General features: G+C 59.4%; 57 protein-coding genes and 1 pseudogene (2 of these 58 cut by a window edge). 30 read left to right on the top strand and 28 right to left on the bottom strand.

Features of this window, described 5'->3' with window-relative positions:
* Both ACZM22_RS03490 and ACZM22_RS03485 read right to left on the bottom strand, forming a co-directional pair.
* On the bottom strand, positions 1-1453 hold the 5' portion of the coding sequence (locus ACZM22_RS03490) for an alpha/beta hydrolase fold domain-containing protein (protein WP_489543131.1). 710 nt of this gene lie to the left of the window's left edge; only the first 1453 of its 2163 coding nucleotides appear in the window; its start codon is at positions 1451-1453; the stop codon falls past the left edge of the window.
* A 147-nt stretch (positions 1454-1600) separates the two neighbouring features.
* Positions 1601-2854, bottom strand: a complete 1254-nt coding sequence (locus tag ACZM22_RS03485) for a chloride channel protein (protein ID WP_489543130.1) — start codon at positions 2852-2854, stop codon at positions 1601-1603.
* Between the two features lie 264 nt (positions 2855-3118).
* Between ACZM22_RS03485 and serC the strand changes: the two genes are divergently transcribed.
* Positions 3119-4210 carry a 3-phosphoserine/phosphohydroxythreonine transaminase gene (gene serC, locus ACZM22_RS03480; protein ID WP_489543129.1) on the top strand — a complete coding sequence of 364 codons (1092 nt, stop codon included), beginning with the start codon at positions 3119-3121 and terminating at the stop codon, positions 4208-4210.
* Positions 4211-4409: 199 nt separating this feature from the next.
* A complete protein-coding gene (locus tag ACZM22_RS03475; protein WP_489543128.1) occupies positions 4410-5315 on the top strand; it encodes a D-2-hydroxyacid dehydrogenase in 906 nt (301 codons plus the stop codon).
* A 275-nt stretch (positions 5316-5590) separates the two neighbouring features.
* Here the strand turns inward: ACZM22_RS03475 and ACZM22_RS03470 are convergent, their stop codons facing one another.
* Entirely contained in the window at positions 5591-6154 is a 564-nt protein-coding gene (locus ACZM22_RS03470) for a DUF4358 domain-containing protein (RefSeq protein ID WP_489543127.1), read from the bottom strand.
* A gap of 393 nt (positions 6155-6547) precedes the next feature.
* Between ACZM22_RS03470 and ACZM22_RS03465 the strand changes: the two genes are divergently transcribed.
* Positions 6548-7732, top strand: a complete 1185-nt coding sequence (locus ACZM22_RS03465; RefSeq protein WP_489543126.1) for an aminotransferase class I/II-fold pyridoxal phosphate-dependent enzyme — start codon at positions 6548-6550, stop codon at positions 7730-7732.
* Positions 7725-8522 carry an SDR family oxidoreductase gene (locus ACZM22_RS03460; RefSeq protein WP_489543125.1) on the top strand — a complete coding sequence of 266 codons (798 nt, stop codon included), beginning with the start codon at positions 7725-7727 and terminating at the stop codon, positions 8520-8522. The genes ACZM22_RS03465 and ACZM22_RS03460 overlap by 8 nt, the downstream gene beginning before the upstream one ends.
* A 43-nt stretch (positions 8523-8565) precedes the next feature.
* On the opposite strand, the gene ACZM22_RS03455 is transcribed toward ACZM22_RS03460, so the two are convergent.
* The 4 genes from ACZM22_RS03455 to ACZM22_RS03440 all read right to left on the bottom strand — a co-directional run bounded on the left by ACZM22_RS03455 (position 8566) and on the right by ACZM22_RS03440 (position 12350).
* The gene (locus tag ACZM22_RS03455) at positions 8566-9243 is read right to left on the bottom strand and encodes a DUF554 domain-containing protein (RefSeq protein WP_489543124.1); all 678 of its coding nucleotides are present in this window, start codon (positions 9241-9243) and stop codon (positions 8566-8568) included.
* Positions 9240-9977, bottom strand: coding sequence for a tRNA threonylcarbamoyladenosine dehydratase (locus tag ACZM22_RS03450; protein WP_489543123.1), 738 nt, complete (start codon positions 9975-9977; stop codon positions 9240-9242). Before ACZM22_RS03450 ends, ACZM22_RS03455 begins: the two co-directional genes overlap by 4 nt.
* Positions 9970-11544 carry a peptidylprolyl isomerase gene (locus ACZM22_RS03445; RefSeq protein WP_489543122.1) on the bottom strand — a complete coding sequence of 525 codons (1575 nt, stop codon included), beginning with the start codon at positions 11542-11544 and terminating at the stop codon, positions 9970-9972. Before ACZM22_RS03445 ends, ACZM22_RS03450 begins: the two co-directional genes overlap by 8 nt.
* 509 nt (positions 11545-12053) lie before the next feature.
* Positions 12054-12350, bottom strand: coding sequence for a DUF1292 domain-containing protein (locus ACZM22_RS03440; RefSeq protein ID WP_483268014.1), 297 nt, complete (start codon positions 12348-12350; stop codon positions 12054-12056).
* A gap of 291 nt (positions 12351-12641) precedes the next feature.
* Between ACZM22_RS03440 and ACZM22_RS03435 the strand changes: the two genes are divergently transcribed.
* From ACZM22_RS03435 to ACZM22_RS03420, 4 genes are all read left to right on the top strand, one after another.
* Positions 12642-15203: a transglycosylase domain-containing protein gene (locus ACZM22_RS03435; RefSeq protein ID WP_489543121.1), complete on the top strand. Its 2562-nt coding sequence runs from the start codon at positions 12642-12644 to the stop codon at positions 15201-15203.
* Positions 15204-15357: 154 nt separating this feature from the next.
* The gene (gene dinB / locus ACZM22_RS03430) at positions 15358-16572 is read left to right on the top strand and encodes a DNA polymerase IV (RefSeq protein WP_489543120.1); all 1215 of its coding nucleotides are present in this window, start codon (positions 15358-15360) and stop codon (positions 16570-16572) included.
* Positions 16573-16624: 52 nt separating this feature from the next.
* Complete coding sequence (locus ACZM22_RS03425; RefSeq protein ID WP_489543119.1) at positions 16625-17134, top strand: SLOG family protein; 510 nt, start codon at positions 16625-16627, stop codon at positions 17132-17134.
* Positions 17135-17150: 16 nt separating this feature from the next.
* The gene (locus ACZM22_RS03420; protein ID WP_489543118.1) at positions 17151-17420 is read left to right on the top strand and encodes a TIGR03905 family TSCPD domain-containing protein; all 270 of its coding nucleotides are present in this window, start codon (positions 17151-17153) and stop codon (positions 17418-17420) included.
* Positions 17421-17479: 59 nt separating this feature from the next.
* Here the strand turns inward: ACZM22_RS03420 and ACZM22_RS03415 are convergent, their stop codons facing one another.
* Complete coding sequence (locus ACZM22_RS03415; RefSeq protein WP_489543117.1) at positions 17480-18142, bottom strand: RluA family pseudouridine synthase; 663 nt, start codon at positions 18140-18142, stop codon at positions 17480-17482.
* 3 nt (positions 18143-18145) lie between these two features.
* The gene (locus ACZM22_RS03410) at positions 18146-19507 is read right to left on the bottom strand and encodes a D-alanyl-D-alanine carboxypeptidase family protein (protein ID WP_489543116.1); all 1362 of its coding nucleotides are present in this window, start codon (positions 19505-19507) and stop codon (positions 18146-18148) included.
* Between the two features lie 108 nt (positions 19508-19615).
* Here ACZM22_RS03410 and ACZM22_RS03405 point away from each other — a divergent pair, with 108 nt between their 5' ends.
* The 7 genes from ACZM22_RS03405 to ACZM22_RS03375 all read left to right on the top strand — a co-directional run bounded on the left by ACZM22_RS03405 (position 19616) and on the right by ACZM22_RS03375 (position 25921).
* Entirely contained in the window at positions 19616-19981 is a 366-nt protein-coding gene (locus ACZM22_RS03405; protein WP_484437561.1) for a ComEA family DNA-binding protein, read from the top strand.
* Complete coding sequence (locus ACZM22_RS03400) at positions 19978-20682, top strand: response regulator transcription factor (RefSeq protein ID WP_489543115.1); 705 nt, start codon at positions 19978-19980, stop codon at positions 20680-20682. The genes ACZM22_RS03405 and ACZM22_RS03400 overlap by 4 nt, the downstream gene beginning before the upstream one ends.
* 4 nt (positions 20683-20686) lie before the next feature.
* Positions 20687-22138, top strand: a complete 1452-nt coding sequence (locus ACZM22_RS03395) for a sensor histidine kinase (RefSeq protein ID WP_489543114.1) — start codon at positions 20687-20689, stop codon at positions 22136-22138.
* Positions 22139-22143: 5 nt separating this feature from the next.
* Positions 22144-23067, top strand: coding sequence for a GerMN domain-containing protein (locus ACZM22_RS03390; RefSeq protein ID WP_489543113.1), 924 nt, complete (start codon positions 22144-22146; stop codon positions 23065-23067).
* Between the two features lie 333 nt (positions 23068-23400).
* On the top strand, positions 23401-24273 hold the full coding sequence (locus ACZM22_RS03385) for a LysR family transcriptional regulator (RefSeq protein WP_489543112.1): 873 nt from the start codon (positions 23401-23403) through the stop codon (positions 24271-24273).
* A gap of 16 nt (positions 24274-24289) precedes the next feature.
* Positions 24290-25690, top strand: coding sequence for a GNAT family N-acetyltransferase (locus ACZM22_RS03380; RefSeq protein WP_489543111.1), 1401 nt, complete (start codon positions 24290-24292; stop codon positions 25688-25690).
* Between the two features lie 51 nt (positions 25691-25741).
* Positions 25742-25921 carry a hypothetical protein gene (locus ACZM22_RS03375; protein ID WP_489543110.1) on the top strand — a complete coding sequence of 60 codons (180 nt, stop codon included), beginning with the start codon at positions 25742-25744 and terminating at the stop codon, positions 25919-25921.
* A gap of 66 nt (positions 25922-25987) precedes the next feature.
* Here the strand turns inward: ACZM22_RS03375 and ACZM22_RS03370 are convergent, their stop codons facing one another.
* Both ACZM22_RS03370 and ACZM22_RS03365 read right to left on the bottom strand, forming a co-directional pair.
* Complete coding sequence (locus ACZM22_RS03370) at positions 25988-26332, bottom strand: hypothetical protein (protein WP_489543109.1); 345 nt, start codon at positions 26330-26332, stop codon at positions 25988-25990.
* A gap of 13 nt (positions 26333-26345) precedes the next feature.
* Entirely contained in the window at positions 26346-26855 is a 510-nt protein-coding gene (locus ACZM22_RS03365; protein WP_489543108.1) for a DUF5067 domain-containing protein, read from the bottom strand.
* Between the two features lie 81 nt (positions 26856-26936).
* Between ACZM22_RS03365 and ACZM22_RS03360 the strand changes: the two genes are divergently transcribed.
* The gene (locus ACZM22_RS03360) at positions 26937-27140 is read left to right on the top strand and encodes a helix-turn-helix domain-containing protein (RefSeq protein WP_489543107.1); all 204 of its coding nucleotides are present in this window, start codon (positions 26937-26939) and stop codon (positions 27138-27140) included.
* 47 nt (positions 27141-27187) lie between these two features.
* On the opposite strand, the gene obgE is transcribed toward ACZM22_RS03360, so the two are convergent.
* The 7 genes from obgE to ACZM22_RS03325 form a co-directional block, all read right to left on the bottom strand.
* Entirely contained in the window at positions 27188-28468 is a 1281-nt protein-coding gene (obgE, locus tag ACZM22_RS03355; protein WP_483268000.1) for a GTPase ObgE, read from the bottom strand.
* Between the two features lie 113 nt (positions 28469-28581).
* Positions 28582-28863 carry a 50S ribosomal protein L27 gene (rpmA, locus tag ACZM22_RS03350; RefSeq protein ID WP_321044255.1) on the bottom strand — a complete coding sequence of 94 codons (282 nt, stop codon included), beginning with the start codon at positions 28861-28863 and terminating at the stop codon, positions 28582-28584.
* Positions 28864-28912: 49 nt separating this feature from the next.
* Complete coding sequence (locus ACZM22_RS03345; protein WP_417306519.1) at positions 28913-29242, bottom strand: ribosomal-processing cysteine protease Prp; 330 nt, start codon at positions 29240-29242, stop codon at positions 28913-28915.
* 6 nt (positions 29243-29248) lie between these two features.
* Entirely contained in the window at positions 29249-29560 is a 312-nt protein-coding gene (rplU, locus tag ACZM22_RS03340; RefSeq protein ID WP_489543106.1) for a 50S ribosomal protein L21, read from the bottom strand.
* Between the two features lie 153 nt (positions 29561-29713).
* Positions 29714-30184: an S-ribosylhomocysteine lyase gene (locus tag ACZM22_RS03335; protein ID WP_489543105.1), complete on the bottom strand. Its 471-nt coding sequence runs from the start codon at positions 30182-30184 to the stop codon at positions 29714-29716.
* Positions 30185-30187: 3 nt separating this feature from the next.
* On the bottom strand, positions 30188-30859 hold the full coding sequence (locus ACZM22_RS03330) for a 5'-methylthioadenosine/S-adenosylhomocysteine nucleosidase (RefSeq protein WP_489543104.1): 672 nt from the start codon (positions 30857-30859) through the stop codon (positions 30188-30190).
* 128 nt (positions 30860-30987) lie between these two features.
* Positions 30988-31401: an EamA family transporter gene (locus tag ACZM22_RS03325; RefSeq protein WP_112115342.1), complete on the bottom strand. Its 414-nt coding sequence runs from the start codon at positions 31399-31401 to the stop codon at positions 30988-30990.
* A gap of 581 nt (positions 31402-31982) precedes the next feature.
* On the opposite strand from ACZM22_RS03325, the gene ACZM22_RS03320 reads away from it, so the two are divergent.
* The gene (locus ACZM22_RS03320; RefSeq protein WP_489543103.1) at positions 31983-33170 is read left to right on the top strand and encodes a tRNA(Met) cytidine acetate ligase; all 1188 of its coding nucleotides are present in this window, start codon (positions 31983-31985) and stop codon (positions 33168-33170) included.
* 185 nt (positions 33171-33355) lie between these two features.
* On the opposite strand, the gene ilvA is transcribed toward ACZM22_RS03320, so the two are convergent.
* Both ilvA and pepT read right to left on the bottom strand, forming a co-directional pair.
* A complete protein-coding gene (ilvA, locus tag ACZM22_RS03315) occupies positions 33356-34558 on the bottom strand; it encodes a threonine ammonia-lyase (protein WP_483267994.1) in 1203 nt (400 codons plus the stop codon).
* A gap of 61 nt (positions 34559-34619) precedes the next feature.
* Positions 34620-35825: a peptidase T gene (gene pepT, locus ACZM22_RS03310; RefSeq protein ID WP_489543102.1), complete on the bottom strand. Its 1206-nt coding sequence runs from the start codon at positions 35823-35825 to the stop codon at positions 34620-34622.
* Positions 35826-36067: 242 nt separating this feature from the next.
* Here pepT and ACZM22_RS03305 point away from each other — a divergent pair, with 242 nt between their 5' ends.
* The 3 genes from ACZM22_RS03305 (at position 36068) to ACZM22_RS03295 (ending at position 38763) form a co-directional block, all read left to right on the top strand.
* Positions 36068-37984 carry a polysaccharide biosynthesis protein gene (locus ACZM22_RS03305; RefSeq protein ID WP_489543101.1) on the top strand — a complete coding sequence of 639 codons (1917 nt, stop codon included), beginning with the start codon at positions 36068-36070 and terminating at the stop codon, positions 37982-37984.
* Positions 37985-38083: 99 nt separating this feature from the next.
* Positions 38084-38290 carry a sporulation sigma factor SigK gene (locus ACZM22_RS03300; protein WP_489543100.1) on the top strand — a complete coding sequence of 69 codons (207 nt, stop codon included), beginning with the start codon at positions 38084-38086 and terminating at the stop codon, positions 38288-38290.
* Between the two features lie 164 nt (positions 38291-38454).
* Positions 38455-38763: a hypothetical protein gene (locus ACZM22_RS03295; RefSeq protein ID WP_489543099.1), complete on the top strand. Its 309-nt coding sequence runs from the start codon at positions 38455-38457 to the stop codon at positions 38761-38763.
* A 254-nt stretch (positions 38764-39017) separates the two neighbouring features.
* Here ACZM22_RS03295 and ACZM22_RS03290 read toward each other — a convergent pair whose 3' ends face one another.
* The 6 genes from ACZM22_RS03290 to ACZM22_RS03265 all read right to left on the bottom strand — a co-directional run bounded on the left by ACZM22_RS03290 (position 39018) and on the right by ACZM22_RS03265 (position 44371).
* Positions 39018-40106, bottom strand: coding sequence for a DHHW family protein (locus tag ACZM22_RS03290; protein WP_489543098.1), 1089 nt, complete (start codon positions 40104-40106; stop codon positions 39018-39020).
* A 10-nt stretch (positions 40107-40116) separates the two neighbouring features.
* Positions 40117-41508, bottom strand: a complete 1392-nt coding sequence (locus tag ACZM22_RS03285; protein WP_489543097.1) for an MBOAT family O-acyltransferase — start codon at positions 41506-41508, stop codon at positions 40117-40119.
* 2 nt (positions 41509-41510) lie between these two features.
* Entirely contained in the window at positions 41511-42161 is a 651-nt protein-coding gene (locus ACZM22_RS03280; RefSeq protein WP_489543096.1) for a hypothetical protein, read from the bottom strand.
* A 179-nt stretch (positions 42162-42340) separates the two neighbouring features.
* Complete coding sequence (locus ACZM22_RS03275) at positions 42341-43006, bottom strand: hypothetical protein (protein WP_489543095.1); 666 nt, start codon at positions 43004-43006, stop codon at positions 42341-42343.
* Positions 43003-43476, bottom strand: a complete 474-nt coding sequence (locus tag ACZM22_RS03270; protein ID WP_489543094.1) for an RNA polymerase sigma factor — start codon at positions 43474-43476, stop codon at positions 43003-43005. Before ACZM22_RS03270 ends, ACZM22_RS03275 begins: the two co-directional genes overlap by 4 nt.
* A 256-nt stretch (positions 43477-43732) precedes the next feature.
* On the bottom strand, positions 43733-44371 hold the full coding sequence (locus tag ACZM22_RS03265; protein WP_489543093.1) for a PAS domain-containing protein: 639 nt from the start codon (positions 44369-44371) through the stop codon (positions 43733-43735).
* Between the two features lie 346 nt (positions 44372-44717).
* On the opposite strand from ACZM22_RS03265, the gene ACZM22_RS03260 reads away from it, so the two are divergent.
* The 10 genes and pseudogenes from ACZM22_RS03260 to ACZM22_RS03215 all read left to right on the top strand — a co-directional run.
* Positions 44718-45428, top strand: a complete 711-nt coding sequence (locus ACZM22_RS03260; RefSeq protein WP_489543092.1) for an aspartate/glutamate racemase family protein — start codon at positions 44718-44720, stop codon at positions 45426-45428.
* A 12-nt stretch (positions 45429-45440) separates the two neighbouring features.
* Positions 45441-45902, top strand: coding sequence for a RidA family protein (locus ACZM22_RS03255; protein ID WP_489543091.1), 462 nt, complete (start codon positions 45441-45443; stop codon positions 45900-45902).
* A gap of 15 nt (positions 45903-45917) precedes the next feature.
* Positions 45918-47342 carry an MFS transporter gene (locus tag ACZM22_RS03250; protein ID WP_489543090.1) on the top strand — a complete coding sequence of 475 codons (1425 nt, stop codon included), beginning with the start codon at positions 45918-45920 and terminating at the stop codon, positions 47340-47342.
* Positions 47343-47416: 74 nt separating this feature from the next.
* Positions 47417-48829 carry a S10 family serine carboxypeptidase-like protein gene (locus ACZM22_RS03245; RefSeq protein WP_489543089.1) on the top strand — a complete coding sequence of 471 codons (1413 nt, stop codon included), beginning with the start codon at positions 47417-47419 and terminating at the stop codon, positions 48827-48829.
* A 43-nt stretch (positions 48830-48872) separates the two neighbouring features.
* Positions 48873-50252, top strand: a complete 1380-nt coding sequence (locus tag ACZM22_RS03240; protein WP_489543088.1) for an APC family permease — start codon at positions 48873-48875, stop codon at positions 50250-50252.
* Positions 50249-51661, top strand: a complete 1413-nt coding sequence (locus ACZM22_RS03235) for a S10 family serine carboxypeptidase-like protein (RefSeq protein WP_489543087.1) — start codon at positions 50249-50251, stop codon at positions 51659-51661. Before ACZM22_RS03240 ends, ACZM22_RS03235 begins: the two co-directional genes overlap by 4 nt.
* Positions 51640-52854: an amidohydrolase family protein gene (locus ACZM22_RS03230; protein WP_489543086.1), complete on the top strand. Its 1215-nt coding sequence runs from the start codon at positions 51640-51642 to the stop codon at positions 52852-52854. The genes ACZM22_RS03235 and ACZM22_RS03230 overlap by 22 nt, the downstream gene beginning before the upstream one ends.
* 596 nt (positions 52855-53450) lie before the next feature.
* Complete coding sequence (locus ACZM22_RS03225; RefSeq protein WP_489543085.1) at positions 53451-53681, top strand: hypothetical protein; 231 nt, start codon at positions 53451-53453, stop codon at positions 53679-53681.
* Positions 53626-55290: a recombinase family protein gene (locus ACZM22_RS03220; protein WP_489543084.1), complete on the top strand. Its 1665-nt coding sequence runs from the start codon at positions 53626-53628 to the stop codon at positions 55288-55290. Before ACZM22_RS03225 ends, ACZM22_RS03220 begins: the two co-directional genes overlap by 56 nt.
* Positions 55245-55397: pseudogene (locus tag ACZM22_RS03215) on the top strand (sigma factor); the annotation flags it as partial. The gene ACZM22_RS03220 and the pseudogene ACZM22_RS03215, both read left to right, overlap by 46 nt.
* A 72-nt stretch (positions 55398-55469) precedes the next feature.
* Here the strand turns inward: ACZM22_RS03215 and ACZM22_RS03210 are convergent.
* Entirely contained in the window at positions 55470-55646 is a 177-nt protein-coding gene (locus tag ACZM22_RS03210) for a hypothetical protein (protein WP_483267991.1), read from the bottom strand.
* Between the two features lie 386 nt (positions 55647-56032).
* Positions 56033-56178, bottom strand: partial view of a GTP pyrophosphokinase gene (locus ACZM22_RS03205; RefSeq protein ID WP_484437978.1) — the final stretch only. It continues 454 nt past the right edge of the window; only the last 146 of its 600 coding nucleotides appear in the window; the start codon falls outside the window, past its right edge; its stop codon occupies positions 56033-56035.

Genomic DNA, 56178 nt, shown 5'->3' with positions numbered 1-56178 from the left:
CCGCCGTGCCGCTGAGGTGGTAGGCGGTGGCCTCCTTGCGGCTGGCGGTGACGTCACCGGCATAGTGCAGGAAGCTGTCCTCCAGCTCCTCGGGGTCCGGCTCCTCCAACCGGCCCAGTACCCCGTTTTCCGCGGGGATGGCCACGCCGTACTTCTGGGTCAGGTACTCCGCCACCAGGGTTTTCAGGAAGATGAGCCCGCCGGTGCCATCGGTCAGGGCGTGGAAGAACTCCACGGCGATGCGGTCGCGGTACACCAGCACGCGGAAGGCGCAGCGCCGCACCTCCTGGAAGGGCACATGGGCCAGCGGGCAGCTTTTCTCCTCCTGAATAGGCGGCGTGTGGGGGATCTCTTCCAGATAGTACCAGAACACGCCCCGCCGCAGCCGCACAGCGATGGAGGGAAAGCGCCGCACCGTCACGTCCAGCGCGCTGCGCAGAACGGCAACGTCCACCGTCTCCGTCAGTGTGGCGGACAGGCGGAAGAAGTTGTTCCAGTTGCGGCGCTTGGCGGCGGGGTAGATCTTGGCGGCGTTGTCCAGCCGCATCCACCGGAGGCTCTGGGCGGGGGAAAGGTTCTTGGTGAGGAAGTGGTCGATGGCCTGAAAATCCTCGGCCATATTCTCCTCCAGACAGTACAGCACATAGGCGTGCCAGCGCTCCGGCGCGATGTGCAGCTTACTGCGGCAGCCGCATTGCAGCAGCTTTTCGTGGAGCAGCCGGGCATCGTCCAGCATCACCTCGTCGCCGCCGGCGAACAGCAGAGACGGCGGCAGCCCCGTCAGATCGCCGAACAGCGGCGAGCACAGCGGGTCGGTGGGATCGTCGGTGTAGCACTTGGCGTAAAACTCCAGCAGCGCCTTGGTCATGGAGGGGTCAATGTCCTTGTGCTCCTCATAGGACGCGCCGGAGCCGGTGAGATCGGTCCACGGCGAAATGCCGATGAGACCGCAGGGCAGCTCCATCCCCAGCTCCTTCAGCTTCAGGCACAGCGCGTAGATCAGCCCGCCGCCGGCGCTCTCGCCGCACAGCAGGATCTGCTTGGGCCCGTAGCCCTTTTTCAGCAGATAGCGATAGGCCTCCAGTGCATCGTCCAGCGCGGCGGGGAACCGGTTCTCCGGCGCCAGCCGGTAGGCGGCGCAGAACACCCGAACGCCGCACTCTGACGCCAGCGTGGAGGCAAAGCCCTTGGCATACTCCAGACTGCCGCAGGTATAGCCGCCGCCGTGGAGATACAGAATGACGCCGCTGCGCCGCTGGTCCTTTGGCATGACCCACGCGCCCTGAAAGCTGTCAAAGGCGTGGTCCTTTACCAGCACCTCCCGCTTGTGGAGGGCGGTCATCAGCTCGCCCAGCTTGTCCTGCCCCTTGCGGGTCACCTCCAGCGAGCAGTTGGCCACAAAGGGCTTGAAGAAATTCAGTTGTGAGCGGACTAACTTTGCCGACAGTTCCATAGGCCGCGTTCCTTTCGCATATTACTTCAAACCCATATTATACCAAACCCGTCAAGCCCTGTAAACATGCAGACCCTGCATCCGTCCCGGAAAGTGCCGCACGCAAAAAAAGAGGCACCCGAAGATGTCTCTTTCCGTCTGTTTTGCTCACTCCTTGGTGTGTACGTTGATGAACTCCGCCCGCAGCTTGGAGTAGAGGATGGTCTGGCTGCTGTATAGCCCGCAGTAGCCGGACAACACGTAGCTGATGGCGCAGGCGATGGCAAAATACAGCATGGCGTCGGCGCCGAACAGCTCCACGCTCAGCACCACCGACGCGATGGGGCAGTTCACCGCGCCGCAGAACACGGCCACCAGCCCGATGGCGGCGGCAAAGCCCGGCGGCAGGCCCAGCAAAGCCCCGGCGGCACAGCCGAAGGTGGCCCCCACGAAGAAGGAGGGCACCACCTCGCCGCCCTTGAAGCCGCACCCGATGGTGACGGCGGTGAACAGCAGCTTCAGAAGCCACGCCCACCCACTGGCCTCACCGGTCAGGGCGCGGCTGATGACGTCCATGCCCGCACCGTTGTAGTCCGTGGTGCCCAGCAGCAGCGTCAGCGCGATGATGACCGCACCGCCTGCCGCCGCACGGAGGTAGCTGTTCTTCACCAGCCGCGCCGCCAGGTGCTCCGTGACGTGGAGCCCGCGGCAGAACAGAATACTCACCAGGGCGCAGAGGATGGCCAGCACGACCACCAGCAGCAGCGTCCAGCCGTCCAGCGCCGGCATGACTACGGTGAAGCGGGTGGGCGGCACACCCATCCACAGCGACACCAGATACCCTACCATGGCCGCCGTGATGCAGGGGACAAGCCCTGCGTAGTACAGTACGCCCACACTGATGACCTCCAGCGCGAACACCGTGGCGGTAAGGGGCGTGCCGAACAGCGCGGAGAACACGCCGCTCATGCCGCACAGCGTGGCCAGGGGCAGGTCCTTCTCCCCCAGATGCAGCAGCCGCCCCGTGCGGTAGCCGATGCCGCCGCCGATTTGCAGAGCCGCGCCCTCGCGTCCGGCACTGCCGCCGCACAGGTGGGTGATGACGGTGGACACGAAGATCAGCGGCACCAGAAGCACCGGCACCTCCTTGCCGAAGTGTACCGACTCGATGACGGCGTTGGTGCCCCTGCCCTCCAGTTTACATAATTTATACAGCCCCGCGATGACGAGACCGCCCGCCGGCAGCAGATACAGCACCCAGGGGTGGGCCAGCCGCACCTCCGTGGCATAGCTGACGCCCAGGTGGAACAGCGCGCCCACCATGCCGCCCACGCCGCCTACCAACCCGCCGATGACCAGCCATTTCAGCATGGCGTCGGCGTACAGCCCAATGCGCTCCAGATATTTCCGCAGCCCTTCCATATTCCACTTACCGCCTTTTCTCTCTTGTTCCGGGGCCTGCGTCCGCAAGCCCGCAGCACGGTATTCTACCATGTTCCGGCGGGACTGTCAAACCGCCTATGGAGGACAAATATTCTTTGTACGAAACTGAAAATTTTTCAGGCACACTGACATATTTTCGTTTTCCCTGTTGATTCCGCCGAAGCTTTGCCGTATACTATACATTAGCAATAGCAAAACGAACAAAGAAGGACCAATCAACCATATAAACAGGAGGAAAACCAAATGAAATACGGTCGTACTTTCAATTTCTCCGCGGGCCCTGCCATGATGCCGGAGCCCGTCCTGGAGGAGATCCGCGATGAGATGATGAACTACCGCGGCAGCGGCATGTGCGTCATGGAGATGAGCCACCGTTCCAAGGTGTTCCAGCAGATCATCGACGAGGCCGAGGCCGATCTGCGTGACCTGATGGGCATCCCCGATAACTACAAGGTGCTGTTCATCCAGGGCGGCGCCACCCTGCAGTTTGCCGCCGTGGCATGGAATCTGATGAAGAACGGCAAGGCCGTCTACATCGAGACCGGCGCCTGGTCCAAGAAGGCCATCGCCGAGGCCAAGAAGTACGGTGAGGTCATCGTGGCCGCCTCCTCCAAGGATAAGAATTACAGCTACATCCCTGACTGCTCCGATCTGGACATCCCCGAGGATACCGATTATGTCTATATCTGCGAGAACGAGACCATCCACGGCGTGACGTGGAGCAAGCTGCCCAACACCAAGGGCCACGTGCTGGTGTCCGACCAGTCCTCCATGTTCCTGAGCAAGCCCTGCAACGTCTCCGACTACGGCATGATCTACGCCGGCGTCCAGAAGAACGTAGGCCCCGCCGGCATGGTGGTGGTCATCATCCGCGAGGATCTGATCCGCGAGGACATCGACCCCAAGATGCCCATCTACATGAGCTATAAGACCCACGCTGACAACGGCTCCATGTACAACACCCCCAACTGCTGGGCCATCTACTGCTGCGGCAAGGTGTTCAAGTACCTCAAGAGCATCGGCGGCCTGGAGGAGATGCACAAGCGCAACATCGCCAAGGCCAAGGTCATCTATGACTTCCTGGATCAGTCCAAGATGTTCAGGGGTACCGTGGAGCCGGAGTTCCGCAGCCTGATGAACATCCCCTTCGTCACCGAGAGCGCCGAGCTGGACGCCGAGGTGGTGGCCGCCACCAAGGCCGCAGGTTACGACAACCTGAAGGGCCACAAGTCCGTGGGTGGCCTCCGCGCCAGCGTCTACAACGCCATGCCCATTGAGGGCGCTCAGGCTCTGGTGGAGTTCCTGAAGAAGTTCGAGGCCGAGCATACGAAGTAACAACTTGCAAAGGGGATGTTAAGTCCCTCCCACCGGCTGATCTCTGTCGCCGGTGCCGCCCGGAGCGGCTGAGCCGTGGTATTTCTGCCGCATACACGCCGGGGCAAACACCCGCCGGCAGGGCGATGCAGGGGGGGCGTCCCCGGCGCCCCGCCCCGACAAATATCAACAAATTGTAATAGCAAAGGAGAATATTACCATGCGTATTCTGGTTACTGACGGTATGGACAAGACCGCGATGGCGCAGCTGCGCGAGATGGGTCACGAGGTGGTGGAGCAGTTCTACGAGCCGGATCAGCTGGGCAAGGCCCTGCGTGATTTCGACGTGGTGGTGGTCCGCTCCAAGACCAAGGTCCGCGCCAACCACATCGACGAGGCCAAGGGCAGCCAGCTGAAGCTGATCATCCGCGGCGGCGTAGGCGTGGATAACATCGACGTGAAGTACGCCGAGGCCAATGGCATCGCCGTGAAAAACACCCCCAAGGCGTCCTCCCAGTCCGTGGCGGAGCTGGCCATGGGCCACATGTTCGCCTGCGCCCGCTACATCTCCGATGCCGGCTACACCATGCGCAACGGCGAGTGGAAGAAGAAGGAGTACGGCAAGGGCATCGAGCTGCAGGGCAAGACCCTGGGCATCGTGGGCTTTGGCCGCATCGGCCAGCATCTGGGCGTCATGGCCAAGGCCATCGGCATGAACGTCATCGCCTTCGATATTTTCCACATCCCCGGCATCGAGGAGCAGCTGGGCATCCCCTATGTGGAGATGGACGAGCTGCTGGCCAAGTCTGACTTCGTATCCGTCCACGCGCCCGCTGTGGACGGCGGTGCGCTGATCTCTGCGGAGAACATCGCCAAGATGAAGGACGGCGTGGTGGTCATCAACACCTCCCGCGGCACCAATGTGGACGAGGCCGCTCTGCTGGCTGCGCTGGAGTCCGGCAAGGTCCGCGCTGCCGGTCTGGATGTGTACGCCGACGAGCCCGCCACCAACAAGGCGCTGTACAGCCATCCCATGGTGTCCTGCACGCCGCATATCGGCGCTGCGACGGTCGAGGCCCAGAAGCGCATCGGCGCTGAGATCGTGGACATCATCAAGGCCATGTAAGTATGTCCGTGCGCCGATATCCGGCGTCCTCGCGGCATAGCCGCTGTGGTCGGAGACTAAAAATGTGCCGCAGGCACATTTTTGAAACGCCCCGACATATCGGCGCTGCGACGGTCGAGGCCCAGAAGCGCATCGGCGCTGAGATCGTGGACATCATCAAGGCCATGTAACTGCGCTGCGACGCTGCCTATCCAGCGTCCGCGCATCCAAAAAACAGCCATAAAAAATCAGCTGCCTATGGGGGCAGCTGATTTTTTATGTACTTTTCCGCGCCGTTACTTCAGCACGATCTGGTTGTCCGCCGCGCCGAAAATGTCCTTCCACGCGGCGTCCACCTTGCTGCCCTCGCCGCGGAACCACTGGCTCTCAGCGTCCGCGGTCAGCTCCTCCTCCGGCGTCTGGCCCAGGATCAGCAGCGCCACATAGTCGCCGCTGACAAACAGACGGGCCTGACCCACTTGGGCCTGGTTCATGCTGTAAAGCTGGCTGTAATCCTCCACCTGCGCAAACCGTTCCTGCAGCAGGGCGGCGGCGTCCTTGGCGTAGCCGTCCTTGACCTTCAGTACCACAGCGGTGCTGGGATTCACGGCGCTGATGGAGCTGCTCTCCGAGACGCCGCTGTCAATTTTTGACAGATCCAGCCCAAAGTAGTCGGACAGCCAGCTCTGTTCATCGGTGACATCGCACTCGTAGCTGTCGCCAAGGGCGGTTTTCAGCTTGTCCAGCACCTCCTGCGCCGTCAGGTCCACAGTCTTGCCGTTATCGTTGTTCTCGCCGCCGCAGGCCGCCAGAGACAGCACCAGCAGCGAGGCCAGAAAAATCGTAAAAAATCTCTTCATGATGAAGAACCTCCGTTTTTTGCGGTGTTTTGCGCCGGACAGCGCGCTTTATCCGACATCCATTAGAGGGACAGATCGCGGCAAAGGTTCCGTATCATGAAAAAAACGCGCTCCGCGCCGAAGTGTCCCGATTTCGGGACACGTTATCCGCTATGCTGGAAGGCAGAAAAGGAGGTGCGCACTATGACCACGATCTCTATCATTTGCACCATGTGCGGTGCGGCGGCTCTGTCCAGGGGTATCCTGAGGGTCATCGAGTATATCGGCCGGTAGCTGACCGTTGACAACTGCCCATCCGTTCTATATAATATTTTGTGTAAAAATTTACAATATATACCGATATACGGAACGATATTACGTAATAAGCGTTATTAGAACAAGAAAGGACATGTCATGGATATTTTTGAAAAATGCTATGCCCCTTCGCTGGCCGGTGAGCTGAAGGAGAAGGGCGTCTACCCCTATTTCCACGCCCTCCAGTCCCGTCAGGACGTGGAGGTGATGATGGAGGGCAAGCGCCGCATCATGCTGGGCTCCAACAACTATCTGGGCCTGACCACCGACCCCGTGGTGGTGGAGGCCGGCATCAAGGCGCTGGAGCGGTACGGCACCGGCTGCTCCGGCTCCCGCTTCCTCAACGGCACGCTGGAGATGCATCTGGAGCTGGAGGACGCGCTGGCCAAGTTCCTGCGCAAGCCCGGCATCGTCACCTTCGGTACCGGCTTCCAGTCCAATGTGGGCATCATCTCCGCGCTGGTGGGCCGCCACGACTACGTCATCTGCGACCGTGAGAACCACGCCAGCATTTACGCCGGCTGCCAGCTGTCCTACGGCAAGATGCTGCGCTACCGGCACAGCGACATGGCGGAGCTGGAGAAGTGCCTGCAGAAGGTGCCGGAGACGGCGGGCGCGCTGATCGTCACCGACGGCGTGTTCTCCATGGGCGGCGATATTGCCAAGCTGCCGGAGATCTGCGCTCTGGCGGAGAAGTACGGCGCCCGGGTCATGGTGGACGACGCCCACGGTCTGGGTGTGCTGGGCGAGGGCGGCCGCGGCACCGCCAGCCACTTCGGGCTGGAGGACAAGGTGGACGTGTATATGGGCACGTTTTCCAAGTCGCTGGCGTCTCTGGGCGGCTACATGGCCGCATCGGCGGAGGTGGCGGAGTATGTGCGCCACGCCTCCCGCCCCTTTATCTTCTCGGCGTCCATCCCGCCGGCCAACTGCGCCACGGCGTTGGCGGCGCTGCGGCAGCTGGAGCAGCATCCCGAGCTGCCGGAACGGCTGCGCAGCCTGAGCCTGTACGCCCGCAAGGGCCTGACGGAGCGGGGCCTTACCATCCGGCCCTCGGCGCTGGAGGCTCCCACGCCCATCATCCCCATCTATACCTACGAGACGTACCGGACGCTGCGGGTGGCGGCGGACATCTACAACCGCGGCGTGTACGTGAACCCCACGCTGCCGCCGGCCACGCCGGAGGGCGAGGCCCTGCTGCGCACCAGCTACATGGCCACCCACACGGAGGCCCTGCTGGACGAGGCTATGGACATCATCGGGGAGGTAATGGCAAATGAGTAACAAGGTCGCAGTTGTCACCGGCGGCACCTCCGGCATCGGACGGGCCACGGCGCTGGCGCTGAAGGACGCAGGCTGCACCGTGTACGAGTTGTCCCGCCGTGCACAGGGCGTGGAGGGCCTGCACCACATCTCCGCCGATGTGACGAAGGAGGAATCGGTCCGTGCCGCCGTGGAGCAGATCATGGCCCGGGAGGGCCGCATCGACATTCTGGTGAACAACGCCGGCTTCGGTATCTCCGGCGCGGTGGAGTTCACCTCCACGGAGGACGCCAAGTCCCTGTTCGACGTGAACTTCTTCGGCATGGTGAACATGAACCGACAGGTGGTGCCCATCATGCGTGAGGCGGGGCATGGCCGCATCGTGAATCTCAGCTCCGTGGCGGCGCCGGTGCCCATCCCGTTCCAGACCTATTACTCCGCCACCAAGGCGGCGGTGAACGCCTACACCATGGCCTTGGCCAACGAGCTGCGGCCCTTCGGCGTGACGGTGTGTGCCGTCATGCCCGGCGACATCCACACCGGCTTCACGGCGGCCCGCCGGAAGATCGGGGAGGGAGACGACATCTATCAGGGCCGCATCAGCCGCTCCGTGGCCCGCATGGAGCACGATGAGGAGACCGGCATGGACCCCGCCAGAGCCGGCGGCTATGTGGCCAGAGTGGCCCTGCGGGAGGGGAGCCACCACCCGCTGTACGCCATCCGCATCGACTATAAGTTCTTCGTGTTCCTGACCAAGGTGCTGCCCGCCGGTGCGCTGAACCGGCTGGTGTACCTTATCTACGGCAAATAAAAAAATGCCCATCCGGCGTATGCCGGATGGGCATTTTTTCAGCTTACATGAATTGACACAGCAAAATAGGGAACAGGACGGCGGGCATCATGTTCAGGATGCGCAGCTTCGTCAGGCCCATCACGTTCAGGCCGATGCCGATCAGCAGCAGGGAGCCGGTGAACGTCAGCTCCGCCAGCACCGCCTCGGTGAACAGCGGGGCCACCAGAGAGGCCAGAATCGTTACCAGCCCCTCCACCAGCAGGACGCTGCCGCCGGCAAAGGCCACGCCGATGCCCATAGAGCTGGCGAAGGCCACCGCCGACACGCAGTCGATGATGGATTTGGCGAACAGGATGGTGTGGTCGTTCTTGAGACCACTGTCCAATCCGCCCATCACGGCCATGGCGCCCACGGCGAATACCAGCGTGCCGGTGACGAAGCCCTCGGTGATGCGGCCCATGCCGCTGAACTTTTTCTGGAGCCACTCGCCCATCCGTTCCACGGCATGTTCGATGTTCAGCAGCTCGCCCACGATGGTGCCCAGTATCAGGGACAGGATGGGGATGAGCTGGTTATTGCTGGATGACAGACCGGAGATGCCGATGCCTATAGCGAGCAGGGCGGCTGCGGTCAGCAGTGTTTGCTTCATGCGCTCGGGCATCAGCTTACCGCCGAAGGTGCCCGCAAGGCCCCCAGCGACGATGGCAACGCCGTTGACCAGTGCGCCTGTGAGTATCAAGGGATCATGCCTCCTCCATGCAAGAGGTCGCGGATCACCACACTGCCCATCAGCAGCCCCGCCGTGGCGGGGACCCAGGCCACACTGGCAGGGACAGAGCGTCGCCCGGGAGGGGGCGCTTCCAGCTGCTGCGTTTCGGCGGGCTCCTCCGGACTGTACACCACCTTCAGGCGGCGGATGTCACGGGCCCGCAGCTCCCTGCGCATCACACGGGCCAGCGGGCAGCCGCTGGTCTTGGAGATGTCGGTCACCTGCAGCAGCGTGGGGTCCAGCTTGTTGCCGGTGCCCAGCGCCGTCAGGATGGGGATGCGCCGCAGGCGGGCCTGCTCGATGAGGTCCAGCTTGCAGCTGACCAGGTCGATGGCGTCCACGATATAGTCGTAATGTGTCGAAAAGAAACGGTCGTGGTGGGCGGCATCATAGGTGGCGCAGATGGGGTGGACCCGCAGCTCCGGGTCGATATCCGCGCAGCGGCGTGCCGCTACCTCCGCCTTGGACTGGCCCACCGTGGAGCGCAGGGCGTACAGCTGGCGGTTGATGTTGGTGACGGATATGGTGTCCTGATCCACCAGCGTCAGCTCGCCCACGCCGCTGCGGGCCAGGCACTCCGCCGCGTAGCTGCCCACACCGCCCAGACCGAATACGATCACGTGGCAGCGCCGCAGCCGCGCCATAGCGTCAGCGCCCAGCAGCATCTGCGTCCGCAGAAAGGCCTCGTTCACGGTGTCAGCCAACGTACTTCATGCCGGACTGCTGCTCCGCGGCAGCGGCCTCCGCCAGGGAGGAGGTCCAGTCGCTGTAATCATTGCTGGACATGGCATTCTCCACGGAGACCTGCCAGGCGGGGACATCCTCGCCCACGAAGTACATGACGTGGTAGCCGGTGTAGCTGCCCTCGTTGTAGACGATGCCGGTGTCGCCGGACTTGCGGGCGGGATCGAAACACCAGTCGTTGAACTCGGAGACCATCTGACCCTTGGTGATCTTGGTGTACAGACCGCCGTTGGTGTTGGAGCCGGTGTCGTCGCTGAGCTCATTGGCCAGAGCGGCGAAGGCATCCTCGGTGCCGCCGTTGGCCTGCCACCGGGCCAGAGCATCCTCGGCCTTGGCCTTGGCCTCATCCTTGCGGGTGGCCAGATCGGTGTCATAGGTATCGGAGCTGGAGTCCAGATCGGAGGTGCTCACCTGGAACAGGATGTGGCGCACGTCCACGGTCTTGTACTCCTGACGTCCCACAGAGTGGAACACCACCACGTAGCTGTTGGGATCGTCTGTCACCACAGCGCTCTCGCCGGAGGTGCGGGCCTTGTCGAATACCCAGGTGCTCAGGGCAGAGCCGTTGTTGGAGCCGGCGTCCACGCTGCTGTAAGAGCCGGTGCTCTCATAGTCGGCGGCGATGACGGACAGGGACTCGCCGGCCTGATAGCGCTCCAGCGCAGCGGCGGCAGCCTCGGCAGCGGCGGTCTTGGCAGCCGCGGAGGCGGCCTCGGTGGGCTGGACGGTGTTGCCGTCGGCGTCGGTGGTGGAGTCGGCGGTGCCCTTGAAATAGATATACTCATAGGAGGCCACGTCGAAGTCGCTGCTGTTGGCCTGATAGTACTCCTCCAGCTGGGACTCGGTGTAGCTCAGCCCCTCCTGATAGTGCTGCATGTAGTGGGTGGCGACTTCCTCCAGCGTCATCATCTTCTTGAAGGTGCTGACGGTCATGGTGCTGCCGTAGGCCAGCTTCAGGTAGCTCTTCAGGGTGTAGCCCTGCTCCTTGGCGCCGGCGGTGATGTTGTCGATGACCTCGTTCACCTCGGCGCGGATGTCGTCATCCTCGCCCATGCCGTTGGCCTCGGCCTCCTTGGCGGCCATGACCTGAACGGACAGCTGACGGGTGGCGTAATCACGGAAGAACTGGTCCCAGGTGATGTCGCCCTCATCCGTGACCTGCAGCAGCATCTTGGCGGTGTCGCTCATGTTCTGCTTGTCCATGGCCACAGAGGTGTCGATGCCGTAGAAGGAGCTGTAACCGGAGTTGATGATGCTGTTCTTGATGCCATAGTAATAGTAGTTCATCTGGGCGGCGGTATAGTTCTCGCCGTCCACGGTGATGGCGGTGGCGCTGCGCTCCAGCACGCCGGAGTTCACCACCACCAGCAGGGCGGCCACCAGCACGAACACCACCGCGATGGTGCCGTACAGACGGTTGGCCTTGCGCTGCTGGGCCTTCTCCTCCGCCTCACGGATGGCCTTGGGGTCCTGAATACCCTGGCTGGCCAGATCCTGGCGGTTCTTCTTTTCTCTTGATGCGCTCATTTGCTTCATTCCTCTCAAAAACGGGCATAATACGCCCTTGGTGATAAAATGCCTGCTTATTATACAGGATTACGCGCCGTTCCGCAAGGGGCAAGCGCAGGGAATTTATGAACATTCCGGAAAGATATGGGCGCTTCTGCCGGAATATGGGCGGCGGAAGCAGCCCCGCAGAGTGGGCGGCGCGGCCCTTTTCGGACAAAACGAAGCGCCCCTCCGCGCAAGGCGGAGGGGCGCTCAGCGATGGGCAGCGGCCGCGTTATAACCTGCACAGCTCGCAGGTGGGTTGTCTCCAACTGACTTTACTGCTTCCAACTTCCGGCCGCATATAGCAGCGGGGAGGCCTGCAAACCATCCGTTGATCCGACATCCCCTATAACCAATGTCAGGATAAAAAAGACCGCTGCCCATCGCTGAGGGCGGGCGCGTGGCCGTGCCCGCCGGACTCTATGATATAGTGTACCAGCTCCGCCCGTCGAATACAGGCGGAAGCCAGACGCGGAACGGTTTTCTCAGTTGTCGCCGTCCTCGTCGTCCATCAGCTGCTCCATGAACAGGTCGTACACGCGGTTCAGCTCCTCGTCACTGTCCAGTGTGCTCAGCAGCTCCTCACCGTTTTCCGTAATGGATTTCAGGATCACCAGACCGAACTCCTCGGCGGCAGCTTCATCGGCCTCGTCATCCACCGTAGGGAAGAACGCCATGTACGTCTGGCCGTCCACCTCAATGGCGTCCACGTACTCCAGCTCGATCTCGTTGCCGTCCTCATCGGTCAGGGTAATAAAATTGGGGCCGAATTCCTCACTCATGGGAGATCCTCCTTCGATGTTGTCGTGCCCCTACTATAACGGTTTCCACGGGAAAATGCAAGTGCGATTCTGCCGCCTTTTCCGGCGTCTGGGGACTGAAAACCACCGGAAACGGGGAAAATAAAGGGATTCAGCCCTTCCAAACGGGCGATTTTTACGGAAATAGCAGGTTTTCGGGAGTTGACAGGCATGGTAAAATAATCCGTATAGTGGGTTTTTATAGGGCTTTCGTGGGAAAGTCCGGCATTCCGCCCACCAGTAAAACCAACAGAGAAAGGAAGGTGCCCTGTAATGGATGAACGCAGACGCAGACAGGCTGCCGGCCGCACGGACCGGACGCAGAGCGCCCGAGAGATAGACAATAACGGACAGGAGCGTGCTCCCCGCCGCCGCGGCTGGCACACCGCCGGCCGCGTCATCGGCACGATCCTGCTGGTGATGGTGCTGACCATGGCCATTTTTGCCGGTATTTTCAGCGCCTACATCAACAGCAGCATGCGCGGGAACGTCGAGGTCTATCTGGACGAGTTTGAGTCGAAGGTATCCACGGAGCTGTATTATCAGGAGCCATCCACTGAGGAATGGACCATGTACCAGACACTGTTTCTGGATTCCGAGAACCGCATCTGGGCCAACCTGGACCAGATCCCCAAGAACCTGCAGGAGGCTGTGGTGGCCATTGAGGACAAGCGCTTTTACAAGCACCACGGCGTGGACTGGTACGGCACCGCCCGCGCCATCCTCAGCACCCTGTTCGGCGGAAATGTCCAGGGTGGCTCCACCATCACCCAGCAGCTGGTGAAGAACGTCACCGGCGACAACCAGAACACCGTGAAGCGCAAGGTCACGGAGATCTACCGCGCTCTGGATCTGGAGAAGCGCTACGAAAAGGACGAAATTTTGGAGGCGTACCTCAACGAGGTGTACTTCGGCCGCAGCTGCTACGGCGTGGTGACGGCGTCTCTGACCTACTTCGATAAGGACGTGTCGGAGCTGACGCTGGCGGAGTGCGCCAGTCTGATCTCCATCACCAACAACCCCTCGCTGTACGATCCCCTGCGGGCGGACTGGAGCCGTGAGAACAACCGCGAGCGCCAGCTGCTGGTGCTGGGCGCCCTGTATGAGCAGGGTACCATCGACCAGACCACCTACGAGGCCGCCAAGGCCGAGGAGGTGGTGTTTGCCGACGGCTACACCATTCAGGGCAACTATGTGGGCAGCGATGAGAGCAAGAAGAACACCACCGGCGACACCACCGGCGACACCACCGGCGACACCGCCGGCGGCGATACCCAGGAGGATACCCAGGAGTCCACCGCCACCGCCAGCCAGTCCTACTTCACCGACGCGGTCATCGACGACGTGGCCTCCGCTCTGGTGGAGAAGTACGGCCTTACCGACATCACCGATGCCAACGGCAAGGTGACCACCGCCTTTGAGCAGGGCGTCAACATGGTCTACGGCAAGGGCTACAAGATCTACACCACCCAGAACCCCACCTACCAGAAGATCGCGGAGGAGGTCTGCTCCGATACGTCCAACCTGCCCTACACCACCACGTACACCGATTCCTACGGTGAGACGAAGACGGAGCAGCTGCAGGTGGGCATGACCATCGTAGACCCCTACACCGGCTACGTGGTGGCCATGGTGGGCGGCGCCGGCGTCAAGCAGGTGGACCGCGGCTGGAACTGGGCCACCAGCGCACGGCAGTGCGGTTCTGCCATCAAGCCCGTGTCCGTCTACGCCCCCGCCCTGGATGACGGCACCATCAACGGCGCCAGCGCCATCGACGACTATCCGGTGATGGTGCTCAACGGCTCCGCTTACCCCAAGAATTCCAACGGCCGCTACATGGGCCTGACCCCGCTGCACACCGCCATCGCACGATCCACCAACACCTGCGCCGTCCGCGTGGTGCAGGAGTACGGCACCGGCCGGTCCTATGACTTCATGACCAGCAAGCTGGGCTTCACCACCCTGACGTATCAGGATTCCCAGCAGGTGGGCAACATGGGTCTGGGCGGTCTGGACCGCGGCGTCACCACTGAGGAGATGGCCGCCGCCTTCGGCGCTTTCGCTAACCAGGGCGTCTACACCGCGCCCCGCACCTTCATCCGCGTGGAGGATCCCGACGGCAACGTGGTGCTGGAGAACGAGGCCGAGTCCTCCGTGGCCATGAAAGACACCACTGCCGCGCTGATGAACAGCCTCCTGCAGGAGGTAGTCAACGGCGGTACCGGCTATGAGGGCCGGATCAGCGGTATGCACGTGGCCGGTAAGACCGGTACCACCAACAACGATCAGGACCGCTATTTCGTGGGCTACACCCCGTATTACAGCTGCGCCGTGTGGGTGGGCTACGTCCACAACCAGCGCATCGTGGCCAGCGGCAACCCCGCGGCCTCCATGTGGCAGAAGGTGATGAGCCGCGTCCACGAGGGGCTGGAGGACAAGGACTTCTTCAGCTGCTCCGGCCTGACCTACGTGTCCGTCTGCGCCGACAGCGGCCTGCTGGCCACCGAGGACTGCGCCCTGGACTGCCGCGGCAGCCGCGTCTACTCGGCGCTGGTGGCGGCGGACAACGCGCCCTCCGCAAGCTGCAACCTGCACACCAGTCCCGATTATACCGTGGCCTTCGTGGATGAAAACGGCGAGACCACCATGGCCAGCGGCTCCATCCTGAACTACGAACGCCAGCGCCTGCCAGGCTACGAGGATCTGGAGGCCGAGGACGACTTCATGCTCCTCTACGGCGGCACCAGCGGCGGCGATGATGATTGGGACGGCTTCTTCGGCGGTTCCGATGACGACGAGGATGATGACGATGTTCACACCAGCTGGTGGGGATAAAACACAAGCAACATGAAAAAAGAGCGCGTTCCCGCGGGGACGCGCTCTTTTCCGTACATTTGCGGGGCAAAAAAATAAAATGCCGAAGCCCCTTTTCAAACGCCGCAGCCTGTGTTATAATAGAACAAACATTCCATTCGAAGGGGGCGAGGATATGGCGGATCGAGTCATTTTCCACTGCGATCTCAACTGCTTTTTCGCCTCGGTGGAGCTGCTGGACAAGCCGGCACTGCGGGAGGTGCCGGTGGCCGTCTGCGGCGATCCCGCCTCCCGCCACGGCATCATCCTGGCCAAGAACGAGCCCGCCAAGCGCAGGGGCGTCCAGACGGCGGAGACGGTGTGGCAGGCCAAGCAGAAGTGTCCGAACCTGATCCTGCTGCCGCCCCACCACGGACTGTACGCCCAGTACTCCCGCCGTATCAACACCATCTACGGGCAGTATACCGACCTGGTGGAGCCCTTCGGCATCGATGAGAGCTGGCTGGACGTCACTGGCAGCCTGCACCTGTTCGGCGGTGACGCCAGACAGCTGGCGGATGACATCCGCGCCCGCCTGCGGCAGGAGGTGGGGCTCACCATCTCCGTGGGCGTGTCCTTCAACAAGGTGTTCGCCAAGCTGGGCAGCGACTACAAAAAGCCCGACGCCACCACCGTTATTTCGCGGGAGAACTGGCGGGACATCGTGTGGCCCCTGCCGGTGGGGGACCTGCTGTTCGTGGGCCGCGCCGCCCAGCGCACATTGGGGCAGTACGGCGTGGAGACCATCGGCCAGCTGGCCGCCTGCAAGCCGGAGATGCTGGAGCAGCTCATGGGCAAGATGGGCGTCCAGCTCTACCGCTACGCCAACGGGCTGGACGATGCGCCGGTGCGCCCGCAGCATCAGCGGGAGCCGGTGAAGTCTGTGGGCAACAGCTCTACGTTTCCCGAGAATCTGACCCGCTGGGAGGAGATCCGCAGCGGGCTCCAGCTCCTCAGCGACAGCGTGGCGGGCCGATTGCGGAAGGAGGGGCTGTACTGCGGCGGCGTGGCCGTGGCGGTGAAGGACGCCCAGTTCCGCACCGTCAGCCGCCAGATGCGGCTCGGCGCCCCCACCCATCTGATGCGGGACATCTTCGAAGCGGCGCAGGAACTGACCCGCCGGATCTGGAAGACGCCCACGCCGGTGCGGCTGCTGTCCGTCACCGCACTGTATATTACGGACAGCGCCGATTCCTACCAGCAGCTGGACCTGCTGGCGGGCGACGCGCCCCTGCGGGACCAGCGGCAGGAGCAGCTGGAGAGCGCCATGGACACCATCCGCGGCAAGTACGGGCGGGACGCCATCGCCTTCGGCCGCGGCGGCAAGGTGGGCTGGAACAAGGACGAATGACCCTTTACAAAAGGGCCGGTTTTGGATACAATACGAAAGGTAGGTGACGGCCGTGGGCCCGAGACAGATGTCCGTGTGCTTTTCCGGCTATCGGCCGGAGAAGCTGCCCTGGGGCGGCGACGAGTCCGACCCGAGGTGCGCGGTGCTGAAGAAGCGGCTGTACGACGCGGCGGAGAGCGCCTGCGCGGAGGGCTACCGCCACTTCATCTGCGGCATGGCCCGGGGCGTGGACCTGTACGCCTGTGAGGCGGTGCTGCAGCTGCGGGAGAAGTACCGCGACATCACGGTGGAGGCCGCCATCCCGTGCCCCAGCCAGCCGGAGGGCTGGCCGGAGGACGAGCAGCGCCGCTGGCACGATCTGGTGGACCGCTGCGACTACGAGACGGTAGTGCAGGATCACTACGACGCGGGCTGCATGCAGCGGCGCAACCGCTACATGGTGGACCACGCGGCCATGCTCATCGCAGTCCACGACGGACAGTCCGGCGGCACCCGCCGTACCATCGAATATGCCCTGCGCCGCAGGCTGGATGTGGTCATCCTGCCGCCGGTGGAGGCGTGAAAAAGGAGTTTTTATCATGACAACGTATACCTATACCCCCAAGGGCGTCTGTTCCCGGCGCATGACCGTAGCACTGGAGGACGGCGTGATCCGCGATGTCCGCATCGAGGGCGGCTGCAACGGCAATCTTCAGGGCATCAGCCATCTGGTGATCGGCATGAAGGCACAGGACGCCATCGACCGTATGCGCGGCATCCGGTGCGGCGGCAAGCCCAGCTCCTGTCCCGACCAGTTGGCCACGGCCCTGACTCAGGCGCTGGAGCAGGCCGTTCAGCAGGGCGCGTAAAGACGTATAAAAAAGATGACCGCACCGGCGGTCATCTTTTTTATACGCTTTTGGGAATTTTATTCGGTTCCGGGAAACAGCGTCCACGGCCAGCGCCGGGGCGGGGGACAGCTGACATCCACCGGCTTGCCGGTGACGGGATGGGTGAACGCCATGCGGTGGGACCACAGGGCCGTGGTACACTCGGCCTTGCTGCCGTAGCGGATGTCGCCCAGCAGCGGCAGACCGCGGGAGGCGAACTGCACGCGGATCTGGTGGGTGCGTCCGGTGTGCAGCCGCACCTGCACCAGCGTCAGCTCCTCTGTGCGGCCCAGCGTCACGTACTCCAGCGATGCCTCGCGGACGCCCTTGCGCATCCGCTTCACCACGTAGCTCTTGTTCCTGGACGCGTCGCGGAACAGCAGGTCCGTCAGCGTGGCGGCGTTCTCCTGGGGATGACCCCGCAGCACCGCCAGATATTCCTTGGTGATGCGGCGCTCCGCCACGGCGGCGGTGAGCTTGCCGGTCACCTCGCGGCGGCGGGAGAACAGCATGACGCCGCCCACCACCTTGTCCAGCCGGTGGACGGTGGCGATATAGTCCGGCTGGCCCAGCGCCTGATAGTGCTGCCGCAGCAGCGCGGGCATACAGGCCCCTGTCTCGCTGTCCTCCGACAGCACGCCCACGGGCTTGACGCACAGGACCAGATACCGGTCCTCATACAGGATATGTACGTCCTCCATGGCTCAGCGGCGGCGTCCGCGATAGGCATGGTGGCGGTAGCGCCTGCCGGACCGGCCGTAGCGGCGGGTGCGGCCGTACAGCCGGAACCAGACCAGCACGGCGATGATCAGCAGCACCACCACGATGGTGATGATCTTCACGGGGGTGCGGGAGAAGAACTGGCCGATGTTGTACTTGGCCAGCAGGAAGCTGCTGGCAGACACATCAGCCACGGCCAGCAGGGGAACGGTGACGTAGTCCACACCGTCATAGCTGATGGTGATGGTGCCCAGCTGATCGCCGGCGGCCACGGGGGCGTTGACGCTGTCGTTGTCCAGCGTCACAGTGCGCTGCAGCTGATCCAGCTCCAGATCGTTGGGAAGCACCGCCTCAGCGTTGCTGGCGGGGTGTACCGCTACGGTGGACACCTCGTTGCTCAGGGCCACCGGCACCTCGCAGATCAGCTCGTTGGACTCCAGCACCGTGCGGGCGGAGAAGTTGTCGAAGCCCCAGTCGAACAGGCGGGCCGTCTCGGTGAAGCTCTCCACGCGGGTGCCGCCGGTCTCGGTCTTGACCTCCTCACAGCCCAGCACCACGCTGACCAGCGTGCGGCTGCCGCGGGCGGCGGAGGACACCAGACAGTGTCCCGCCGCATCGGTGGTGCCGGTCTTGATGCCCTGTGCGCCGGAGTAGAGATAGCCGGTCATGCGCCAGTTGGAGATCAGGGCGTTGGTGCTGTGGAGCTCCCGCTCCGTGTCGGTCATGTTGGTGGCGGGGACAGTGTAGGCCTTGGTGTTGACGATGGTCATGAAATCGTCGTGCTTCATGGCCTCCCGGGTGATGAGATAGATATCCCACGCGGAGGAGTAGTGGCCGGACTGGGTCAGACCGGTGGTGTTGGCAAAATGGGTGTTCTGGCAGCCCAGCTCCTGCGCCCGCTGGTTCATCTGCTCCACGAAGGCGTCCACGGAGCCGGCCACAGCCTCGCCCAGGATGTTGCACGTCTCGTTGGCGGAGATCACCAGCATACAGTACAGCAGCTGCTCCACCGTCAGCGTCTCGCCCACCTTGATGTCGGCGGTGCTGCCGTCCTCCACCATGCCCTTCATGGCGGACTCGGTGGCGGTGATGCCCTGGTCCATCCGCAGCTGGCCGCGGTCCACGGCCTCCAGCACCAGCAGAGCGCTCATGACCTTGGTGATGCTGGCCATGGGCAGCTCCTGGTGGATGTTCTTATCGTACAGGACGGTGCCGCTGTCGGCATCTACCAGAATGGCGGCCTTGGCGCGGATGTCGGGGTCCTCCAGCGCCAGCGCCTGCGGGGTCAGCAGGGTACACAGCAGACAGGTCACGAAAAAAACGGATAAAAAGCGGCGGATTTTCATAGGATTTTTTCTCCATCTATGTTATAATAGCAATGTGTAAGGCGGACAGGCTGTGCCCGCCGGAATGTACGGCATTCATTATACGCGAAAACGTGGGGGGAGTCAACTGTGGGCGGACGGATAAAACTGTCAAAAACAGAGACCTTTCTGCTGGCGCTGACGGCGCTGTTTCTGGTGACGGCAGTGTCCGTGCGCCTGCTGACGCCCCGCGCCGCCGCGTCGCAGTATACGGTGGAGGCCCTGACGCCGTCGGAGGAGACGGAGGAGAACAGGGTGAATATCAACACGGCTTCGGCATCGGAGCTGGACGCGCTGCCCGGCATCGGACCGGTGCTGGCCCAGCGCATCATCGACCGCCGCACGGAGCAGGGACCGTTCACCTCGGTGGAGGAGCTGCTGGAGGTGGACGGTATCGGGCAGGCCACACTGGACGGTCTGCGGGAGTTTATCACGGTAAAGGAGACAAAGGAATGAAAATATTGGTCGTGGACGATGAAAAGCTGCTGGTGAAGGGCGTAAAATTCAATCTGGAGAACGAGGGCTACGAGGTGACGGCGGCCTACGACGGCGCCGCCGCAGTGGAGCTGGCGAAGAAGGAGAATTTCGACCTCATCGTCATGGACGTGATGATGCCCGGCCTGTCCGGCAGCGAAGCCTGCATGCAGATACGGGAGTTTTCGGACGTGCCCATCATCATGCTGACGGCCCGCAGCGAGGACAGCGACAAGCTGATGGGCTTTGCCTGCGGCGCCGACGACTATGTGACCAAGCCCTTCAATATTCTGGAGCTGAAGGCCCGCATCCGCGCCCTGCTGCGCCGCGCCGGAGGTCCCGCCGCTCAGGCACCCCAGCGCGCACCGCTTCTGACGGTGGGGGACCTGAGCCTGGACACGGAGGAACGGGTGGCCATCCGCGATGGAAAGACCATCGACCTGACCGCCAAGGAGTACGACCTTATCGAGCTGCTGATGAAGAACCCGCGGCGGGTGTACAGCCGCGAGAGCCTGATGGATCTGGTGTGGGGCTACTCCTACGCCGGAGATTACCGGACGGTGGATGTCCACATCCGCCGCCTGCGGGAGAAGCTGGAGCCGGACCCTGCCAGGCCGGTGCATATCATGACCAAGTGGGGAGTGGGTTACTATTTCAAGGGAGAAAGTCAGCCCACCGTCTGAGACGGTGCGGAGCAAGATCTCGGCGCTGGGCCGGAGGCTGCGGAGCAGAGCGACGCTGCAGTTCAAGTTCAGCCTGAGCTATATTCTGGTGATCGCGGCGGTGCTGATCCTGCTGAACTCCTACCCGCTGCTGGTGTCCCAGAACCTGATGGTGTCCTCTACCCAGGCCAACCTGAGAAGCACCGCCAAGGTCATCGAGTCGGCGCTGATGGGTCTGGAGCAGTTGACGGAGGAGAACGTCAGCGCGGCCCTTTCGGGCCTGAACGAGGCGGGCGCCACCCGCATCATGGTCACAGACAGCGCCGGCCTTGTGGTGTACGACACCCGCCAGGGCAACGATGCCGTGGGGGAGTACGCCCTGTACTCCGTGATCGCCTCGGCTCTGAAGGGCAGCGACACCTTCTACTGCCGCTATGACGGCGAGGCGTTCCTCAGCCGTATGGCCACGCCGGTGGTGTACCACAGCCAGACGGTGGGCGCGGTGTACGCCTACGACTACGACACGGAGCAGGCGGCGCTGCTGCAAAGCTTCCGCAGCAACCTGCTGACCATCTCCGTGATGATCGCACTGCTGGTGACGGGCCTGAGCATCATGCTCTCCCGCATGCTGACGCGGCAGATCAGCGGCCTTCTGCAGGCCATCCGCAACGTTCGAGAGGGCGCGTACAGCCACCGCGCCGATGCCAGCGGCACCGACGAGATCGCCCAGATCGCGGCGGAGTTCAACAGCCTCACCGACCGGCTGCAGACCACGGAGAACGCCCGCCGCCGGTTCGTGTCCGATGCCAGCCATGAGCTGAAAACGCCGCTGGCGGGCATCCGCCTGCTGACGGATTCCATTTTGCAGACCGACAACATGGACCCTGAGACCACAAAGGAGTTCGTTACCGACATCGGCCGGGAGGCGGAGCGGCTCAGCCGCATCACCGAGAACCTGCTGCGCCTGACGCGGCTGGACGGCGGCGTGGTGCCGTCGGCCTACCCCGTGGCGGTGGGGCCGGTGCTGCAGCGGGTGGAGCGGATGCTGGGCATGGTGGCCGCCGAGAAGGGCGTGGTCATTTCCGGCGCAGTATCGGAGGACGCGGTGGCTCTGGCCACCGATGACGACGTACACCAGATCCTCTACAACCTGATGGAGAACGCCATCAAGTACTCCGCCCCGGAAAGCGGCTTCGTGCGGGTGGAGGCGTCTGTGCAGGACGGACAGGTGGTCATCACCGTTACTGACAACGGCATCGGCATCCCCGATGAGGACCTGCCCCACATCTTCGACCGTTTCTACCGCGTGGACAAGATGCGTTCCAGAGAGGTGGGCGGAACCGGTCTGGGCCTGTCCATCGTGAAGGATACCATCGAGGGACGCGGCGGCGCCATCTCCGCCGGCCACGGGCCGGATGGCGTGGGTACGACGTTTACCGTCCGTCTGCCGCTGGCGCAGCGAGAGGAGGAAGCATGAGAGGGATGAGACATTTCCTGGCGGCGCTGCTGACCGCGGCGCTGCTGCTGAGTCTCGCCGCCTGCGGCAGCACCAACTCTGCCGGCCAGCTGCGTCTTTATTATCCGGCGGAGCTCAGCACCAAAAGCCGCAGCACCGGCGGCGGCGACGCCATCGCCAGCGTGCAGGTGGACTGGCAGCAGATCGGCGGCGATCAGCTGGGCCGCCAGCAGCAGGCTCAGTACATCATGGAACAGCTGCTGGGAGCGTGCAAGGCGTCGGGCTTCACCAGCCCCGTGCCGGACGGCACCGCCCTGCGCAGCTGTACCGTCACCGGCGGCACGGTGTCGGTGGATCTCAGCAGCGAATACGACCATCTCACCGGCATCGACCGCACCATCGCCGACTACTGCATCACCCTGTCACTGCTGCAGCTCACCGGCATCTACGCCGTGCGCATCACGGTGATGGACGTGTCGCCTGCCAACCATGAGGAGGTCTACACCTCGGCGCAGATATTGCTCACCAGCCCCGAGGACATCGTGCGCACTGTAGAGGTAACGCTGTACTTCCCCGATGAGTTGGGCAACCTGACGGCGGAGGAACGGCGGCTTACGGTGTACGAGGGCGAGACCCCGTCGGAGGCGGTGGTGAAGGCCCTGACAGAGCGGCCCATGGACATCTATGCAGGGCTGGAGCGCCTGCTGCCCAAGGGCTTCACCGCTCTGGCCGCCAGCGTGGAGGACGGCACCTGCTATCTGAACCTGCCGGGCAGCGTGGTGTCCCTGCTGCCGGAGGACAGCCAGAAGCAGCGCATAATGCTGGAGGGCCTGGTGAACTCCCTGTGCTCGCTGGAGGGCGTGGAGCAGGTACAGATTTTGCTCAACGGCGACTACCAGATGCTGCTGGGCACCCAGCCCGTCAGCCGCCCGCTGCTGCCCACGGAGTAAAATGTGACAGAAACAGGCGTCTGTGCATGGCACAGACGCCTGTTTGCTGCAAAAATATCCCAGACGCGCCGAAAGCCGCACCATCGTGCGGCTTCCTGACGATTTGAGGATAGAAAGGAAAAGCAATTCATGTTATGAATCACTGTGGATATGATACACGGTAAGACTTTTTTTGTAAAGCGACAAAATCTCATATTTCCATTAGAGAATGTCATGGATACATAAAACCCATGGAGCCGGACAGGATAACAGGGTTGCCATGGCGCGGCAAAAGTGCTATCATAATGGGGCATTATGTCACTATGATAATTCGTCATGATGGGAGGCAGAGCTATGGACACGAAAAAGCTGGCGGCCTTGGCGGCGGCAGTGCGGCTGGGCAGCTTCACCCGCGCGGCGGAGGAGCTGGGCTACACCCAGTCCGGCCTGACCCACATGATGAACAGTCTGGAAAAGGATGTGGGCTTCCCCGTGCTGGTGCGCAGCCGCAGCGGTGTGCGCCTGACCCCCGCGGGCCAGCGTATCTTCCCGCTGGTGCAGGAGTGTTTGGCGGGGGCGGAGGCGCTGGAGCGCGAGATCCTGCTCATCAACACCCATCAGGAGGAGAGCGTCCGCGTGGCGGCCTACGACTCCATCGCCCGCCACTGGCTGCCGGAGGTGATCCAGCAGTTTCGCCGGAACCAGCCCGGCATCGGCGTGGACATCCAGATGGGCAGCGTACAGGAGGTCTACCGCTGGGTACAGGAGGGCCGCGTGGACCTGTGCTTCGCCAGCCGTCAGGAAAGCGTGGCGCTGGACTGGATACCCATGCAGGACGATGAACTGCTGGCCATCCTGCCGCCGGACTACGACAACGGCGGCCGCAGCGCATTTCCGGTGGAGGAGTTCACCGGCAAGGAGTTTCTGATGCCCTCCATGGGCTTTACACTGGACATCATGCGGGTGCTGAATCGCCACGGCGTCACGCCGCTGATCCGCACTACCCAGGTGTCGGACAGCGTCATCCTCTCCATGGTAGAGCACGGTCTGGGCGTCAGTATGCTGTCGCGCCTGGTGCTGCAAGGGCGTCAGGGCGGCGTACAGGCCCTGCCGCTGGCCCCGCGGGCCGTCCGCGAGCTGGGCATGGCCTCCCGTCCCCGCAGGGAGCTGCGCCCCATGGTCCGGCGGTTCATGGACGAAGCGCGGGAAATGATCGGGAAAACGTAACACTTGTGAGGATTTTATGCTGGAATTTCAGGAACTGACCGTGAAGGAGGGCGCTCGACTGCGCCCGTATTACGAAACGTGTGATTACCGCCTGTGCGAGTACTCACTGGGCGTGAAGCTGATGTGGCGGGACTACCTGCACCCCTGGTTCACAGAGGCGGCGGGCTGCCTTATCATCCGCAACTGCATCGAGGGGCAGTACGTGTTCGACTACCCCATTCTGGGACCGGAGGGCGACGCCGGCGCGGCTCTCGCTGCCATCGAACAGTACTGCGGCGACAAGGAGCTGCCGCTGGTGCTGTCCGTGGTGCCGGAGGACAAGGCATCCCAGCTGGTGCTGCGCTACCCCCGCGTCACCGTCATCAGCGAGCGGCCATGGAAGGACTACCTCTACCACACCGAAGATCTGGCCCAGTTCGCCGGACGGCGGTACAGCGGCCAGCGCAACCACATCAATAAGTTCCGCCGCGACTATCCCGATGCGGCGTTTGTGGTGCTCACCGATCCCAACGACCCCCGCCTGACGGCGTTCTGGGCCGACTACGAGGCGGAGTTCCACAAGACCGGCCCTCTGGCCAAGCAGGAGCTGACCCTGGCTCAGGAGATGTTCTCCCTGCTGGACACCGGCTGGTTCTGCGCCGGCGGCATGCTGGCGGAGGGCCGTCTGGTGGCCGTCAGCCTGGCGGAGAAGTGCGGCGGTACGCTGGTGAACCACATCGAGAAGGCACTGTACTCCCACGCAGGCGCGTATCCCGCCATCGTACAGGCCTTTGCCGCCTGCTACGGCGACGGCTGCGACTGGATCAATCGGGAGGACGATGCCAGGGACAAGGGGCTGCGCACCTCCAAGCTCCAGTACCTGCCGGCGGCGCTGGGCGGCAAGGTGCGGCTTCAGGTGGGCACGGAGCTGGATATCCTGAAGCGGGTGCCCTCCCTGAAAACGGAGCGCCTGACCCTGACGGCCCTGCGCCCTTCGGATAGGGATGCCTACAACGCCCTGTGCCTGGACGACGACCGCAACCGCTGGTGGGGCTACGACTACCGCACCGGTCTGGGGGACAAGCCCCTGACGGAGGACTATTTTCTGGACGCGGCCAAGGCGGACTTCGCCGCCCGCCGCGCCGTGAACTTCGCTGTGCGCCTGAAGGGCAAGCTCATCGGCGAGGTGGTGCTGTACCGCCCCGACTTCCGCGGCGGCTTCGAGCAGGGCTGCCGCATCGCGCCGGAATACGCCGGTCACGGCTATGGCACCGAGGCCTTCGCCGCCGCGGCGGACTGGGCGCTGTACCATCTGGGATTGCAGCGGGTGGTGGCCAAGTGCTTTAAGGAGAACGAGGCGTCCCGCCGGATGTTGTCGTCCTGCATGCGCCCCAACGGCGAGGATGATACGTATTACTATTTCGAAAAGCTGGTCTGACCGCATAACCCCACGCACCTCTGCGCACAATGAGCGCGGAGGTGTTTTTTTATGCTTTATGAAACGCTGACGGATCTGCTGAACAACGACCCCGCCGCCTACGAGTATTTTTACGCCCTGCCAGCGGAGATGCAGACGGCCCTCCGGCAGCAGGGGAGCGTCCACTCCCTGCCCCAGCTGAAGGAGGCCGCCGCCGACCAGCAGCTCCATCGCCGTCCTCAGGTGTTCTGAACAGGCCGCGGACACAGCCCGCGCCCATCACGCAAAAAGAGACGGCTCTGCCGTCTCTTTTTTGCGTTATTCCTCTTTGCTTTTAATAAGGGAAACGACTGCCAGCAGCGCACAGATACAGCACCAGACGGCCCACACGACCAGATCAGCGTAGAGATTGGCGGTAGAGCCGATAACGGCGGCTGTACCGTAGATGCAGATAATGGCAATATTGCCACCCCTGCCACCTTGTCGGGTGACCACGGATACGATGCCGCCGGCAATCAGAAGGATGGCGACAATGATCCCAGAACCGCTGTCATTTCCGCTTGCGCCCATGGCCTCCAATACGCCCATGGCGCAGGACTGGACAATAATAATGAGGGAAAGCACCATTGAAATGATGCCGGATACCAGTTTCCATGTTTTCATCACATGCGCCCTATTATTCCGTGATCTGGTAGGTGTAGGTCACCTTGTCGCTGGAAAAGCTGAATGCGGCAGTGGCCTCCACCTCTACAGGGGAGGCGCTGGTGAGGACAAAGGCGGTCTGACAGTTCAATGTCGCACCGGTTTTCAAGTCTTTCATCTCATTGTCAGAATTGTACTCTACACCCTGGATACCGTAAGCATGTTCAAGTTCCACGCCATCCTGAAACGCCTTGATGTAAAGTGCAACCATAGCGGAGGCGGCATCCTCATCGTTATTTGTGTAGTCGTAGCTGATGACGATAGCATCGTGGCCCTCGTAGTCTGTTGCCAGAACCGCGTCCGTGAACTTAACGGCATATTTGTCCAGAGTCCCTTCACCGAATTGCTGGGACTTGTCTGTATTTCCTACGGTGGTGCCGTGGGCTGCATCGCCATCGGATGTGCCGCCAGAGGGACTGCTGCCACAGGCAGTGAGATTGAAGGATACCAGCAGTGCGACCAGTAGGATACATAGCTTTTTCATGTGTGTTCTCCTCTCTATATACCAAATTGGGATATTTAGATTATACCATTTTGGGATAATAAGTCAAGAGGGGGAGATGCCATGAGGATACGGGAGCTGCGGAAGGCCCGCCGCATCACACAATTGAAGATGGCGCTGGATCTGGATATGTCGCAAAACACCATCAGCCGTTACGAGAGCGGTGAGCGGGAGCCGGGCATTGCGGAGCTTATCCGCATCGCGGATTACTTCCGCGTCAGCATCGACTATCTGGTGGGACGCACCGACGATCCCGTCATGCATTGATACAAAAAGGGAGGACTGCGCCGCAGCCCTCCCTTTTCCATGTCGTTTTACCGCTGGTACTCGAACTCCAGATCGTACATGCTGACGATGTCGCCGTCCTGAATGCCCATGTCCTCCAGCGTGTCGAACAGCCCGCTCTGGCGCAGCATCTTGTCGAAGTACAGCCGGCTCTCGTAGTCGGAGAAGTTGATGTTGCCCATGAGCCGCTGGAGCCACGGACCCTCCACCAGCCACGTGTTGTCCTCCCGCTCGATGTGCAGCGGCTCGGAGGTGTCGATGACCGGCGGCTTGGGAACGTACTCCGGCTCGTACACCGTTACCGGCGGCAGCTCGCTGAGCCGCTGGCCGATGCGCTGCACCAGCTCCCGCGTGCCCTGATGGGTGGCGGCGGACATGGCGAAGAATTCGTAGCCCAGTCCCTCCACATGGGCGCGGAAGGCGTCCAGCTGCTCCGTGTCCGCCAGCAGGTCCGTCTTATTGGCCACGGCGATCTGGGGACGGGTGGCCAGCTCGGGGCTGTACTCCCGCAGCTCGGCGTTGATGGCGTCGAAGTCGGCGATGGGGTCGCGGCCCTCGCTGCCGGACACGTCCACCAGATGCACCAGCAGACGGCAGCGGTCAATGTGCCGCAGGAAGTCGTGGCCCAGACCGGCGCCCTCGCTGGCGCCCTCGATGATGCCGGGGATGTCCGCCATCACAAAGCTGACGCCCTCGTCCACGTACACCACGCCCAGATTGGGGTACAGGGTGGTGAAGTGGTAGTTGGCGATCTTGGGGTGGGCCTTGCTGACCACGCTGAGGAGCGTACTCTTGCCCACGTTGGGGAAGCCCACCAGTCCCACGTCTGCCAGCAGCTTCAGCTCCAGCACCACGTCGTGGCTCTCTCCGGGCAGACCCGCCTTGGCGAAGCGGGGCACCTGACGGGTGGGGGTGGCGAAGTGCTGGTTGCCCCAGCCGCCGCGCCCGCCCTTGCACAGCACGAAGGGCTGGTCGTCGGACATGTCCTTGATGATCTCACCGCTCTCGGCGTCCCGCACCAGCGTGCCCCGGGGCACGCGGATGGTCAGGCTCTCGCCGGCCTTGCCGGACTTGCGGCCGCCCTGGCCGTCCACGCCGTTGGCGGCCACGTATTTCCGCTTGTAGCGGAAGTCCATCAGCGTGGACATGTTATCGTCCACCACCAGGATGATGGAGCCGCCGTCGCCGCCGTCGCCGCCGTCGGGGCCGCCTGCCGCGATGTACTTCTCACGATGGAACGCCACCGCGCCGTTGCCGCCGTTGCCGGCCCGCACGGTGATCCGCGCCTTATCAATAAAACCAGTTGCCATGGTGCTTACCTCACAGTGTTTGAAAATACCTGTATTCTACCCTATTCTACCGGAAAACAGCCGCCGCGTCAACAAAAAAGCTCCCGCCGAAGGCGGGAGCCTTTGCTGCGTGTTTACTCAGCGGGGTAGACGGAGACCTGCTTGCGGTCCTTGCCCAGACGCTCAAAGCGGACAACGCCGTCAGCCTTGGCGAACAGGGTGTCGTCAGTGCCCTTGCCCACGTTGGTGCCGGGGTGGATATGGGTACCGCGCTGGCGCACCAGAATGTTGCCGGCCAGCACGAACTGCCCGTCAGCGCGCTTGGGGCCAAGACGCTTGGACTCGGAATCACGGCCGTTCTTGGTGGAGCCCATACCTTTTTTATGGGCGAAGAACTGCAGAGAAATGTTCAGCATAATTCAGTACCATCCTTTCTGTAAGATACTTTCGCGGGAACAGGAGACGTTACGCCTCCATGACTTCGATATGATCCGGATACTCGTCGTGGAGCTGGGCCAGATAGACCATCAGACCGGTGAGCAGGTTCTGACACGTGCTCTCCGCCGTCTGCGCCAGCCCGCCGGGCAGCCGCAGGGAGATGGAGGCGTCCCTCTCGTTGACTTTCACCGCGGCACACAGTCCCATCACGTCGTTGACGGTGGCTTCCACCAGCCGCACGGCGCTGGTCACGGCGGCGCAGACGATATCCTCGCCCTCAGCCGCGTAACCGCTGTGTCCCTTGGCATCAAAACCAATGATGCGCGATTCCTCTGTGAGGAATGTAACGGTGGTCATCCTGCCTTAGAACGTGATCTTGCCGATCTCGACCTTGGTGTACGGCTGACGATGGCCCTGCCGTTTGCGATAGCCCTTCTTGGGGGTGTACTTGAAGATACGGATCTTCTTGCCCTTGCCGTTCTTGACGACAGTGGTGTCCACCTTCGCGCCCTCCACCACGGGAGTGCCGAACTTGGTGTTCTCACCATCCACGATGGCCAGAACCTGATCGAAAACCACGGAATCACCAGCGTTGACGTCCAGCTTCTCGATGAACAGAGTGTCACCCTCGCTGACATTGTACTGCTTACCGCCAGTCACGATAATAGCCTGCATTACTTGTTGCACCTGCCTTTCCTTCATTACGGACTCGCTGTCGGGGGCGTCCGGACGCGCCGAAACTTGAAACCCATTCAAAGCGGCTCATCAAGTATAACAGCGGATATTCCGTTTGTCAACAGAAATACCCGCTGTTTCTGAAAAAAATCCTTATTTTCCGGTGGGATAGACCAGCTTTTCCACGTTCCAGTCCGCGATGACCTCTGCGTAGTACCGGCAGCAGTCCCGGGCCAGCGCCACGTCCAGATTTCGGTAGTTGCCGCACTCCGCCGCCGATTTGCCGGGCATCTCACCGTTATAGGCCGCGCCCCGGGCGAACACCTGCTGCACCAGCGCCACCGCCTCCGCTTCCGGGAGCTGCGCCCCGTCGAACAGGAAGTAGAAGCCTGTCTGGCAGCCCATAGGCCCGAAGTACACCACCGCGTCCTTCCGGGGAGAGTTCCGCAGCAGCGTGGCGATGACGTGCTCCACGGAGTGCATCTCCGCGTTGGTCAGCAGGTCGCCGGTGTTGGGCTTCTTGAACCGCAGGTCGAACGTCACCACGTTCCCGTCGCGGCGGCTCAGGTACAGCCCGGGCACCAGCACATTGTGATCCACGGTAAAGCTTGCGATACGTTCCATGCTTCAGCCCTCCAGCAGACGCTCCGCCAGGGGCAGAGCGGTCTTATTCAGATCCCGCATGGCCTGCGGGAAGTTAAAGTAGAAGTCGTGGTGTGCCAGCACGCAGTCGGACACGGATTTCAGCGCCAGAAATTCTACATCGTTGCGCCAGCACACCTGAGCTGCGGCGCAGCCCTCCATCTCGATGAGCAGGGGCCGGAACGTGTCGGCGATCCAGCGGGCGCGGTCGCACTCCGTGGCGAACCAGTCGCCGGTGGCCACGCTGCCCACGCGGTAGGCGATGCCCATGCCGTCCAGCGCGGCGCGGGCCTCGTCCTGCCGCGCGGTGGGAAAGTCCATGCGGTTCACCGTAGAGATCAGCCCTACGGGGTCGCCGATGCCGGAGGTATCCATATCGTGCTGCATGAAGCGGTCCGGCAGCACCAGCGTGCCGATGGGCAGGTCCTCGAAGCTGCCCGCCACGCCGACGTTCATCATGAGGTCGGGGTGGTACAGGTCGATGAACAGCTGGGTGGCCATGGCGGCGTTGACCTTGCCCACGCCGCCGCAGCAGGCGATGATGTCCTCGCGGATACGGTAGAACGATACCCCCGCCTTTTCCTGAAGCAGCGGCGTCTCCTCCGTCAGCATACTTTCGATCTCGCCCTTCATGGCGTACAGCAGTCCGATGCGCATGTTGGTGTCCTCCTGAAAATTACATTAGTTTATATTGAGATGAGATTTGTCAAGGGTATTTTCCGGATCAAAGGAAATTGAGGCGAAAGGGCAAACGGGACGGGGAAATCAGATCGACAAACTGAGATTTATAAAACCATTATCAATGTTCCTGCTGTAATCAGCATACATCCAATCAGGGATTTTGCAGTAAATTCTTCATGTAAGAAGATAAATGCCAAAATTAATGTAATAACAACACTTAATTTATCAATCGGAACTACTTTTGAAGCTTCGCCCACTTGCAATGCCTTGTAATAGCAAAGCCACGAAGCACCCGTTGCAAGCCCGGATAATATAAGAAAAATCCAACTCTTTTTGCTGATTTCAGCAATTCCACTCTGTGCATTTGTGAGAAATACCATTCCCCAAGCCATTGCTACCACAACAACAGTTCTGATAGCTGTTGCAAGATTTGAGTTGACTCCATCTATGCCGACCTTTGCCAGTATAGAGGTAAGTGCTGCAAATATTGCAGACAGTAATGCAAATATTAACCACATACAATATTACCTCCTCAAATTCCGATTTGTCAAATCGTTGCCCAGTATAACACACACGAAAGCTGATAGCAAGCAGCCGGTAAGGGCGCACTTACTCGCCGCCTGTCTAAATACAATGACCCGCGGCGGGAAAAGCTGACCTTGCGTTGCAATCGTTTGTGCTTTTGTGGTAAGATGGAAAAGAGGTATTCCGCGCCTCGGGCGCGGGTCGTTTCTCGCGGCTTCGGTCGCGCACCACGCAGGGGCTGGCGTCCCGACGGCCCGTTTTTTGTCCTTCGATTGCGGGCTGCACCCGCGTCCTGCATGTTTGCCTCCGGCGGGAATATTTCGCGCTCCGGCGCGACATCCTTTTACCCTCGGCGGCAAAAGGATGCAAAAACGCCGCCAAAAACCAACGGTTTTTGGATTTCCTTTTGTCTGATTGCAGCCGCGGTACAAAAAGGTTCCGCAAGCGATTCGTTGTACGACGAAATGCGCCGTTCTAAGTCTCGCGTGATACACAGCTGCGGTTTTCAGCGTACCCCGACCGCGCAGAAAAATGTTCCACAATTCCATACAAGATCGCACCAAGGAGGACAACTATGTCCGTGACAGGCATCATTTGTGAATACGATCCCCTCCACACCGGCCATGCCTGGCTGATGGCCCGGGCCCGGGCGGCGGGCGCTTCGGCGGTGGTCTGCGCCATGAGCGGCAATTTCACCCAGCGGGGCGGTTTCGCTGCGGCGGACAAACTGGCCAGGGCCGAGATGGCCGTGGCCTGCGGCGCGGATCTGGTGCTGGAGCTGCCCACCGTGTGGGCCATGTCCACGGCGGAGCGGTTCGCCCGGGGCGGCGTGGAGGTCCTGACGCGCACCGGCGTGGTGACGGAGCTGCTGTTCGGCTCAGAGAGCGGCGACATGGCGGCGCTGACGCGGTGCGCGGACTGTCTGGATAGCGAAGACTTGACGGCGGCGCTGGCTGCCGTGCCGGAGGACGGCCGCACCTTTGCCGCCCGCCGCCAGCAGGCGGTGGAAGCGCTGCTGGGACCGGCGGACGCGGTGCTGCTGGCCAGCCCCAACAACACGCTGGCAGTGGAGTATCTCCGCGCCATCCGGCGGCTGAAAAGCCCGCTGACGGCCCGCACGGTGCGGCGCACCGGCGCACAGCACGGCGAAGCGCCCTGCGGCGGCTTCGCCTCGGCATCGTACCTGCGGCAGCTGCTGGCAGCGGGGGAGACGGAGCAGGCGGCGGTCTACATGCCCCCTGCGGCGGCGGATATCCTGCGGCGGCAGCGGGCGGCGGGACGCCTGACAGACCCGCGGCTGTGCGAGCGGGCCATTCTCGCCCGCCTGCGGACCATGGAACCGGAGGACTGGCGGCGGCTGGACGGCGGCGGCGAGGGGCTGTACCGCCGGATGTACCGGGCGGCCCACACCGGCGTGACGCTGGCGGATGTGCTGGAGGCGGCCAGGACCAAACGCTATCCGCTGGCGCGGCTGCGGCGGATGGTGCTGGCGGCGTGGCTGGACCTGCCGGAGCCGCCGGAGAAGCTGCCGTACCTGCGGGTACTGGCGGCCAACGGCGTGGGGCGACAGCTGCTGCGGCGGATGCGGGACGCCGGCGCGCCGGTACTGACGAAGCCGGCGGACGCGGCGGCGCTGGGGCCGGCAGCACAGGCGCTGATGGCGGTGGAGAGCCGCTGCACCGACCTCTACGTGCTGTCCCGGCCCGATCCGGCCCAGACCGGCCCGGGACAGGAGCTGCGGTCCGTGCCGGTGATGCGGTGAGAAAATCAGGAAGTTCCTCATGAAGCAGATCCGGAAGAAAAACCGGAAATTAATCGGAAGTAAACCGGAAATAAAAAGCCGTCCGCTCCATCGTGGAGCGGACGGCTTTTGCCGTGCTTTTACAAAATGGGAACGGCTGTTATTTCCAACCGTATTCTGCAGAAAGGGGAAACGGCGCGTTCGCGTCAGGACTGCTCCTCCACCTCGTAGCCCTCGCGGCGGAGGCTGGAAATAATTTCCTGGATATGGGCCTTGTCGCGGGTCTCCAGCGACAGCTGCACCACGCAGGAGCCGATGGCGGCGCGGGTGTTGCGGCGCTCATGGTTCACGTCCAGCACGTTGGCACCCAGAGAGGATACCACCTCCAGGAACGACGCCAGCGCGTGGGGCTGGTCGGGCAGGACGGTGGAGAACGTCACAGTGCGGCCCTCCTTGGCAAGGCCGCGGGTGAGGATGCGCTCCAGCATGGTCACGTCCACATTGCCGCCGGACAGCAGGGCACAGACGGTCTGGCCCTCGATGCTGGCCTTATGATACATGGCGGCGGCGATGCCAACCGCGCCCGCGCCCTCGGCCACCAGCTTCTGCTTTTCCAGCACCGTCAGGATGGCGCTGGCGATCTCGCTCTCCGTTACCGTCACCACCTCGTCCACGTACTGGCGGCACATGTCGAAGGTCAGGTCGCCGGGAGTCTTGACCTTGATGCCGTCGGCGATGGTGTCCACGCTGGAAAGCGTGATGATCTCGCCTTTTTTCAGGGATTCCGCCATGCTGGGGGCGCCGGCGGCCTGGACGCCGATGACGCGGCAGGCGGGCTTCAGGTGCTTCACGGCGTAGGCGAGGCCGCCGATGAGACCGCCGCCGCCGATGGGCACGAAGATCGCGTCCACGTCCGGCAGCTGCTCTAAAATTTCGAGGCCGAGGGTGCCCTGACCTGCCATGATACGGTAGTCGTTGAAAGGGTGGATGAAGGTCAGACCCTGCTCGTCCCGCAGGCGCACCGCTTCGGCGTAGGCGTCGTCGTACACCCCGGGCACCAGCACCACGTTGGCGCCGTAGCTGCGGGTGGCTTCGATCTTGGAGATGGGCGCACCCTCGGGGATACAGATGGTGGCCCTGATGCCCATGTCGCGGGCGGCGTAGGCCACGCCCTGAGCGTGGTTGCCGGCGGAGCAGGCGATGACGCCGCGGGCCTTCTCCTCGTCGGAGAGGGTGGCAATTTTATAGTACGCGCCGCGGAGCTTGAACGCGCCGGTCTTTTGCAGGCAGTCGGCCTTGAGGTAGAAGTCGCAGCCCGGGACGATGCCCTTGGTGGACACCATGGGGGTGCGGCTGATGACGGGGGCCAGCACCTGCTGGGCGTCGTGGAGCATATCCATCGAGATCATGGGGAAACCTCCTTTATCACATTATCCAATTATCCAAACAGGGGCGGCGAGACGCCGCGATTTACTGCGCGAAGCCGGACACCAGATCCGCCAGCACGGCGGCCATGGCGTCCAGACTGGCGGCGGGTATCCACTCCCGCACGCCGTGGAAGTTGTAGCCGCCGGTGGAAAGATTGGGGCAGGGCAGCCCGTCCCAGGACAGCCGCGCGCCGTCGGTGCCGCCGCGGATGGGGACGCACAGCGGCGTCACATCGTTTTTGCGGAAGGCATCCTCTGCCCGATGGATCAGGTCCATGTGGGGGAGGATCTTTTCCTTCATATTATAGTAGCTGTCTGTGGTGACGGCGGAGGCGGTGCCCGGGCCGTACTGGGCGTTGATGGCGTCGGCGCAGCGGTGGAACAGGGCCTTGCGGGCCTCGAAGCGGTCGTGGTCGTGGTCGCGGATGATGTAGTGGAGCTGGGTCTCCGTCACGTCGCCGGACATGGCGTGGAGGTGGAAGAAGCCCTGATAGCCGTCAGTCTTTTCCGGCACCTCGTCCGTGGGGAGCATGGCGTGGAAGGCCATGGCCACGGTGGCGGCGTTGACCATCACATCCTTGGCGCTGCCGGGGTGGACGCCTACGCCGCGGAAGGTGACGTCGCCGGAGGCGGCGTTGAAGTTTTCATACTCGATCTCGCCCAGAGGGCCGCCGTCCACAGTGTAGCCGTAGTCGCAGGCCAGCTCCGCCACGTCCAGACCGTCCACGCCGCAGCCGATCTCCTCGTCGGTGGTGAATACCACGCGGACCTCGCCGTGGGGGCGGCCCTCCAGCAGCTCCACGGCAGCCATGATCTCGGCGATGCCGGCCTTGTCGTCGGCGCCCAGCAGGGTGGTGCCATCGGTGACGATCAGCTCCTCGCCGGCGTGGGCGGACAGGCCCGGGCACAGGGACTCCGTCAGGGAGACGGCGTCGGACAGGGGCAGGTCGCCGCCCTCATACCGGACGATGCGGGGCTTCACATTCTCACCGGAGGCGTCGGGGGATGTGTCCATGTGGGCGATGAGAGCCAGCACCGGTGCGGTGACGCCCGCCGCGGCGGGCAGGGTGGCGATGACGTTGCCGGCGCCGTCCATGTGGGCACCGGCAAGACCCAGACTCTCCAGCTCCGCCAGCAGGACGCGGCCCAGATCCTTTTGCCGCTCCGTGGAGGGGGATGCGCCGGTGTGCTCGTCCGAGGTGGTGTAATAGGTGACATAGCGCAGGAAACGGGAACGTGCGGTCTCCATGGTGATTCCTCCTTATGGGAAATGATTTCTGTCACCAGTGTAGCACATCCGGCGGAGGGCTGCAATGGGGAAAGCGTGTTCGCCCAAAAACGCCAAATTTCGGTGAAAGGACTTGCGGGAAAGCGCGGAACCGTGTAGAATAACAATGTATGCCGTTTGGCGGCATCTATCATCGGACGGGCAGCACGGCTGTCCGCAAGGGGGAAATCAATGTGAAGGAGAAAAAGAACCTTCACAGGAGAATGGAGCGGTGGGAATTCGTCTCACTGGGCTTGCTCCTGTACGACGCGCTGGCGGTGAATGCCGCCTACTTTCTGGCGCTGTGGCTGCGCTATGACATGCGGTACAGCGCCATCCCGCCGGAGTATCTGGCCGCGTTCCTGCGGTTCGCGCCGGTGTACACCGCCGTGTGTCTGGCGGTGTTCTTCCTGCTGCGGCTGTATAACAGCCTGTGGCGGTTCGCCAGCTTCAACGAGCTGGCCCGCAGTCTGGGAGCCACGGCTATCACCTGCGTGTTCCACTGGGTGGGCATGAACGCCTTTGTGTGCCGGATGCCGGTGGCCTACTACGTCATCGGCGCGCTGGGACAGTTCCTGATGGTGACGGCCATCCGGTTCGCCTACCGGTTCATCCGGCTGCTGTCCGCCAGCCGGCGGAAAAACGCCAGGGCAGTACACAACGCCATGATCATCGGGGCGGGCGCCGCGGGACAGGCGGTGCTGCGGGAGCTGAAAACCAGCGAGGCGGCGGACGCCGTGCCCCGCTGCATCATCGACGACGATCCCAACAAGTGGGGCCGCACCATCGACGGCGTGCCGGTGGTAGGCGGCCGCGAGGTCATTGCGGAGATGGCGGAGCGCTACGGCGTGGACCAGATCCTCATCGCCATCCCCACCCTGTCCATGCAGGAGCGGGGCAGGCTGCTGACGCTGTGCAGCGAGACGGGGTGCCAGCTCAAGACGCTGCCGGCGCTGTACCAGCTGGCCAACGGCGAGGTGTCCTTGAACAAGCTGCGGCCGGTGGCGGTGGAGGACCTGCTGGGGCGGCCGCCCATCTCCGTGGAGATGGGGGAGATCTTCGCCCAGATCCAGGGCAAGACCATCCTGGTGACAGGCGGCGGCGGCAGCATCGGCAGCGAGCTGTGCCGTCAGATCGCGGCCCATGACCCCAAGCGGCTTATGATCTTCGACATCTACGAGAACAACGCCTACGCCATTCAGCAGGAGCTGCGGCGGAAGTATCCGGCGCTGGAGCTGACGGTGCTCATCGGCTCCGTGCGGGACAGCAGGCGTATTCAGGCGGTGTTTCAGGAGTACAGGCCGGAGGTGGTGTTCCACGCGGCGGCACACAAGCACGTGCCGCTGATGGAGGGCAGCCCCAACGAGGCCATCAAAAATAATGTGCTGGGCACGTATAAGACGGCGTTCGCGGCCCTGAAGTACGGGGCGCGGCGGTTTGTGCTCATCAGCACGGACAAGGCGGTGAACCCCACCAACATCATGGGCGCCAGCAAGCGGCTGTGCGAGATGGTGGTGCAGGCCATGGATCGGGTCAGCTGCACCGGCGAGTACGGCCTGCTGCCGGAGCTGGGGCGGGGCGAGGAATCCCACAGCGACATGCAGGGAGGCACACGGTTCGTAGCGGTGCGGTTCGGCAACGTGCTGGGCAGCAACGGCTCGGTGGTGCCGCTGTTCAAGCGGCAGATCGAGACCGGCGGGCCGGTGACGGTGACGCATCCCGACATCATCCGGTACTTTATGACCATTCCCGAGGCGGTGAGCCTGGTACTGCAGGCGGGGGTCTACGCCAAGGGCGGCGAGATCTTCGTGCTGGACATGGGCGAGCCGGTGAAGATCGACACGCTGGCGCGGAACCTTATCCGCCTGTCGGGCCTGCGGCCGGACGAGGACATCCGCATCGAATACATCGGCCTGCGGCCGGGGGAGAAGCTGTACGAGGAGAAGCTGATGGCGGAGGAGGGACTGGAGAAAACGGCCAACGACCTCATCCACATCGGAAAGCCGGTGCCGTTCCGGTACGAGACGTTTTTCGACGGGCTCACGGCGCTGAAGGAGGCGGCGGAGGCCAACTGCGGCGACATCGAGGAGCGGGTGGCGGCCATAGTCAGCACTTATCACCCCCAGCGGGAAAGCGAATAACAGACGGCGCGGCCGCTCTCCATTCAGGGGGGGCGGCCGCTGTTGGCATAGGGACTTGCCGCAGGGGCATACGCTCATGGAAAAGGGAGGTATGCGCGTATGATCTCTGCATTTTTGCTGCTGCTGTGCAACAGCCTGTTCCTGTCGCTGCACCTGTCCGGCGGCACGGGATCCTTCCCCAAGCCATTGACTGCCGCCCAGGAGCGGGAGTACCTGCGGCGGTGCGCCGAGGGAGACATGGAGGCACGGAACCTGCTGGTGGAGCACAACCTGCGGCTGGTGGCGCACATTATGAAAAAGATGTAGTCTAAAATGCCGATCGGAAAGCTGGAACGCGGAAAAATACAAGGCGGAAGAGCCCCCAGCGGAAGATTGGCGGCGTACATCTTCCCTAAGTGCTGCACCACCAAATGCGGGACAGCTACTATCCGGCGATCTGAGAGTAGACAGCTGCAACCGGCATCTGGATATTGCGTATCAGACGTTCCGGCTTCGTGGACTGGGCATTCTACAACGCCAGCGGCGGCGCGTATGTGATCGGGCAGGGCGGCGGAGCCATGGAGCAGCACGCCAACTGCGTGGACATAGAGTGGGACAAAGTACAGCCGGGGGACTTGCTGTTCTATCCGGAGGATGAACACGTCGGCATCGCCGCAGGCCGCGACTGGCTGGGCCGCCTGCTGGTGGTGCATTGCGCCGCAGGTACGAACGGCGTGGTGATCTCCCACCGAACCGGATTTGAGACAGCCGCAAGGCCGGTGTGGTATGGGGAGGAATAGAGGGCAGAGGAAATTCCTCTGTCCTCTATTTTTCATGTTTAGGATTTCCGACCTTTCAGCATCTTGCCAGGGATCATAGATGCACGGATAAGGTCTGCGGGATCAACTTCCAAAGCGTCCGCAATGTTAAAGAATACATCCAGCGTGAAGTTGTGTGCCGTTCCGGACGCTTCGATGACGCTCAGAAGTGGACGACTGATACTCTGCCAAAAATGCGGCACACGCAAGCAGCGACATCCGCATTTCAACATTTCTCAAAATTTGATGCTCGTGTCCTTGGCGAAGTTCTGCGTACCGTACAGCACCAGCGTATCGGTGATACCGTTCTCTTTGGCGTACTCCGCTACATCGCCCTTGAAGAAGCGGAGGTCGAGGACATGAACTTCCGCATAGTCCTCCACGGGGAATTGGGAAAAGGTGTTGCCGTAGGAGTCTTTAATAAGCAGGAGCTTGCCGCTCTTGCCGCTGCCCTCGATAACGGTCTGCGCCTGGTTGGAGTTCAGAAACACAGCGTACTGGTCGTTGCCGGACAGGTACTTGCGTTCGTAAATACTTTCTGTTTCATACTGGCCATTGTTATAGGAAACATGGCGGGTCGGATGCTGATACCATGCGGTGATCTCCTCAGCGGGAACGGAGGGCAGCGGGACTTTATTCCAAGTCGTGCCGTGGAAATTATCGCAGAGAACTTCCTGCGTCCATTCGCCCGCCGTAGGCTCAATACCGCGCCACGCACAATAGGCATAGTAGGCCCCAAGGCTCGTCCAATGGTGATCGGTACGGTAGTAGATGTTCTCGCTGCTATGAGCGGCGAGAGCAGAAAGCACGTCTGTTGTGTCAACGCCCGCAGCGGTCAGCACTTGCAGAATAGCGGCGTAGTCCGCCACGGGCGCATAGGCAGGGAGTTTCTCCGTCAGCACTTGTGCCGCCATAGGGACAAGGATCGTATTCATGGAGATACCCTCTGCCGCCAGTTTTCCCTGTAAATCAGCAAGGGCGGCTGCGTTGGCGGCAAGCTGCTTTTTGCTATAAGATGTAAACTTGTCCATCAAATACTTGTCTTTGCAGATATAGACACCACCGCTTTCCCGTTTACCGATGGTCAATTCCATGTAGGTTTTCATCGTGACCCAGTTATCCCGCAGGGGAACTTGATCGGTAAGATACTTTTCCAGTTCGTCACTAAACTCGCCGGAGATAAAGTCGGCAACAGTAAATTTGGGCTTTTGCGTCAAAGTGCGTTTTTCCCGTTCCGAGTAATACCGGTCCGGCATCAGCAGCCCGATGAGCGCAGACACCGCCAGCAGCAGGCAGAAAAAAGAGGTTATGATTTTATTTTGCATTTTTCTCACCTCAGAATCGGAAGTACAGGAACGGATTATAGCTGCCGCTGACAAGATAGGCCGCAGCCATCACCAGCACACAGGCAAGGCCGCCGCAGTCAACCACGGTCAGCGCCCGCTGCCCCAGCCGTGTGCCGATCTTTTCATAAAAGCGTTTTCCCAGCGGTGTGGCTGCTAACGCACAGATCGCCAGCATTGGCCCATACGTCAGCAGGAGATACAAACTGCCGCTGTCAAACGGTACCCCAGAGAACATGGCCTTGCACCACGCGGCTCCTTTGCTGATCTCTGTGAACGCAAAGAGTGTCCAGCTGATCGTTACCAGCGCCAGCGCGTAGATATGCCGCAATACGGCGGGCAGCCTTTTGAGCCAGCGCAATAGGAACAGCTTTTCCAGCACCAGCAGTATTCCAAAATACACGCCCCATAGGACAAAGTTCCAGCTTGCCCCGTGCCAGAAGCCCGTCAGCAGCCAGACGATAGCGATATTGCGGAGCTGCCTTGCAAGGCCGCCCTTGTTGCCTCCCAGCGGGATATAGACATAATCCCGGAACCATGTCCCCATGGAGATATGCCAGCGCCGCCAGAAATCAGTAATACTGTCGGCAAGAAACGGATAGTTGAAGTTCTCCAAAAAGCGGAACCCCAGCATCTGTCCAAGGCCAATAGCCATATCGGAATAGCCGGAAAAGTCGAAATAGATCTGGAAACCGTAGGCGATGACACCCAGCCATGCCGTCAGCACCGTGGGAGCAGCCTGCGCGGATGCTGCCTCCCACAAAAGACCGATGTTATTTGCCAGCAGCACCTTTTTCCCGATACCGCAGGCGAAGCGCTTCACTCCCTCAGCAAAGAGGTCAGCGGTGCATTCCCGGTGTTCCAGCTCGTCCGCTACCGTCTGGTAGCGGACGATGGGGCCCGCGATGAGCTGGGGGAACAGGGTCACATAAGCGCCAAAATTGATGATATTTTTCTGCGCTTTCGCTTCACCACGATAGACATCAAGGGTGTAACTCATGGTCTGGAACGTATAGAAACTGATGCCGATGGGCAGCGGCAGATTCGGCTGGGGGAGCGCCGTGCCGAACAAGGAATTGACCGTGCCGATAAGGAAGTCGCTGTACTTGAACACGCCCAGCAGTCCCAAATTGGCACAGAGTGATACCAACAGCGCGATCTTTGCGCCCCGCTGTCCCCGGTGCCGCTCTACCATCTGTCCGCAGGTGTAGTCCAATGCGGTGGAAAACAGCATCAGCACCACATAGACCGGTTCACCCCATGCGTAAAACAACAGGCTGAACAGAAACAGTGTACCGTTGCGCCATTTCTGTGGGACAAGGAAATACGCCAGCAGACACAGCGGCAGAAAGCATTGTAAAAATGTCAGGCTGGAGAAAACCATAGTTAGCCGCCAAGCACCGGATCGTTGCTACCTTCATCGTCGGTCATATCAAAAAAGCCACCGTTGTTGCTGCTGCCATCCTCCTCCGGGATCGTAATACCGTTGTCAGCAGAACCGAAAATACCTCTCCATACTTCGTCCACCTTGGCAGCCTCCTCAGCAGCAAATTTAGCCTGTGCCTCATCACTGGCCTCCCAGTCACCTTGCGCACCGAGGATCAGCAGCGCCACATAGTTGCCGTTCACGAACAAACGAGCCTGCAAGACCTTCTGCAAATCCATGTTGTACATCCGGGAGTAGCTGAGAATTTGCTCATAGCCAGTCTGCAAAAGTGCGGCAGCATCCTGTGCGCAGCCGTCCTTAACTTTAACAATAACAGCGTAACTGGAATTGACTGCGGAATTGGAATTGCTCATAGACGCCCAGCTTTCCACTTGCGTCATATCCAGTCCCCAATAACCGCTTATGTTATCTTCGGCTTCAGCGACGTCGCATCCAAAACTGTCACCCAGCTTTTCTTTCAACGTGTCCATAATCCCTTGTGCAGTCATGGTCACCTCTGTCTTGCCCTTATTGTCATCGGCCTTTCCGCCGCAGGCGGCCAGAGACAGCACCATCGTGAGTGCCAAGAAAAAAGTCGGAATGCGTTTCATCTCTATTTGCTCCTTTGTAGTTCAAAATTCATTTTATAGGAGGGGCAGAGCGGCGTCTCCGGAAACGCCGCCCTCTTGCCCATCCATATATCCATACGATTCAGCATGTAGAAATGTTGGAACGGAAAATAAAAAATTTCGGAGAGCACACCGCCCTCCGAAATTCCGCAGTTTTTGCTTCAATTTTGCCCCATCAGCAGCTCCGCCGCAGCGGTAATTGCTGCTTCACTCGCACCGTCAAAATTAGAAAGATAATAATTGACACTTTCTTTGCTCCAATGCGCCCGCCATGTGTCAGGCGATAGACAGTCGAGCGTTGCGCCATACTCCGCATTGAGTACGGTACTGCCCACAGCCTCCCCCTCTGCCCGGGAAAAGTTTCCGTCCAATTTGGCAGCTTCATAGGTGTATGCGTGACCATTCAGCGTAAAATCAACGCGGGCGATCTTACCATCATAAATGCAGTAATACAAGTTTTCTGCATTCTCCGGCGCGTCAATCGTAAACCCCAGTTTTTCAAATCCTTCAGGACCATCTACATCTTCAAAGGGGGACCCGACAAATACAGGTGGGTCATCCGGCTCTGATCGGTCGAGGAAATGAGAAAGTACAAATCCGGCGGCAATCACAATAGCAAGGCAGGCGGCTAAGCTGCCCCAGCGCCGCCACATCGGGATGGTTCGGCGTTTTTGAACGGTAGGCTGCTTTTCTTCGATATTCTTTTCTGCATTCTGATCTTCTTTTTGTGCCGCTGCTTTTTTCAGAATATTTGCATACATACGCTCCTGCGCACCGCGTTCCGGTTCTATATGATCAAATGCGTTTTTCACTTCATTGTCATTCATATACGCTCACCTCCTAATGTGAGTTTCAATTTTGCACGGGCGTCTCGCAGTTGTCCGCGTACCGTAGAGGGGGAACGATTCAGCATTTCCGCAATCTCATCTGTTTGATAGCCCTCATAATAGTGCAGCCAAACGACCTCTTTGTATTTCACCGGCAGCGCCATGACCGCTCCCACGACCTCGCTCTTTTCATCCGGTTCGGCGGCGATTTGCTCGGCCTCTTCATCGAGGTCCGTTACCTTCTGCCGCCACCAGTGCTTGAGCTTGTCCTTGCAGATATTCATAGCGGTGGTCGTCAGCCATGAGCGTTCGTGGCGCTCATTTTCAAAGGAAATGTCACAGGATATTGCTTTCACAAAAGCATCCTCTGTGCAGTCCTCAGCGTCCTGCGCATTTTTCATAAAGGCATAACAAACACGGTAGATCGCCTTAAAGTGTCGCAGATAGAACGCTTCAAAATCTCCCTGCATGGCTTCGCCTCCCTCTCTATAATTTGATACGATTTAAGGGTACAGATTGTTGGATGGAAAGTCAAGCAAATCAGGTTAAGCACGGAAAAACAAGGCAGAAAAAAGAACAGGCAGGCAACGGCTCACGCCACTGCCTGCCCATGCAAAAGGCCAGAGCATTTTGCACACCTATGAAATCAGCCATCCATCATCACGAAAATACGGGGAGAATGAAATGATATTGATGTTTGCCGGTATGAGATAAGTCGATCTAAGCTCACTGGTGGGTGATGCCTAATTCATTCAAGTCCTTATAGATCGTGTATTTGGACACATCCAGCTTCTCCGATAAGAATGGAATACACTTGGCGAGGCCGAAGAAATTCTTTTCATTAAGTAGACGGATCAGTGTCTGACGGTCAGCCTTGCGGAAAACACGAACAGGCTTATTGATGACAGATAAAGCGTCTTCGTACAGTGCTTGCAGAGAATTTTCTTTTTTGACCTGCAGTGAACCAAGAAAATCGCTTTCTGTCAGACTGATGTCCTCAGCATAATTGCGGATCTGCTCCATCAGGGTAATATCGTAGTTGATGCCCAGAATGTAGGTAAAATCTGTACCCCGAAGGTAATAGGAGGAGGACTTTATGACCCTTCCATTAGAGAGAGTTACCAACTGATTGGAGCTGTCCTGAGACAGCTTGGAAAAATCAAAGTCATCTGCCGACACATCATCACCATAGATGCTGCGTGTTGAGCCGACCTTTCGGCCTGAGACATGGCCATTATAAATGGCAACGACCTCGATCTCCTGTCCGACAACTTCCTGCACGACGGTCTCACAATATTTCCCGAACATTTTAGCGATGCCCTCCGCAGAACGGCACAAAAAATCATATGCATTTGTTTTATTCATACAATGACCTCCTTTATAAGGAGAAAAGATGCCTATTACAAATTTGGTTGAAAAAATATAAACTTAGTATTGACAAATTTTCACCTTTTTGATACAACTATACATAAGTTAGGCATAGTTGTCAATAGGCGCAGGAAAGAGGTGACTTGCTTTTGTGCGAAAAGCATAGCGCACAGGCAAAAGAAGAGCACATCCCCACAGGGATCAACTTAGCGGGCGGCCCCTGTGGAAATGTGTCATAAGGGAGCCTTGCTCAAGACTACCTCGTTGTTATTCTATCATACACGCAGCGGAATTGCAATCTCGGCTGCGATTAGAATGGTCACAGGATCAGGAGCAAGAGAAAATGACACAGGAAAGGATCTTGAGTTTGAAAGTCGGAGGAATTATTGGCGGTGTCAGCTGGCACTCCACAAAGCAGCTTTACGAGTACATAAATGCCAGGGTCGCAGAAGAAAAAGGTGGACACAACTGTGCGAAGCTGGTGCTTATCAACGTAAATCTGCAGGATATTCTGGATGCGCCTGATGCGGATGCAAAAGGTGCTGTCATTGTAGACGCTGCCATCCGTGCGGAGAAAGCTGGGGCTGATTTTGTTGCGCTGGGCAGCAACGGCCTTCATCAGTATGCTGAGCGTGTCGAGAAGGCGATCCGTATCCCGTTCATTCATATTGCGGATGTGACGGCGGATGCGATCACGGCGGCGGGCTATCAGACGGTCGGTCTGCTGGGCGTAAAAGAGACCATGGAACAGGGCTTTTACAAAGACAGACTGGCAAGGCGCGGCCTACGCGTACTGATACCGGAACAGCCGGAGCGCGATTTTATCAACACAGTCCTCTTTGAGGAAACGGGTGTCGGCATCGTAAAAGAGTCTTCCAAGCAGGCATTCTATCGCATTGCCGAGCAGTTGGCACAGAATGGCGCAGAGTGCATTATTCTGGGATGCACAGAGATCGAGATGCTGATGAAGCAAGAAGAAACCAATATGCCGCTGTTTGACACGACGGCACTTTACGCGGAGAAGATCGCGCAGTTGTGCTGCAGCGATCAGTAAGGAGAATTTCAAATGTCCAAAATCGAAAAACGTATTGCGGAGCTTGGATTGGAACTGCCGGAAGCTCCTTCCCCCATGGCAAATTATGTGACGGCACGTCGCAGCGGTAATCAGCTGTACTTTTCCGGTGCGGGTCCGTTTCAGAACAAAAAACCGGCGGTGTTCGGCAAGGTGGGCAGTGATCTGACGCTGGAGGAGGGCTATCAGGCAGCGCGTCTGACCGGCCTGAACCTGCTGAGCCAGTTAAAAAATGAGGTGGACGATCTGGACAAGGTGCGTATCGTCAAAGTGTTGGCGTTTGTGGCCTCTGCGCCGGACTTCCTGCAGCAGCCCGCCGTGATGAATGGCGTGTCTGACCTGTTTGCAGAGGTGTTCGGCGAGAAGGGACTTCACGCCAGAAGCGCGGTAGCTGTCACACAGCTTCCCTTTAACATCCCCATTGAAGTTGAGATGATCGCAGAGATTGAAGAATAACGGAGTGGAATAACTATGGAAAAGAAAGTGTTGACCCAAGTAAGCCCAGTTGTATTGCCGTGGCGGGTGAAGATCCTGTATGCTGCCGGAAGTTTTTCCAAAGCGCTGCTGGCCGTGGCGATGGCAGCCTTCATGCTGTATTTTTACACCGATGTCTGCGGTATTGATTCTACCGTGGCGGCGACCATTATCCTGATCGCCAAGATTTGGGATATCATCAACGACCCCATGATGGGCGCTATCATTGACCGTACCCGTTCAAAAGAGGGTAAGTGCCGATTCTGGCTGAAGTATATGTCTGTCCCTGGCATGGTCATCGTAGCGCTGTGTTTCTTTGTGCCGGAGTTGACCACCACCGGCAAGATTATCTGGGTGGCGGTGACCTATGTGCTGCAGGGTATGATCAGCACATCCCTGCTGATACCTTTTAACACCATGATCAGCCGTTTGACCAGCGATGAGCGGCAGCGCGTGCAGCTGACGCAGGCTGATGGTATCGGCCAGATGCTGTCCCAGTGGATGGTCGTTTCGCTGACCTTTACCTTCGTTGGCTGGCTGGGCGGCGGAGATACCCGGAAGGGCTTTCTGTATGTGGGCATCATTTATGGCATCATCTATGGTATCGGCCACTTGATCGTTTATTTTGCCACCAAAGGGTATGAGCCGGTGGAGCACAGCGCAGAGCCTGCGGAATCCGTAAAGGAGCGCACAGGAAGCGCCTTGAAGGACATCATCAGCAGTATGGGTGCATTTTACCGCAATAAGGTGCTGATGTTCTGTGGCGCGGTGGCATTTCTCTATACGCTGGGTATGGCCGTAGAGGAAGGCGCCATGGCGTGGTACTTCCAGTATGTCAAGACGGATGCGGAAGCATTGTATGGTATTTATGGCACGATGTCTATGCCGGTAGCCATTGTGATTTACCTGTTTCTGGATAAGATCGTCAAGAAGCTGGGCAACGCCCGTACTGTTATCGCTGGCTCCTGCTTCACGCTGGCGGGTTATGCGCTGGGCTTTGTTACCCACGATGCGACCAAGGCTATTATGATGATCCGTTGGTTCCTGGAGGGTATCGGCGCTGGCTTGATCGGCGCGGTGATCCTGTTGTGCGTTTTCGACTCCAAAACCTATGGTGTATGGAAAAACAACGACAACGATTCCGATGCCATCTTGACAGCCTCCTACTCTTTGTCTTATAAAATCGGTATGGCCATTGGCGGCCCGATCCTGGGTTATGTGCTGGCATTTGTACCCTATGAGGCGGGTGCCGCCGTGCAGCCGGAGAGCGCCTGCAATCTGTTCTTCTACGAGAGCACGCTGATCCCCGGCCTGATCTATGTGGCCACCTTGATTTTCGCCCTGCTGATGCGGAAGTATGAGAAGCGTATCCCGCAGATGCAGAAGGAGATCGAGGAGCGCAAACAGAAGCAAAACGCCTGAACGAAGAATGTACCGTGCCTGCGGATGCCTCAATAGTATGGTGTCCGCAGGCACGGAGAAGAAGGAGCAACAGCATGGATAAAGTAGAACGCCATGGCAAAGCAATCATCAACGGGCAGGAAGTCGCATTCCGTAGTGAGTGCGGTGACTATCCTGTAAAAAATGAGAACGGTGACGAGGCTGGCAGCGTATTCGTTTACACCTATCTCCGCGAAAACAGCGAAAAAGACAGACCGGTCCTGTTTGCATTCAACGGAGGGCCGGGATCGTCCAGCCTGTGGCTGCACATGGGGGTGTTGGGGCCGAAGCACGCCTGCTGCGACGATGTGGAGACATTGAGCGGTTCCGGCAATTACAGCGTGGAAGACAACCCCTATTCTCCGCTGGATGTTTGTGACATTGTGATCCTCGACCCAGTAGGGACAGGATACGGCAAGGAAAACAGCGCGGAGCTGGCACAATGTGCTTACGGTTTTGTCAACGATGCCCGTGTCATCGCCGATGTCATTGAGCGTTGGATCATCGAACATGACAGGTTCCGGTCTAAGAAGTACCTGCTGGCGGAGAGCTACGGCTCTGTCCGCAGTGTGGCTGTGGCCAACTATTTAATGGGCGGCTGCCTGTACGAAGGCTGCGTGTCCAAGGGCATTGCCATCGACGGCATCTTAAATCTGGGCAATGTGATCCTGCGCGACCCCGATCCGGCGGATTACACCGAGAAGGAGCGCGGGTTGGAGGAAAGCGTAAGCCTGCTGCCATCCTATGCAGCTACTGCGTGGTATTACGGCGGGCAAAAGGGCGAGCTTGCCGATGCTGTGGCGCGGGCGTATCAATTCTGCGCGGATAAGTATGTGCGAGCGCTGTATCTGGGCGGGCGGCTGCCTGCGGAGGATCGAGCGCAGCTCGCGAAGGAGCTGTCATCCCTGATCGGCATCAGCAGCCATGTGCTGCTGCACAACGACCTACGTGTTACAATGGCGGACTTTTTGCGGTGGTTCCACGAGGAACACGGTATGACCATCAGCCCTTACGATACGCGGTTTGCCGGCCGCCACACGCCGGGGCTGCAAATACACGATCCGGTAGGCGACGACGAGATGATGTCCCGCTGTATGCAAGGTTTTTTGGGCGCATTTCAGGAAATTCGCCGGGATGTGCTGGGTATTGAAACAGACCGCAAATTCAACGTGATCAATTTCAATGTGAATAAAAACTGGCCGTATGCCAGCCGCTGCACGCCCTTTGAAATGCTGCAATTTCTGCTGAACCGCAGCAAGAGGTTCCGTATCTTCATCGGCAACGGCGTGTTTGATTTAGTGACCAGTGTAGGACAGGTGGCCTATACCGTGTCACAGCTGAAGTATGAGGAGGGACAGGTGACTGTCCGCGAGTATCCCGCCGGGCATATGCCCTATCTGGGACACCATGGCGGAGATGCACTGGCCTCAGACATCAGAGAATTTATTCTGAAGGGCGAGGCACAATGAGCTGGCGCTTCGTGTAAAAATAGTGTATTTAAGGTACTTTGATATGGAGAAAAAGAAAATTGGACTGATTGGTGCCCTGTTGATGGGCATCGGGTGTATTGTTGGATCAGGCATTTTCGGCTCATTACCTACCGTAGCGAATGAATATGGCGCTGGCGTGGTGTGGGCGCTGGTGGGCGCAGCGTTTGTGGTTGTGCTGCGTGCGCTGTCCATGGCGTATACAGCGGCTGCGCTTCCGGTCTCCGGTGCACAGCTTATGTGGGATGTAAAGCTGATCCATCCGCTGTTGGCACCGTTTATCTCTTTCAGCACACTGCTTATGCCAACGATGGTTTCGTTGTTTGGCGTTTTGTTTGCCATGTATGTCCAGCCGCTATTTCCCAATGCGGAGATCAACTCTACCCTGGCGGCGGTCGGCCTTCTGGTGGTGTTCACTGTGGTGGCATGGTTTGGCAACAGAACAGCGATCAATGCGGGGAATATCATGGTCGCGCTGCTGCTTATCGCTATTTTCTTGTATATTGTTCTCGGCATTCCCAATATCGACGCGGCCAATGTCACATTCGGCCAGATCATCAAGCCTGGTGCTACTCTCAGCTCTTTGGCGGCGGCGGTGGGCGTGCTGACGTCGTCTTTGTCCGGTGCAAGTTCTGTGGTACAGGTGGCTGACGATGTAAAAAATCCTGGACGAACAGTTCCTTTGGCACTGATGCTCTGCCCGGTCATCGTAGCAGTGATCTATATTCTGATGGCCGTAGTGACCATCGGTGTTGTCCCCTATGCGGAGGTCACCTCGCTTGCAGATGTGGCAGCACACTTTATGTCGCCGGTGTTAATGACCTTCTTTATCGTCGGCGGCCCCATCTGCGGTATTATCACTTCACTGATCCCTATTGCACTGGCTTGCACCGCCTTGGTGGAGATGGCTGCCGTCAACAAGATCTTTCCTTCTTTTATGACGAAGAAAAATCGCTTCGGCGTATCCTATTGGTGCCTGCTGCTGGTCATGGGCGTCGCCATCGCGGTTTGTGCCACAGGTGCAACTTTTGGTATCGTGATGACGATATTCTCCTGCTGCAACACGCTGTCCGGGCTGCCGGATACACTGGCCCCTATCTTTGCTTATAAGAAGTATCCCAAGACTTGCGACCATTCTTCCCTCCACATGAACAGGACCGTTGCTGCGGTAATAGCGGTGATTACGTTTGCCATCGGCGTATATCTGTTCATAGAAATGGCGGCTACTCTCAGTCTTGGCGCCGTAGTGGGCATTGTTGCTGTATATGTAGTGGGCTATGTGTACTTCTTTATCCGCGTCAGGTATCTCAAAGGGAAGGGTGAGGATCTGATGGCCGAGCTTCACGCACCTTACGAACCTTGGGAAACGAAGGAGAAAAGCTATACAGAGGAGGATGCACAGTGAATGATGATCTGATCTATGCTCGCGTTGTCAATACAGTGCATATCAACGGGCAGGACGTGGAATACGAAGCGGTATCCGAGGAGATACCGCTTCCCGACGAAAACGGCGGGACGGATGCCACCTTGTTCATGACATCCTATCTGCGGCTGAATGCGGAGAAGACGGGACGCCCGATTTTGTTTGCCTTTAACGGAGGGCCCGGCTCTGCCAGTGTGTTCCTGCACCTGGGCGGCCTCGGTCCGCAGATTATTGACCTTGGGGACGGCATTTCCGCGCCGTTTGATCCCCCCTTTCGCATGAAAGAGAACGCGGCCTGCATACTGGATATCTGTGACATGGTGTTTATGGATCCTGTGGGGTGCGGATATAGCCGTGCATTGACGGGAGATGCCGTAAAAAAGTACGCATCCTCACAGGAGGATGCCAAGGCGATGCTGTTGGGCATCGACCGCTTTCTCAGCCGTCATAAACGGTGGAATTGCCCTATTTTCATTTTGGGTGAAAGCTACGGGACAGTGCGCGCTGCACTGATGGCTCAGCAGCTCTATGAAAATATGCTGGGCAACACCTGCAATGCGCTGAATATCCATGCGGCGGGAGTGATCCTTGTCGGATCACTGCTGGATCGGGACAAATCCCTGTTTCCCGTGGAGCGGACAGTGACAAATTTCCCGGCTATTGCGGCGGCGCACTGGTATCACACACAGGGCGAAAAACCCGCGCTGAAAGATGTCATGGCTGCGGCGGAGGATTTTGCTCTGCGGCACTATCTGCCGGTGCTGGGACTGGGGAAAAAGGCAACGGAGGAAGAACGGGAAGGCGTCATAGAGTCACTTGTCCGTTTTTCCGGCCTGCCGCGTGCGTATTTTGAACGTCATGGTCTGCGCCTGTCGGTGGAGGACTATGTCCGAGAGGTTGTCAACGAAAAAGGTTTACTGATTAGTCAGTATGACAGCCGGTTTGTGTCACATCCGCTGCAGGCGGGTGGACAATATCATTATGAGAGTGATGACGCTTGCTTTGAACGGCTGATGCCGGCATTCACCCATTGTTATTATGGGGTGATGAAGGACGCACTGGGCATCACAACGGATAGAGACTATCAGTTCACCGGCTTGCAGATGTGTCGTGCGTGGGAGTTTGACGCGCCCCGCAATCCCATTCACTTTGTAGAGGATGCCATGCGGAAAAATCAGGACATGAAAGTTCTGTTTGCCAATGGCTACTATGATATGCTCACCACATACAGTTACAGCGAGTATATGATCAACAACTTTGATCTTCCGACAGAGCGTGTGTGGCACACAGGCTATGAGGGCGGCCACATGGCCTACATTGGGGAAGCGCAGTGTGCGAAGTTCGGAGACGATTTGCGGAGGTTTGTAAAATGGGCAACAAAGAAGCAGTGAACGAACGGCTGGCTATCAGAAATGCGCGGTTGGTCTCCGCGTTGACAGAAGGATATGATGGAGATCAGGCCGATCTGTTGATAGAAGACGGGCGGATCACGGGCTTGTTCCCGGTCGGGCATGATTTCGGCAGCTGTGATGAAATAGATGCAGCCGGACGGACGGTCTTGCCAGGGATGCTTGACCTGCATACGCACCTGCATTTTACCAAAATGGATGACTTGGTTTTGATGTCCCGCAAGCAGAATGATGTGCTGTTGGATTGCGTGGACTACGCAGCGGAATTGCTGCGCCAAGGCTTCACCACGGTCCGCGACTGCGGCAATCCGCATTATACGGCTATGGCGGTACGGGATGGCGCGGAACGTGGGCTTTTCCGCGCACCACATATTCTTTCCTGTGGCTATGCGTTAGCGCCTACCGCTCCAGGCAACGATGATTCGACGATCACCGTTCATGCGGACACGCCGGAGGAAGTTCTCAAAGCAGGACGCCAGCAAATCGCCTGCGGCGCGGATTTCCTGAAATACTTCGGTACAGGAACAGTGGGCAGCGAGCATGGTGTTCCAGGCGCCCTTCTGACAACGAAACCGGAACTGCAGGCGCTGAACGATACGGCCGAGGCCTACGGCAAATACGCGGCAGTTCATTGTCACAGCAAGGCAGGGATACTGCTTTGCGCAGAGGTGGGGATACACACCATCGAGCACGCCTCTGATATCGATGATGAGTGCATTGAACGTATCCTGAGCCACGGCAGCCACAGCGCCATCATTCCGACACTGGGACCCATTGGCTTGATGCGCAGCGGTATGCTGGGGGAAAGCATTGCGAAAAAGGTGCGCGAGACATCCTGTGAGCAGCAGAAGATGCTGGAAGCCAGCCGCGTAGGTGTCCTTACGGGGTGGGGGACGGATGTGAGCCTTGACTATTACAGCAGTAATCCCGGCAGCGAATTCCTGCTGCGGAAAGAACGCGGCTGGACGGCCGTGGAAATGCTGGAGCAGGCGACGATCAACAGCGCGAGGATCATCGGGATGGATGACGATCTGGGAACGATCAAGGCAGGGAAAATCGCCGATCTTGTGATCGTTGACGGAAAACCCGATGAAGACGTCGCAGTTATGACGAAGTACCCTTGGCGTATTTTACAGGCAGGCAAGGTGACCTGTGCTGAGGGTGTGATCGGCTAACAGACTACACGCGCACAGTGAGGCCGGTGGTTGTTCAGCATTGAGGCTTGGGCTATCTGAGAAGCATATCCTCTAACGATCTAAATTATATGGAAGCACCGCCAGCAAAGCGGCAATCACGCTGCTTTGCTGGCGGTGCTTTTTGCTGCAAAAAACTGCGATTATCGACAATTCCATACAAAAACCGTCGCATTTGCGTAGGCCATTGTAGAACGAAACTATGACACAAACGGCCATAAATCGTGTAAAATTAGCATATCAAGAACAAAACAGCGTATGTCCACCGTCAAGAGGCCCGCCGCGAATTACCGAGTGTTTGCTTTCAAAATACACAGGACAGGAGGGAACATCAGCGCCTTTAGTTTGCTACGTTTCGGAACTTGACAAGAGCGTGCCTTTGGACGCTGAACGTTTGCTGCGTTTTCTGGGTGTATCCGGAAAGCTGTCTGGGTTTTACTTTGCCGTGTATATGTTGGAACAGGTGCAGGAGAAGCCGGAGTATGTCCTGCTGATTACGAAAAGGCTTTACAGCCAAACGGCACAATTACGTATATCACCCTGATCCCCGCATATCCTATAAATAGGAGGAGTTGCCTATGACAGAAGTTGATCGTGATATTGCCTTGGTTTTGTTGAAGCGTCTATGGAAGCGGGAGTTGATTTCGGAGGAGACGTATGTCTCTGCCTGCAACTCCCGTTTTTTTGACAAAAGACGTTTTACCTCCGATACTGAAGCTATGGAAGAAATAATGGTTGAGGAGGCCGATACCCATGATGACGGTTCGATGGTTGAGAGAGCAGATGCGGCTGGGCAAGTCGATTTATGACCTGCCGCTGCGCGTGACCTTCTATGCCCGCGTTTCTACCGAGAAGGTGGAGCAGCAGGGCAGTTTGGAAAACCAAATTCAATACTATACAGAGTTCATCCAGAAAAATCCCAACTGGACGTACATCCCCGGATACATAGACGAGGGCATTTCCGGCACAAGTACCTACAAGCGGGACAGCTTCCTGCGGATGATCGCAGACGCCCAGCGGGGGATGTTTGACTTCATCATCACGAAGGAGATCTCTCGCTTCTCCCGCAATACGCTGGACAGCATCCAGTATACGCAGGAGCTGCTGGAGAACAATGTGGGCGTCTTGTTCCAGAATGACAACATCAACACACTGGATAGCGATAGCGAGTTCCGATTGGTGGTCATGGCAGGTGTGGCACAGGATGAGGTACGCAAGCTCTCTGAACGGTTGAAATTCGGCTTTCGTCAATCTATCAAGAACGGTCGTGTACTGGGTAATAATCGCTTGTGGGGCTATGATAAGAAGGACTGTAAGCTGACCATTGTTCCGGAGCAGGCAGAGGCGGTAAAGCAGATATTTGAACTCTATGCCACCGGTCAATATGGTCTGCGCAGCTTGTCACAGGAGCTGACCCGCCGTGGTTACACCAGCTTGCAGGGTAATGTATTCAACACAAGCACCATCGGACACATTCTGCAAAATCCCAAATATAAGGGCTGGTATTGCGGCAACAAGACCCAATCGTTGGACTACCGCAAGAAAAAGACAGCGTTCCTCGACGAAAGTGAATGGGTGTTCTATCCCGACCCGAATATTCCGGCCATCGTGTCGGAAGAAGTGTGGGATAAGGCCAATGCCCTTTTTAAGCAGAGAAGCGCCCGTTCGAAAGCCTATGGTGTGGGGTATCAGAGCCGGTATCCCTACAGCGGCAAGATCATCTGTGGAAAGCATGGAACGTCCTTTCACCGGCAATCCTTCAAAACGCAGGAGGGAGAAACGGAGTTTTGGAAATGTAAGATGTACCGTGAACACGGAAAAGCGGGCTGCGACCTGCCTACCATTCGCACCACGGAACTGGATACTATTTTGGCAGAGCAGTTTCAGAAGCTGGTAAAGCACCAGAGACAGATTATCCGCATGGTGTTGGATTCGGTTACGGATACAAGGCAGATAGTAGACCAATCCAAGGAAATCTCCCGACTACAAGCGCAGATACAGCAGTTGGAGGACAAGAAGGAAAAGTTACTGGAACTGAGTATGGCCGACGCCATTACCATGCAGGAGTTCAAAAAGCGGAATAGCCGCTTCAATGAACAGATCACCGCACTGCAAACACAAACGATTTCCTTGCAGCAGCAGGAGCAGCAAAAGCAAAGCGCAGCCGCGGACACGGCTGCGCTGGAAAAGGCATTATGGGCAGATCTGAACTGCAAGGAGCCGATCCAATCAGAAGTGGTTGCCACGATCCTCGACCACGCTGTGGTATGTGAGGACAGCGATGACAAACATATCCATTTAGAACTCTATTTGCGGCTGGGGCAAACGGCTTCAGCCTATTATGAACGAGGCAAATTAGCCTTCAAGAATGCATCTTCAAAAAGTACTACACCCAGGCGGATGACCAGGAGGATCTGATCTCTATCGGTACCATCGGGCTCATCAAGGCGGTGAACACGTTCCGCGCCGACAAGGGTATCCGGTTGGCTACGTATGCGAGCCGGTGCATCGAAAATGCGATACTATCGCAGCGGAACAAATGGCGGTTGAGGTGGCGGAAAAGCCATGAACCTTTTTGGGGCAAAATGGTCTATGTATTACTTCTGCGCTTTCAGGTGCTTCACGGCTGCGTCTACCAGTTCCAGCTTCTGCTCCGTGGAGCAGGGCAGCTTCCGGACATTTTTCAGCACCTGACCGGACTGGAACTTTGCCAGCTCCCGTGCAAGCTCCTGCTTTGCCTGCGGTGATTTGGGAAAAATCAGAAATACTTCCATCGCTGTCCCTCTTCCCGGAGCGTTTGATGGTTCACTTTATGCGCGATTTCGGGCGTATATGTAGACGCTTCGCACATTGCGCATGTCAAATGTCCCAAATACTATGTGCAAACCGGGATACTTGATCCGGTCATCTATGCGGCGGAATAATGTCAGGAGAAATCGCTTTCTGGAAAAGATGCTGATATGAGCCGGAAAAGAGAGGGAGTGCAGATGCACTCCCTCTCTTTTCCATATGCTTTTATCCGGATATGTTATCCCTGTTTCTGCTTCTGGCGGAGCGGCCGCCGTTAAAGGCGGTGCTCCCGGATATCATCACGCCCCGTACTGCGGTGAAAAGGCGCAGCGCCTTTTGAATATGCCGCTTATGAAGGATCTGATATCCCCTAACAATCCGTATTTCCCTGCGCGGATTTGATCCTCCGATACATCTCCTGCATCTGCCGGTCAATTTCGGCGATCTTGCCCGCGCATGCAAGCATCTCCTCGTTGATGCCCTCCGGCAGCTTTGTCTTATCAACCTTATACCGGA

The organism is Vescimonas sp. (genome assembly GCF_057856985.1).
This window is presented reverse-complemented; position numbering and strand designations above follow the sequence as displayed.

Excerpts from the sequence above, each read along its gene's own strand:
- ACZM22_RS03325 (WP_112115342.1), bottom strand. The coding sequence starts at position 31,401 with ATGTGGTTAATATTTGCATTACTGTCTGCAATATTTGCAGCACTTACC.
- ACZM22_RS03305 (WP_489543101.1), top strand. The coding sequence starts at position 36,068 with ATGGAGCGGTGGGAATTCGTCTCACTGGGCTTGCTCCTGTACGACGCG.
- obgE (WP_483268000.1), bottom strand. The coding sequence starts at position 28,468 with ATGGCAACTGGTTTTATTGATAAGGCGCGGATCACCGTGCGGGCCGGC.
- ACZM22_RS03220 (WP_489543084.1), top strand. The coding sequence starts at position 53,626 with ATGATGACGGTTCGATGGTTGAGAGAGCAGATGCGGCTGGGCAAGTCG.
- ACZM22_RS03345 (WP_417306519.1), bottom strand. The coding sequence starts at position 29,242 with ATGACCACCGTTACATTCCTCACAGAGGAATCGCGCATCATTGGTTTT.
- ACZM22_RS03320 (WP_489543103.1), top strand. The coding sequence starts at position 31,983 with ATGTCCGTGACAGGCATCATTTGTGAATACGATCCCCTCCACACCGGC.
- ACZM22_RS03335 (WP_489543105.1), bottom strand. The coding sequence starts at position 30,184 with ATGGAACGTATCGCAAGCTTTACCGTGGATCACAATGTGCTGGTGCCC.
- serC (WP_489543129.1), top strand. The coding sequence starts at position 3,119 with ATGAAATACGGTCGTACTTTCAATTTCTCCGCGGGCCCTGCCATGATG.
- ACZM22_RS03440 (WP_483268014.1), bottom strand. The coding sequence starts at position 12,350 with ATGAGTGAGGAATTCGGCCCCAATTTTATTACCCTGACCGATGAGGAC.
- ACZM22_RS03300 (WP_489543100.1), top strand. The coding sequence starts at position 38,084 with ATGATCTCTGCATTTTTGCTGCTGCTGTGCAACAGCCTGTTCCTGTCG.
- ACZM22_RS03475 (WP_489543128.1), top strand. The coding sequence starts at position 4,410 with ATGCGTATTCTGGTTACTGACGGTATGGACAAGACCGCGATGGCGCAG.
- ACZM22_RS03210 (WP_483267991.1), bottom strand. The coding sequence starts at position 55,646 with ATGGAAGTATTTCTGATTTTTCCCAAATCACCGCAGGCAAAGCAGGAG.
- ACZM22_RS03420 (WP_489543118.1), top strand. The coding sequence starts at position 17,151 with ATGACAACGTATACCTATACCCCCAAGGGCGTCTGTTCCCGGCGCATG.
- ACZM22_RS03265 (WP_489543093.1), bottom strand. The coding sequence starts at position 44,371 with ATGAATAAAACAAATGCATATGATTTTTTGTGCCGTTCTGCGGAGGGC.
- rplU (WP_489543106.1), bottom strand. The coding sequence starts at position 29,560 with ATGCAGGCTATTATCGTGACTGGCGGTAAGCAGTACAATGTCAGCGAG.
- ACZM22_RS03250 (WP_489543090.1), top strand. The coding sequence starts at position 45,918 with ATGGAAAAGAAAGTGTTGACCCAAGTAAGCCCAGTTGTATTGCCGTGG.
- ACZM22_RS03280 (WP_489543096.1), bottom strand. The coding sequence starts at position 42,161 with ATGAAACGCATTCCGACTTTTTTCTTGGCACTCACGATGGTGCTGTCT.
- ACZM22_RS03240 (WP_489543088.1), top strand. The coding sequence starts at position 48,873 with ATGGAGAAAAAGAAAATTGGACTGATTGGTGCCCTGTTGATGGGCATC.
- ACZM22_RS03460 (WP_489543125.1), top strand. The coding sequence starts at position 7,725 with ATGAGTAACAAGGTCGCAGTTGTCACCGGCGGCACCTCCGGCATCGGA.
- ACZM22_RS03400 (WP_489543115.1), top strand. The coding sequence starts at position 19,978 with ATGAAAATATTGGTCGTGGACGATGAAAAGCTGCTGGTGAAGGGCGTA.
- ACZM22_RS03390 (WP_489543113.1), top strand. The coding sequence starts at position 22,144 with ATGAGACATTTCCTGGCGGCGCTGCTGACCGCGGCGCTGCTGCTGAGT.
- ACZM22_RS03255 (WP_489543091.1), top strand. The coding sequence starts at position 45,441 with ATGTCCAAAATCGAAAAACGTATTGCGGAGCTTGGATTGGAACTGCCG.
- rpmA (WP_321044255.1), bottom strand. The coding sequence starts at position 28,863 with ATGCTGAACATTTCTCTGCAGTTCTTCGCCCATAAAAAAGGTATGGGC.
- ACZM22_RS03465 (WP_489543126.1), top strand. The coding sequence starts at position 6,548 with ATGGATATTTTTGAAAAATGCTATGCCCCTTCGCTGGCCGGTGAGCTG.
- ACZM22_RS03245 (WP_489543089.1), top strand. The coding sequence starts at position 47,417 with ATGGATAAAGTAGAACGCCATGGCAAAGCAATCATCAACGGGCAGGAA.
- dinB (WP_489543120.1), top strand. The coding sequence starts at position 15,358 with ATGGCGGATCGAGTCATTTTCCACTGCGATCTCAACTGCTTTTTCGCC.
- ACZM22_RS03225 (WP_489543085.1), top strand. The coding sequence starts at position 53,451 with ATGACAGAAGTTGATCGTGATATTGCCTTGGTTTTGTTGAAGCGTCTA.
- ACZM22_RS03410 (WP_489543116.1), bottom strand. The coding sequence starts at position 19,507 with ATGAAAATCCGCCGCTTTTTATCCGTTTTTTTCGTGACCTGTCTGCTG.
- ACZM22_RS03275 (WP_489543095.1), bottom strand. The coding sequence starts at position 43,006 with ATGAATGACAATGAAGTGAAAAACGCATTTGATCATATAGAACCGGAA.
- ACZM22_RS03365 (WP_489543108.1), bottom strand. The coding sequence starts at position 26,855 with ATGAAAAAGCTATGTATCCTACTGGTCGCACTGCTGGTATCCTTCAAT.
- ACZM22_RS03470 (WP_489543127.1), bottom strand. The coding sequence starts at position 6,154 with ATGAAGAGATTTTTTACGATTTTTCTGGCCTCGCTGCTGGTGCTGTCT.
- ACZM22_RS03270 (WP_489543094.1), bottom strand. The coding sequence starts at position 43,476 with ATGCAGGGAGATTTTGAAGCGTTCTATCTGCGACACTTTAAGGCGATC.
- ACZM22_RS03445 (WP_489543122.1), bottom strand. The coding sequence starts at position 11,544 with ATGAGCGCATCAAGAGAAAAGAAGAACCGCCAGGATCTGGCCAGCCAG.
- ACZM22_RS03415 (WP_489543117.1), bottom strand. The coding sequence starts at position 18,142 with ATGGAGGACGTACATATCCTGTATGAGGACCGGTATCTGGTCCTGTGC.
- ACZM22_RS03285 (WP_489543097.1), bottom strand. The coding sequence starts at position 41,508 with ATGGTTTTCTCCAGCCTGACATTTTTACAATGCTTTCTGCCGCTGTGT.
- ACZM22_RS03485 (WP_489543130.1), bottom strand. The coding sequence starts at position 2,854 with ATGGAAGGGCTGCGGAAATATCTGGAGCGCATTGGGCTGTACGCCGAC.
- ACZM22_RS03385 (WP_489543112.1), top strand. The coding sequence starts at position 23,401 with ATGGACACGAAAAAGCTGGCGGCCTTGGCGGCGGCAGTGCGGCTGGGC.
- ilvA (WP_483267994.1), bottom strand. The coding sequence starts at position 34,558 with ATGATCTCGATGGATATGCTCCACGACGCCCAGCAGGTGCTGGCCCCC.
- ACZM22_RS03370 (WP_489543109.1), bottom strand. The coding sequence starts at position 26,332 with ATGAAAACATGGAAACTGGTATCCGGCATCATTTCAATGGTGCTTTCC.
- ACZM22_RS03375 (WP_489543110.1), top strand. The coding sequence starts at position 25,742 with ATGCTTTATGAAACGCTGACGGATCTGCTGAACAACGACCCCGCCGCC.
- ACZM22_RS03435 (WP_489543121.1), top strand. The coding sequence starts at position 12,642 with ATGGATGAACGCAGACGCAGACAGGCTGCCGGCCGCACGGACCGGACG.
- ACZM22_RS03230 (WP_489543086.1), top strand. The coding sequence starts at position 51,640 with ATGGGCAACAAAGAAGCAGTGAACGAACGGCTGGCTATCAGAAATGCG.
- ACZM22_RS03290 (WP_489543098.1), bottom strand. The coding sequence starts at position 40,106 with ATGCAAAATAAAATCATAACCTCTTTTTTCTGCCTGCTGCTGGCGGTG.
- ACZM22_RS03360 (WP_489543107.1), top strand. The coding sequence starts at position 26,937 with ATGAGGATACGGGAGCTGCGGAAGGCCCGCCGCATCACACAATTGAAG.
- ACZM22_RS03260 (WP_489543092.1), top strand. The coding sequence starts at position 44,718 with ATGACACAGGAAAGGATCTTGAGTTTGAAAGTCGGAGGAATTATTGGC.
- ACZM22_RS03380 (WP_489543111.1), top strand. The coding sequence starts at position 24,290 with ATGCTGGAATTTCAGGAACTGACCGTGAAGGAGGGCGCTCGACTGCGC.
- pepT (WP_489543102.1), bottom strand. The coding sequence starts at position 35,825 with ATGGAGACCGCACGTTCCCGTTTCCTGCGCTATGTCACCTATTACACC.
- ACZM22_RS03330 (WP_489543104.1), bottom strand. The coding sequence starts at position 30,859 with ATGCGCATCGGACTGCTGTACGCCATGAAGGGCGAGATCGAAAGTATG.